At 36.8% G+C, this 57,671-nt stretch carries 51 protein-coding genes and 1 pseudogene (2 of these 52 cut by a window edge); 11 read left to right on the top strand and 41 right to left on the bottom strand.

All coding sequences use genetic code 11. The annotated features are described in order from the left end of the window. The 4 genes in view from NOX80_RS13645 to NOX80_RS13660 are tightly spaced (at most 56 nt apart) and all read left to right on the top strand, a layout consistent with a single transcriptional unit that may run on beyond the window. A protein-coding gene (locus NOX80_RS13645; RefSeq protein ID WP_256550348.1) for a TonB-dependent receptor crosses the window boundary here: on the top strand, positions 1 to 540 show its final stretch. Its footprint begins 2,190 nt before the window's first position; 540 of the gene's 2,730 nt are visible here — the last part of the coding sequence; its start codon lies off the left edge, out of view; its stop codon occupies positions 538 to 540. 24 nt (positions 541 to 564) lie between these two features. Further along, a complete protein-coding gene (locus NOX80_RS13650; protein ID WP_256550349.1) occupies positions 565 to 1,914 on the top strand; it encodes a DUF4876 domain-containing protein in 1,350 nt (449 codons plus the stop codon). Between the two features lie 56 nt (positions 1,915 to 1,970). Next, the gene (locus tag NOX80_RS13655; RefSeq protein ID WP_256550350.1) at positions 1,971 to 3,533 is read left to right on the top strand and encodes a DUF6850 family outer membrane beta-barrel protein; all 1,563 of its coding nucleotides are present in this window, start codon (positions 1,971 to 1,973) and stop codon (positions 3,531 to 3,533) included. Between the two features lie 2 nt (positions 3,534 to 3,535). Continuing rightward, positions 3,536 to 4,681 (top strand): cytochrome-c peroxidase, encoded by a 1,146-nt coding sequence (locus NOX80_RS13660; protein WP_256550351.1) that lies wholly within the window; start codon positions 3,536 to 3,538, stop codon positions 4,679 to 4,681. Between the two features lie 40 nt (positions 4,682 to 4,721). On the opposite strand, the gene NOX80_RS13665 is transcribed toward NOX80_RS13660, so the two are convergent. The 3 genes from NOX80_RS13665 to NOX80_RS13675 form a co-directional block, all read right to left on the bottom strand. Then, positions 4,722 to 5,552, bottom strand: coding sequence for a CvfB family protein (locus NOX80_RS13665; RefSeq protein WP_256550352.1), 831 nt, complete (start codon positions 5,550 to 5,552; stop codon positions 4,722 to 4,724). Positions 5,553 to 5,687: 135 nt separating this feature from the next. Continuing rightward, positions 5,688 to 6,728, bottom strand: a complete 1,041-nt coding sequence (locus NOX80_RS13670; RefSeq protein ID WP_256550353.1) for a PLP-dependent cysteine synthase family protein — start codon at positions 6,726 to 6,728, stop codon at positions 5,688 to 5,690. Positions 6,729 to 6,808: 80 nt separating this feature from the next. Next, a complete protein-coding gene (locus NOX80_RS13675; RefSeq protein ID WP_256550354.1) occupies positions 6,809 to 8,869 on the bottom strand; it encodes a S9 family peptidase in 2,061 nt (686 codons plus the stop codon). Positions 8,870 to 9,014: 145 nt separating this feature from the next. Between NOX80_RS13675 and NOX80_RS13680 the strand changes: the two genes are divergently transcribed. Then, positions 9,015 to 9,338, top strand: a complete 324-nt coding sequence (locus NOX80_RS13680) for a YbaB/EbfC family nucleoid-associated protein (protein ID WP_256550355.1) — start codon at positions 9,015 to 9,017, stop codon at positions 9,336 to 9,338. Between the two features lie 61 nt (positions 9,339 to 9,399). On the opposite strand, the gene NOX80_RS13685 is transcribed toward NOX80_RS13680, so the two are convergent. Continuing rightward, positions 9,400 to 9,741 carry a DUF2853 family protein gene (locus NOX80_RS13685; protein ID WP_256550356.1) on the bottom strand — a complete coding sequence of 114 codons (342 nt, stop codon included), beginning with the start codon at positions 9,739 to 9,741 and terminating at the stop codon, positions 9,400 to 9,402. Between the two features lie 99 nt (positions 9,742 to 9,840). Continuing rightward, positions 9,841 to 11,496, bottom strand: a complete 1,656-nt coding sequence (menD, locus tag NOX80_RS13690) for a 2-succinyl-5-enolpyruvyl-6-hydroxy-3-cyclohexene-1-carboxylic-acid synthase (RefSeq protein WP_256550357.1) — start codon at positions 11,494 to 11,496, stop codon at positions 9,841 to 9,843. 128 nt (positions 11,497 to 11,624) lie between these two features. Here menD and NOX80_RS13695 point away from each other — a divergent pair, with 128 nt between their 5' ends. Beyond that, positions 11,625 to 12,119: a GNAT family N-acetyltransferase gene (locus tag NOX80_RS13695; RefSeq protein ID WP_256550358.1), complete on the top strand. Its 495-nt coding sequence runs from the start codon at positions 11,625 to 11,627 to the stop codon at positions 12,117 to 12,119. Positions 12,120 to 12,164: 45 nt separating this feature from the next. Here NOX80_RS13695 and NOX80_RS13700 read toward each other — a convergent pair whose 3' ends face one another. Beyond that, complete coding sequence (locus NOX80_RS13700) at positions 12,165 to 12,755, bottom strand: glutathione peroxidase (protein ID WP_256550359.1); 591 nt, start codon at positions 12,753 to 12,755, stop codon at positions 12,165 to 12,167. Between the two features lie 211 nt (positions 12,756 to 12,966). Between NOX80_RS13700 and NOX80_RS13705 the strand changes: the two genes are divergently transcribed. Next, positions 12,967 to 13,461 carry a hypothetical protein gene (locus NOX80_RS13705; RefSeq protein ID WP_256550360.1) on the top strand — a complete coding sequence of 165 codons (495 nt, stop codon included), beginning with the start codon at positions 12,967 to 12,969 and terminating at the stop codon, positions 13,459 to 13,461. Between the two features lie 85 nt (positions 13,462 to 13,546). Here NOX80_RS13705 and NOX80_RS13710 read toward each other — a convergent pair whose 3' ends face one another. The 4 genes from NOX80_RS13710 to NOX80_RS13725 are packed head-to-tail and all read right to left on the bottom strand — an operon-like array spanning position 13,547 to position 15,631. Next, the gene (locus NOX80_RS13710; RefSeq protein ID WP_256550361.1) at positions 13,547 to 13,891 is read right to left on the bottom strand and encodes a DUF4180 domain-containing protein; all 345 of its coding nucleotides are present in this window, start codon (positions 13,889 to 13,891) and stop codon (positions 13,547 to 13,549) included. After that, positions 13,888 to 14,370, bottom strand: coding sequence for a DinB family protein (locus NOX80_RS13715; protein WP_256550362.1), 483 nt, complete (start codon positions 14,368 to 14,370; stop codon positions 13,888 to 13,890). The genes NOX80_RS13710 and NOX80_RS13715 overlap by 4 nt, the downstream gene beginning before the upstream one ends. 41 nt (positions 14,371 to 14,411) lie before the next feature. Beyond that, positions 14,412 to 15,128, bottom strand: coding sequence for a phytanoyl-CoA dioxygenase family protein (locus NOX80_RS13720; protein WP_256550363.1), 717 nt, complete (start codon positions 15,126 to 15,128; stop codon positions 14,412 to 14,414). Positions 15,129 to 15,163: 35 nt separating this feature from the next. Continuing rightward, entirely contained in the window at positions 15,164 to 15,631 is a 468-nt protein-coding gene (locus NOX80_RS13725; RefSeq protein ID WP_256550364.1) for an Lrp/AsnC family transcriptional regulator, read from the bottom strand. Between the two features lie 104 nt (positions 15,632 to 15,735). Here NOX80_RS13725 and NOX80_RS13730 point away from each other — a divergent pair, with 104 nt between their 5' ends. After that, positions 15,736 to 16,302 carry a sugar O-acetyltransferase gene (locus tag NOX80_RS13730; RefSeq protein WP_256550365.1) on the top strand — a complete coding sequence of 189 codons (567 nt, stop codon included), beginning with the start codon at positions 15,736 to 15,738 and terminating at the stop codon, positions 16,300 to 16,302. Further along, positions 16,241 to 17,209, top strand: a complete 969-nt coding sequence (locus NOX80_RS13735) for a DMT family transporter (protein WP_256550366.1) — start codon at positions 16,241 to 16,243, stop codon at positions 17,207 to 17,209. Before NOX80_RS13730 ends, NOX80_RS13735 begins: the two co-directional genes overlap by 62 nt. Before the next feature lie 30 nt (positions 17,210 to 17,239). On the opposite strand, the gene NOX80_RS13740 is transcribed toward NOX80_RS13735, so the two are convergent. The 23 genes from NOX80_RS13740 to NOX80_RS13850 all read right to left on the bottom strand — a co-directional run bounded on the left by NOX80_RS13740 (position 17,240) and on the right by NOX80_RS13850 (position 46,020). Further along, on the bottom strand, positions 17,240 to 17,827 hold the full coding sequence (locus NOX80_RS13740) for a hypothetical protein (RefSeq protein ID WP_256550367.1): 588 nt from the start codon (positions 17,825 to 17,827) through the stop codon (positions 17,240 to 17,242). Between the two features lie 51 nt (positions 17,828 to 17,878). After that, positions 17,879 to 18,439, bottom strand: coding sequence for a DUF6642 family protein (locus tag NOX80_RS13745; protein ID WP_256550368.1), 561 nt, complete (start codon positions 18,437 to 18,439; stop codon positions 17,879 to 17,881). A 164-nt stretch (positions 18,440 to 18,603) separates the two neighbouring features. Then, entirely contained in the window at positions 18,604 to 20,013 is a 1,410-nt protein-coding gene (locus NOX80_RS13750) for a serine hydrolase domain-containing protein (protein ID WP_256550369.1), read from the bottom strand. Between the two features lie 143 nt (positions 20,014 to 20,156). Next, positions 20,157 to 22,298, bottom strand: coding sequence for a DEAD/DEAH box helicase (locus NOX80_RS13755; RefSeq protein ID WP_256550370.1), 2,142 nt, complete (start codon positions 22,296 to 22,298; stop codon positions 20,157 to 20,159). Further along, positions 22,298 to 23,611 carry an ATP-binding protein gene (locus NOX80_RS13760; protein WP_256550371.1) on the bottom strand — a complete coding sequence of 438 codons (1,314 nt, stop codon included), beginning with the start codon at positions 23,609 to 23,611 and terminating at the stop codon, positions 22,298 to 22,300. Before NOX80_RS13760 ends, NOX80_RS13755 begins: the two co-directional genes overlap by 1 nt. Beyond that, entirely contained in the window at positions 23,608 to 25,365 is a 1,758-nt protein-coding gene (locus NOX80_RS13765) for a tellurite resistance TerB C-terminal domain-containing protein (protein ID WP_256550372.1), read from the bottom strand. Before NOX80_RS13765 ends, NOX80_RS13760 begins: the two co-directional genes overlap by 4 nt. 28 nt (positions 25,366 to 25,393) lie before the next feature. Next, a complete protein-coding gene (locus NOX80_RS13770; protein ID WP_256550373.1) occupies positions 25,394 to 26,299 on the bottom strand; it encodes a BRCT domain-containing protein in 906 nt (301 codons plus the stop codon). 277 nt (positions 26,300 to 26,576) lie between these two features. After that, positions 26,577 to 27,566, bottom strand: coding sequence for a TerC/Alx family metal homeostasis membrane protein (locus NOX80_RS13775; RefSeq protein ID WP_256550374.1), 990 nt, complete (start codon positions 27,564 to 27,566; stop codon positions 26,577 to 26,579). Between the two features lie 23 nt (positions 27,567 to 27,589). Then, the gene (locus NOX80_RS13780; protein ID WP_256550375.1) at positions 27,590 to 29,107 is read right to left on the bottom strand and encodes a helix-hairpin-helix domain-containing protein; all 1,518 of its coding nucleotides are present in this window, start codon (positions 29,105 to 29,107) and stop codon (positions 27,590 to 27,592) included. Positions 29,108 to 29,116: 9 nt separating this feature from the next. Next, entirely contained in the window at positions 29,117 to 30,487 is a 1,371-nt protein-coding gene (locus NOX80_RS13785) for a PP2C family serine/threonine-protein phosphatase (protein ID WP_256550376.1), read from the bottom strand. Continuing rightward, a complete protein-coding gene (locus tag NOX80_RS13790) occupies positions 30,487 to 31,536 on the bottom strand; it encodes a TerY-C metal binding domain-containing protein (protein ID WP_256550377.1) in 1,050 nt (349 codons plus the stop codon). The genes NOX80_RS13785 and NOX80_RS13790 overlap by 1 nt, the downstream gene beginning before the upstream one ends. A 15-nt stretch (positions 31,537 to 31,551) precedes the next feature. Beyond that, the gene (locus tag NOX80_RS13795) at positions 31,552 to 32,187 is read right to left on the bottom strand and encodes a vWA domain-containing protein (protein ID WP_256550378.1); all 636 of its coding nucleotides are present in this window, start codon (positions 32,185 to 32,187) and stop codon (positions 31,552 to 31,554) included. A 22-nt stretch (positions 32,188 to 32,209) separates the two neighbouring features. Continuing rightward, a complete protein-coding gene (locus NOX80_RS13800; protein ID WP_256550379.1) occupies positions 32,210 to 32,632 on the bottom strand; it encodes a hypothetical protein in 423 nt (140 codons plus the stop codon). Positions 32,633 to 32,638: 6 nt separating this feature from the next. Continuing rightward, the gene (locus tag NOX80_RS13805; RefSeq protein WP_256550380.1) at positions 32,639 to 33,298 is read right to left on the bottom strand and encodes a TerD family protein; all 660 of its coding nucleotides are present in this window, start codon (positions 33,296 to 33,298) and stop codon (positions 32,639 to 32,641) included. Between the two features lie 36 nt (positions 33,299 to 33,334). Next, a complete protein-coding gene (locus NOX80_RS13810) occupies positions 33,335 to 33,889 on the bottom strand; it encodes a TerD family protein (protein WP_256550381.1) in 555 nt (184 codons plus the stop codon). Between the two features lie 2 nt (positions 33,890 to 33,891). Continuing rightward, positions 33,892 to 34,872 carry a hypothetical protein gene (locus NOX80_RS13815; RefSeq protein WP_256550382.1) on the bottom strand — a complete coding sequence of 327 codons (981 nt, stop codon included), beginning with the start codon at positions 34,870 to 34,872 and terminating at the stop codon, positions 33,892 to 33,894. 22 nt (positions 34,873 to 34,894) lie between these two features. After that, positions 34,895 to 35,983, bottom strand: coding sequence for a toxic anion resistance protein (locus tag NOX80_RS13820; protein WP_256550383.1), 1,089 nt, complete (start codon positions 35,981 to 35,983; stop codon positions 34,895 to 34,897). Positions 35,984 to 35,985: 2 nt separating this feature from the next. Further along, positions 35,986 to 36,594 carry a TerD family protein gene (locus tag NOX80_RS13825; protein ID WP_256550385.1) on the bottom strand — a complete coding sequence of 203 codons (609 nt, stop codon included), beginning with the start codon at positions 36,592 to 36,594 and terminating at the stop codon, positions 35,986 to 35,988. 4 nt (positions 36,595 to 36,598) lie between these two features. Then, positions 36,599 to 37,153: a TerD family protein gene (locus NOX80_RS13830; protein ID WP_256550386.1), complete on the bottom strand. Its 555-nt coding sequence runs from the start codon at positions 37,151 to 37,153 to the stop codon at positions 36,599 to 36,601. Further along, positions 37,122 to 37,982 (bottom strand): phosphoribosyltransferase family protein, encoded by an 861-nt coding sequence (locus tag NOX80_RS13835; protein ID WP_256550387.1) that lies wholly within the window; start codon positions 37,980 to 37,982, stop codon positions 37,122 to 37,124. The genes NOX80_RS13830 and NOX80_RS13835 overlap by 32 nt, the downstream gene beginning before the upstream one ends. Continuing rightward, positions 37,957 to 38,661, bottom strand: coding sequence for an HAD family hydrolase (locus NOX80_RS13840; RefSeq protein WP_256550388.1), 705 nt, complete (start codon positions 38,659 to 38,661; stop codon positions 37,957 to 37,959). The genes NOX80_RS13835 and NOX80_RS13840 overlap by 26 nt, the downstream gene beginning before the upstream one ends. A 458-nt stretch (positions 38,662 to 39,119) precedes the next feature. After that, the gene (locus NOX80_RS13845; RefSeq protein ID WP_256550389.1) at positions 39,120 to 43,289 is read right to left on the bottom strand and encodes a T9SS type A sorting domain-containing protein; all 4,170 of its coding nucleotides are present in this window, start codon (positions 43,287 to 43,289) and stop codon (positions 39,120 to 39,122) included. 115 nt (positions 43,290 to 43,404) lie between these two features. Beyond that, on the bottom strand, positions 43,405 to 46,020 hold the full coding sequence (locus tag NOX80_RS13850) for a hybrid sensor histidine kinase/response regulator transcription factor (protein WP_256550390.1): 2,616 nt from the start codon (positions 46,018 to 46,020) through the stop codon (positions 43,405 to 43,407). A 249-nt stretch (positions 46,021 to 46,269) separates the two neighbouring features. On the opposite strand from NOX80_RS13850, the gene NOX80_RS13855 reads away from it, so the two are divergent. Next, complete coding sequence (locus tag NOX80_RS13855) at positions 46,270 to 46,731, top strand: hypothetical protein (RefSeq protein WP_256550391.1); 462 nt, start codon at positions 46,270 to 46,272, stop codon at positions 46,729 to 46,731. A 145-nt stretch (positions 46,732 to 46,876) separates the two neighbouring features. After that, positions 46,877 to 48,175 (top strand): alpha/beta fold hydrolase, encoded by a 1,299-nt coding sequence (locus NOX80_RS13860; protein WP_256550392.1) that lies wholly within the window; start codon positions 46,877 to 46,879, stop codon positions 48,173 to 48,175. Positions 48,176 to 48,196: 21 nt separating this feature from the next. Here NOX80_RS13860 and NOX80_RS13865 read toward each other — a convergent pair whose 3' ends face one another. The 8 genes and pseudogenes from NOX80_RS13865 to NOX80_RS13900 form a co-directional block, all read right to left on the bottom strand. Further along, positions 48,197 to 49,258: a hypothetical protein gene (locus tag NOX80_RS13865; protein WP_256550394.1), complete on the bottom strand. Its 1,062-nt coding sequence runs from the start codon at positions 49,256 to 49,258 to the stop codon at positions 48,197 to 48,199. Then, the gene (locus NOX80_RS13870; RefSeq protein WP_256550395.1) at positions 49,258 to 51,588 is read right to left on the bottom strand and encodes an AAA family ATPase; all 2,331 of its coding nucleotides are present in this window, start codon (positions 51,586 to 51,588) and stop codon (positions 49,258 to 49,260) included. Before NOX80_RS13870 ends, NOX80_RS13865 begins: the two co-directional genes overlap by 1 nt. Positions 51,589 to 51,715: 127 nt before the next feature. Then, on the bottom strand, positions 51,716 to 53,671 hold the full coding sequence (locus NOX80_RS13875; RefSeq protein WP_256550396.1) for a hypothetical protein: 1,956 nt from the start codon (positions 53,669 to 53,671) through the stop codon (positions 51,716 to 51,718). Between the two features lie 19 nt (positions 53,672 to 53,690). Next, entirely contained in the window at positions 53,691 to 55,340 is a 1,650-nt protein-coding gene (locus NOX80_RS13880) for a hypothetical protein (protein ID WP_256550397.1), read from the bottom strand. A gap of 171 nt (positions 55,341 to 55,511) precedes the next feature. Next, the gene (locus NOX80_RS13885; protein WP_256550398.1) at positions 55,512 to 56,195 is read right to left on the bottom strand and encodes a hypothetical protein; all 684 of its coding nucleotides are present in this window, start codon (positions 56,193 to 56,195) and stop codon (positions 55,512 to 55,514) included. A gap of 78 nt (positions 56,196 to 56,273) precedes the next feature. Next, on the bottom strand, positions 56,274 to 56,897 hold the full coding sequence (locus NOX80_RS13890; protein ID WP_256550400.1) for a hypothetical protein: 624 nt from the start codon (positions 56,895 to 56,897) through the stop codon (positions 56,274 to 56,276). A 39-nt stretch (positions 56,898 to 56,936) separates the two neighbouring features. Next, positions 56,937 to 57,029 (bottom strand): annotated as a pseudogene (locus tag NOX80_RS13895) (DUF3667 domain-containing protein); the annotation flags it as partial. Next, a protein-coding gene (locus tag NOX80_RS13900; RefSeq protein ID WP_256550401.1) for a hypothetical protein crosses the window boundary here: on the bottom strand, positions 57,030 to 57,671 show its 3' portion. 252 nt of this gene lie beyond the right edge of the window; the window shows 642 of its 894 coding nt (coding positions 253-894); the start codon falls outside the window, past its right edge; it ends in the stop codon at positions 57,030 to 57,032.

A 57,671-nucleotide genomic window follows, 5' to 3' on the forward strand; every position in this document is an offset into this window, starting at 1 on the left:
AGTTATACCGAAACCGTAAATACTGATACCCGCGATTCTTTTGAACGTATTGCCAGTACGACGCCAAGAACGGAAAAAATTGCGGTTTTAAAACCGTATGATGAAAATTCTAAAAGCTTCCGATTGGGTGCGAATATCAACTATCACCTACCGAAAGCAGGATTGGTAATTGCCGTACGAAGCGAGCATTTTATCATTGATAACACTAACTATAGAAGCGGTAATCGTTTATACGCTTATATCGATGAAAACCTAAATAAAGTGATCATCCCGGAATCAGAAAGAGATACACATCCGTTATTACCGATATTATCACAAAACAATGCGCTGATTGATCGCTCATTACAGAAAGTATATCACAATTTCCATTTGCGTGTATCAAAAGATTTTAAAAACGGGTTCCGTTTTTCATTCTACTCCAACAATTTCCTGGATCTGAAACAGACAGAAGATTTAATTGACAACGGAGTACCGACCAAACGTCCGAAAGCAGGAATGGTTCAACTATCCTTCGGAACTAAAATCGAATATCAATTTTAATAATTAATTTATATACTAACTTACATGAAAAAATTTCTTGTATTACTCAGTGCGGCATTAGCCTTTACATCGTGTTCCGATGATGATTTCGGCAATGGTAACAACGGGCTACAACCGGTAAACTTTTCGGTAAACCTTAAATACGATCCTATCACATTTAACGGTCAATCGGTTAACGGTGGTGCAGTTATATTGACAAACACCAATACCGGAGATACGTACACTATCGAATCGAATACAAACGGAATTGCTTCTTTCCCTGCGGTAATCCCGGGAACGTATAATATTACGGCTACAAAAACACTTACCAGTTCTGAATTCAGCACCCAATTCGGATATACACCGGAAACCCAAACAGTATTGTTTAACGGTGCTCAGGAGCAGGTTATCATCAATGCTAATGTAAACGCGACTGAAATTAAATTAAAATCAGTTCGTATCGGTGATTTAGTGATCAAACAAATTTATTACGCCGGTTCTCACGCGCAACAAGGGGCTGTTTTCAGAGATCAGTTTATTGAAATCTATAACAACTCAAACGAAACGATTTATGCCGATGGATTATGTATCGGTCAGTTATACGGAAAAACATCAACTACAACAGCTTCTTATACGTTAGCAAGCGGTCAGTTTGACTGGAGCAAATCGATTGGTATGACAGCCGGTTCTTCTGCTAATACTGATTATGTATATGCTGATTATGTGATCCGTATTCCGGGTTCAGGAACTACCTACCCTATTTTACCGGGAGAAAGTATTGTGATTGCTCAAACCGGAATCAACCACAAATCACCTTTAGTAGATAACAGTGGTGAACCGTTAAGCGTACAAAATCCGGATCTTACTGTAGATTTAAGCGGTGCTGATTTTGAAGTGTATTTAGGTGATTTCCGATTATCTCTTGGTGAAGATGTATACCGTTTTGACATCCAAAACCCGGCTGTAATGGATATGGAGATTGCTTATTGGGGAAGACAAGGATATGCGAGTCCTAATAAAGACTTAATCCTTGACAACTTAGGACGTGATAGTTTTGTAATTTTCCGTGACAACAATATGAACAACTATCCGAACTTCCCGGATCCGTCAATTGCATCTATTACTAATACTACTAAATTTTTCGTTCAAATCCCGAACGAAAAAATCATCGACGGTGTAGAATTACAACACTATAATCCAAGCAGCTTAAGACCGAAAATGCTTCAATCGCAAATTGATGCTTCTTCAATCAGTTGTGATGCGGCTTATAACTCACAAGCGGTTTACCGTAAAGTGAAATCTGTTGTAAACGGACGTAAAATCCTTGAAGATACAAACAACTCTTCAAACGATTTCGTAAAACAAAAAGCAAATCCAAGAGGTTTCGCTAACTAATCTGTAAAAAGATTTTTATAAACGCTTCTTAATTTTTTAAGAACAAGCTTTTCAATATGACTTCAAAAAAAGTAATATTATATTTTATTCTGTTAGTGAGTTGTGCCGTTCAGGCGCAGCTCACTGATAGTTTATCGGTACAACAGAATCTGTTTTACAACGATATCCAACAACAATTCTGGAGAAATCCGTTGTTTTATACCACTCAACATTTAAATGACTTTACACTGACACAAATTGACTTCAGTCAAAAAAATCTGAATTTAAAGCGTGTTCAGACTGCCGAAAGAACCACACAGTACAGTTTTACCACTCAGGGTATTTATAATGTAAAACCCCGATTACGATTATTCGGTGGTTTTGTATTCCATAAAGCATCTGAAAAAGGACTGGGCTATAATTTTTCTTCTCAGCGTACTGAAAATCAGAATGTATTGTCTCCCAATTATTTCTTTGCTCCCCGAAAAGGAAACTGGGACAATCAGGAATATAATCTGGACGGAGGATTTGCTTACCAGTTTAACAACAATATCCTATTGGCCGGTAAAGCGTTTTATAAAAACGGAAAAAATTACCGTACCAACGATCCGCGACCGGAAGTTGAAGTAAGCAATTACGGCGGTGAAATCCAAACCGGCTATAACTTTAGAAACAACAGCTTGTTTGTATCGGCCGGTATCTCTAAAAAGACGGAAACTTCTTCGATAACTTATGTCAATGATGCATTAAATGCACCGGTTTATTCAGAAACGTTTACCCGATTTTCATCCGGATATGGTCGTATCATTTTTAATTCATCTTACAATCGTTATATTTTTAATACGATCGACAAAAATTTCGGTTTTGGTTATCAGTATCAAAACGATCGTAGTAGCTGGAATGCTTCGTATCGCTATAACAAATCGATGGAAAGTTTTTATCAGAAAAACGTACGCGGCTATATTTATATCGACGATGAACTAAAACAGTTTATGTATCGTGTGGTTTCGCATACTTCCGATCTGAATTATTTTTATGACGGTCCGGAAAAGGATTATAAACTTCGTTTCAGTTATGAAACTCAAAAAGGCGATAACTTTTCCGTACGCGAAAACGGTCAGAACTACCGTATGAACCTGGATATCTTTTCGTTTAACAGTGGTTTGATCAAAAAAGATAAAAAACGAGTGGTTTACAGTTTTGAACTGGGTGCCAATTATATGCGTCATAAATACATCGATTTATTAGGAAGTACCGACAAACGTTTAAATACACTGGAAATCTCGGCTGCTTTCAACAAGGACATTCTTTCGAAAGAAAAAAACACATTGAATCTGGCTTTAGGCGTACAACATTATCAGGCTTTGGATGAAAGTTTAGTATTTATTCCGATTTCATCTTCTAACCTGTCTTTTGCCGACAATGTGATCAAACCGGACCAAGCGTATGATGCAACCTCAAAATTGCGTTCAAACATTATGCTTCAATACCAATATAGTCTTTCAAAAACTAAAAAGTTGCGTATTTTTGCCAATTATAACACACTGGTTGCTTTAGGTGATCAATATAAAACCTATACAACCGATTACAATACCAAGGAGAGTACCTATTTTAACGGTGGAATCTCTATAATTTACTAAGCATGAAAAAGATTATTGGATTTACATTTCTCAGTTTTTTGTTTGTCGGACTGGTTTCGCTTAAGAACCATAAAGACGATGAAAAATATTATTCAATATCAGACCTGAAAAAAATATACAGTAGCGGTGATGTAAGTCAATGGCCGAAACCGTCTATTGATAGTAGTGTTGTTAATTTTCAGGATTTAGGTGTATTGCCTAAGGTTAGTTTCCCGGCTGAGAATCCGTATTCGGAAGCCAAAAGAGAACTGGGAAAAGTATTATTTTTTGATCCGAGACTTTCTAAATCCGGACAAATTTCCTGTGCTTCCTGTCATGATCCCGAATTAGGATGGGGTGACGGAAAACGCGTTTCACACGGACATGACCGTACACCGGGAACCCGAAATTCCAAACCGATAATTAATGTGGCCTATTCCAATGTTTTCTTTTGGGACGGACGTGCTGCCAGTTTGGAAGAACAGGCTCGCTTTCCGATTGTAGATACCAAGGAAATGAATAACCACATGGATATCGCTGTTAAAACGATTAAAAAAATTAAAGGCTATAAATCCCTTTTTAAAGCTGCTTTTGGCGATGAAAAAGTAACGGAAGAAACCATTTTTAAAGCTATCGCTACTTTTGAACGTACTGTTGTTAGTCGTAAAAGTCGTTTTGATAAATTTATTGAAGGTGATACGACGCAGCTATCCAATAAAGAAGTAGCCGGTTTGCATTTATTCCGAACTAAAGCAAGATGCATCAACTGTCATAATTCGGCTCTATTTTCAGATAATCAGTTTCATAATGCCGGGTTAACGTATTACGGCAGAAAATATGAAGATTTAGGACGTTATAACATTACCAAAAATCCGGATGACGTGGGTAAATTCAGAACACCTTCCCTACGCGAAGTCGGAAAAACCGGGCCGTATATGCACAATGGTCTTTTCCCGGAATTACGCGGTGTTTTAAATCTGTATAATGCGGGTATGCCAAATGTAAAACCAAAAGGCGAACAGGTTAATGATAAATTGTATCCGAAAACGTCTGAATTACTAAAAAAACTGGAACTTAACCGGGAAGAACTGGATCAGTTGGAAGCTTTTCTTCAAAGTATCACTTCTGTAATATACCGGGAACCGGCACCTGAAAAACTGCCACAATAATTAAAATAAAAAAGGAGCATTTTCAAATGCTCTTTTTTTATTATTTCACAAGATAAATACCATCCGGTTTAATCTCAATCAGCTTTTGTTTATATAAAACCCCTATTGCTTTTTTAAAGGTCTTTTTACTCATTTTAAGTACCGTTTTTATATCTTCCGGATGACTGTCATCATTTAGTCTTAAAAAGCCCCGACTGGCTTTTAATTCATCCAAAATATATTGTGAACTCGGTTCCAGTTTTTCAAATCCCAGTTTCGTTGCCGAAACGTCAATTTTTCCATCCGGACGTATATTTTTGATATAACCGATAATACGATCTCCGGTTCTCAAGTCATCATACACTTCATTTTTATAAAGCAAACCTTTATATTTTTCGTTAATGATCACATTAATTCCTACTTCGGTAATATGAGATATAATCAAATCGACTTCTTCTCCTTTTTCAAGTGCTATATCTTTATTATCCAGAAACTGGTTCGTTTTACTCGAACCTACCAAACGATTGGTTTTTTCATCAAGATACATATAAACTAAATAGCGTTTCCCCTGCTCCATCGGACGCGCCTGTTCCTTAAACGGAACAAACAGGTCTTTCTCCATTCCCCAGTTCATAAACGCTCCGAATTTATTCGTGTAATTTACGCGTAGTAATGAAAATTCATTTAAAAAGATATACGGTTCCAATGTAGTCGCAACCGGACGTTCTTCATGATCCAGGTAGACAAAAACAGCTATTTCATCTCCAATCTCAAACTGTTCGGGTACGTATTTGTTTGGTAATAAGATATCCTCAGTTCCGTCTGTCAGAAACAAACCTACTTTTGTTTCTCTGTCTATTTTTAAAGTATTGTATTTTCCGATTTCAATCATGGCATTCCGTATAGAAATTGTGTGGCACAAAGGTAAACATAGAATTAATTATTCCACCAGTAATCCTTAAAATATTATTATTATAAAAAAACTCCGGTTTTAGCCGGAGTCTTGTTTGTCGCTTTTAACGCTCTATTATTTTATGAACTCAATCTTTTGTACTTCTTCAGCATTAACGCTGTCAAAAAATCCTTGTTCATTCATCCATTCATCACTGAATATTTTGCTCATATAACGGGATCCGTGATCCGGGAAAATAACCACAACATTACTGTCTTTGGTAAATTCATTTTCTTCTGCAAACTGTTTTATTGCCTGCATCGCGGCTCCGGAAGTATAGCCTACAAATAATCCTTCTTTTTTAGCAATCTCTCTTGCCGTATGAGCACTTTCTTCATCATTCACTTTAGTGAACTTATCGATAGCTTCAAAGTCAGTAGCCGTTGGAATCAGGTTTTTCCCTAATCCTTCGATACGGTACGGATAGATTTCTTCGCTGTCGAATTCTTTGGTTTCATGGTATTTTTTCAATACTGATCCGAAAGCATCCACTCCTAATATTCTGATGTTCGGGTTTTTCTCTTTTAAGAAACGAGCTGTACCGGAAATAGTTCCACCAGTACCGGAACAAGCTACCAAATGCGTAATTTTTCCATTGGTTTGTTCCCATATTTCAGGTCCGGTAGTATTATAATGCGCATCTACATTCAAGTCGTTAAAATACTGATTGATGTAAACCGATCCTTTCGTTTCTTCGTGTAAACGTTTGGCAACATTATAATAAGAACGCGGATCATCTGCTGAAACGTGAGCCGGGCAAACATAAACTTTTGCGCCCAACGCCCGTAACATATCAATTTTATCTTTTGAAGATTTTGAGCTTACCGCCAAAACACAGTCATATCCTTTAATAATGCTAACCATTGCTAAACTGAATCCTGTGTTACCGGAAGTCGTTTCAATAATTGTATCACCAGGTTTTAAGATTCCTCTTTTTTCTGCTTCTTCAATTATATATATAGCAATTCTGTCTTTGGTGGAATGACCCGGGTTGAAAGCTTCTACTTTAGCATAAAAATTACCTTCTAATTCTTCTGTAATTTTATTGAGCTTAATTAGGGGAGTATTACCTATTAATTCCAATACATTATTATAGGCTTTTATGTCTTCTTTCATAAACTATAAATTAGTCGAGCGATATTACTTACAGTAGTAAGCAGTCTCTGAACTCTGCAAATTTAACAAAAAAAATTGATCTACTTTTTAATTCCTTCTAAATCTAATAAAAAAGTATACTCTTTCGCAACTTCTTTAAGCGATTCGAAACGTCCGGAAGCACCGCCGTGGCCCGCATCCATATTGGTATCCAGATATAACTGGCTATCTCCCACTTTCATAACTCTCAGTTTAGCAACCCATTTGGCAGGTTCCCAATACTGTACCTGTGAATCATGAAGACCGGTAGTAACCAATAAATTCGGATATTTTTGTTTTTTTACGTTATCATATGGCGAATATGACAGCATATAATCGTAATACGCTTTGTCATTCGGATTACCCCATTCGTCATATTCACCCGTAGTTAACGGAATTGAATCGTCCAGCATGGTTGTAATTACGTCTACAAAAGGGACCTGAGCAATTACACCGTTATATAAATCCGGTGCCATATTGATAATCGCTCCCATCAATAATCCTCCTGCCGAACCGCCTTCTGCATATAAATGCTGAGCCGATGTGTATTTCTCGGCAATTACAAACTTCGAACAGTCGATAAAATCTGTAAATGTATTTTTCTTTTTCAGTAGTTTTCCGTTTTCATACCAGTCTCTTCCTAAATCTTCACCACCTCTGATATGCGCAATCGCGTAAATAAATCCTCTGTCCAGTAAACTTAATCGGATAGAGGAAAAATACGGATCCATCGAAGCTCCGTAAGAACCGTATGCATATAACAGGAACGGATTTTTACCGTCTTTTTTGATTCCTTTTCGGTATACAATAGAAATCGGCACTTTGGTTCCGTCCTGAGCTGTTGCCCACTGACGCTCTTCTATATAATTGTTCTTATCAAACTTCCCTCCTAAAACTTCCTGTTCTTTTTTGATTTCTTTCGTTTTTGTTTTCATGTTGAAATCAATAATCGAAGAAGGTGTTGCCATTGACTGGTAACCGTATCGTAAAATATCGGTATCAAAATCAACATTTGACGTCGTATAGGCTGTATAAGTCTCAATTTCAAACGGAAGATAGTATTCTCCCTGTCCGCTCCAAGGCATAATACGAATCTTATTTAATCCGTTGGAACGTTCTGAAACCACTAAATAATTTTTAAAGATTTCAATATCTTCCAATAGTACCTCTTTACGATGCGCGATCAGGTCTTTCCAATTTTCTTTTCCGGTTGCATTCTCCGGAGTTTTCATCAGCTTAAAGTTGGTCGCCTTATCTTTATTCGTTACCACGTAAAAGCTGTCTCCATAATGCGAAATACTGTATTCCAATCCTCTGGTACGCGGCTGAAATACTTTAAATTCGCCATCCGGTGTATTGGACGGTAAAATTCGGAATTCAGATGTTAGCGTACTTGTAGACCCGATTACGATATATTTTTTAGATTTTTCTTTGTAAACAAATACAGAAAACGTGTCGTCTTTCTCTTCAAAAACTACCTTGTCGTTTTTAGCGTCTGATCCTAATTTATGTTTGTAAATCTTGTCGGAACGAAGTGTAACCAAATCTTTACGGGTATAGAACAATGTTTTATTGTCACTTGCCCAGGTAGATCCACCGGTTGTTTTTTCCAGTTTTACCGGCAGAATTTCACCGGTTTCCAGATTTTTAATCTGAATGGTATATTCTCTTCTCGATACGGTATCAATACCGAAAGCGCACCATTTATTATCTTCACTGATACTGATTCCGCTTAATTGAAAATAAGCATGTCCTTTTGCCATTTCATTACAGTCAAACAGGATTTCTTCCTTGGCATCAAGTGAGCCTTTTTTTCGGGCATGTATCGGATAATCTTTCCCTTTTTCATAACGGGTGATATAATAATATCCGTTATACAGATAAGGAACGGAACTGTCATCTTCTTTTATACGCGATTTCATCTCCTGAAACAAATCCTGTTGGAATTGCTTCGTATGAGCGGTCATCTGCTGGTAATATTCATTTTCACTTTTCAGATAATCGATAACTTCAGGGTTTTCTCTTTCATTTAACCAATAATAGTTATCTGTTCGTATATCGCCGTGTTTTTCTAATTGTTTGGGCTTAACGGCTGCCACAGGTGCTGTTGTTTTTGTTAACATATTGGTTTTTTTATTTTGTGCGTTTCCCGTTACAAAAATAAGACAAACGCAACTCAAAATAATTTGATTTTTCATTTAGTTTTATTTACTAATCAATCTGCAATTTAATAATTTTGCGGTAACATTAACCATTAATTTTATTAACATGTTCGGAGACATCATGGGAATGATGGGTAAACTAAAAGAGACCCAGCAAAAAATTGAAGATACTAAAAAAAGATTGGATACGGTTTTAATAGATGAACAAAGTAACGACGGGCTTTTAAAGGTTACTTTAACCGCTAACCGAAAGATAAAATCCATTATTGTAGATGATTCCCTTTTGGAAGATAAAGAACAACTGGAAGACTATCTTGTACTTGTTATTAACAAAGCAATTGAGAAAGCCACCAATGTAAATGAAGCTGAATTAGGTGCTGTTGCAAAAGACGGTATGCCTAATATTCCGGGTATGGATCTTTTCAAGTAAAATACGCCTCATTTAAATCATAAAAAATAGGGCTTATAGCCCTATTTTATTATTTTTTTTCTTATTTATAGACACTTTCTTTTTTAAAGTGAACCGTCAACAAGTAATACACTACCGCTCTGTACTTGTTTTTATTAGAACGGCCATATTTTTCTATTACGGCATCGATAGCTTTATCCAGTTCCGGACCATCCTTTAAACCTAACTTTTTGATTAAAAAGTTATTCTTAACGGTGTCTAACTCCGATTTTGAAGTCCCCGAAACAGTAGAAGAATCTGCATTGTAAATAGAGGGACCGCAACCGATAGTTACTTTTGTTAATAAATCCATATTCGGAGTTACGCCACATTTGTCTTTTAAATCCGCTGCGTACTTAGTAATTAGTTCATCTCTTTTACTCATAATAAATCTTGTTTTGTGTTACTTAATTGATTTACATTCTCTCAAATTTAACAAAATAAAACCAAAATGAATCGTTTTAAACAACTATTTTCTTTATTGTTACGTTAAGTTTTTAAAATATTCTAACAATATCTTGTCATTAACTTCCATCGGTGTATGGATTTCCAATAGTGCCGGTTGTGCTTTTTCGCTCAAAAAAGACGGCAATGCATTTTCCAGCTCCGTTTGGTCATTTACAGTCATATAACGGAATTTATACATCGCAGCAAGATGTTCGGCTGTAAGATGGTGCGCCGTTTCAAAATAAGTATTAAATACTTCTGTTTCCTGATGTCCGGGAAGTATTCTGAAAATACCGCCGCCTCCGTTATTAATCAGGATGATTTTAAAATTTTTCGGGATATAGGCATTCCATAAAGCGTTGCTATCATAAAGAAAACTGATATCTCCTGTAATCAACAATGTTTCCTTATTTGCCGCAATAGCAGCTCCGATTGCAGTTGAAGTACTTCCGTCAATACCGCTTGTTCCGCGATTACAAAATACGTCAATAGACGGATCGATGGAAAACAATTGCGCATAACGAATAGCCGAGCTGTTGCTAATCTGCAATTGTGTATTCGCAGGCAATGCCGGTAATAGGGTTTGAAAAACGGTAAAGTCACTATACGGAACGCGATCGGCATATATTTTATGTTTCGCTTCTCTTATTTTTTGTATTTCTTTTACTCTCGGTAAATAATCACTCGTTATAAGACTATCTTGTGCCAAAACAGCTTTAAAAAAGCGGTTCGGCATGCATTTAAAGTGTTGTGACAAGCAACCGAAGGTATCATACGCCCGTAACGGATCGACATGCCAGTGTTCTTCCGGCTGATATTTTCGCAGAAAAGCTTTAACTCGTTTCGAAACCACCATCCCTCCTATTGTAATCAGAATTTCCGGTTGAAAAGCGATAAAATCGTTTTCCGTAAACGGTGTAATAATCGTATCGATGTTTCCTATAAAATGAGGATGATGAATATTGGATGTCACTTCTTTCATGACCACAATCGAATCATCATTCGCTAATTGTTCTATAATCGCTGTTTCCATCACACCCGGATCATTAGTTCCGATAAGAATCAGTTTTTTCTTCGCCTGACTCCATTTCTGAATAAAAGGTGTCCAATCCGGAAGTGATTCTTCCTGTTTAACCGGTTCTTTTACTTCGGGATGTACAGAAAGTGTTTCGGTCACTTCATAAAGCGGTTCTTCGAACGGAACATTAATATGAACCGGTCCTTTTTGTCGGATCGCAATAGTAATCGCTTCATTAATTTTAGCATCATTTTCCGCAGAATTTTCTTCGGTCAGATTGGCACTATACAGAATATGATTGGCATAAACATTTTGTTGTCGGATCGTTTGTCCGTCACCGATATCGATTTTAGACGTAGGCCGATCGGCAGAAATAACCACCAATGGCAGCTGACTATAAAATGCTTCCGCAACTGCCGGATAATAATTTAATAAAGCAGAACCCGACGTACAGACTAATGCAACCGGTTTTTTAAGCTGTTGTGCCATACCGATTGCCATAAAAGCCGCGCAACGTTCATCAGCAATACTATAACAATTAAATTCTTTATTACTGGCGAAACCGATAGTTAACGGTGCGTTACGGGAACCCGGGGAAATAATAATATCAAGTAGGCCTTTCGCTTTGCAGAGTGCCATTACACTTTGCGCCAAAGGTATTTTAGGGTATGCCATTTTGTATTTGTAGTTTAAATTCAGCATACGGATATGCAATAACAAATTTAAGCTACTCCATCGAATTTCCTTTAAAAAAAGTGTGAAACTTTCTATCTTTGACTACTCCTTTTTACAACTTTCAATTTATGTCTGTTATCGTACGACCTGTAACTGAAAATGATATTCCGCAAGTATTGGATATTATTAACTATGAAATTCTGAATAGTGTTTCCATTTATGATTATGAACCGAGGACATTAGACCAACAGCGGGCTATCATACAAGAGAAACAGACAAAGGAATTTCCCTTTCTGGTGGCGGTTTACGATGATATCGTAGCGGGTTTTGCTACTTACGGCGACTTCCGGTTTAAAGAAGGCTATCGTTTTACTGTTGAGCATTCCGTTTATCTGCACCACGAACATCAGGGTAAAGGACTGGGAAAAATATTATTAGAATCGTTGATCAAAATCGCAAAAGAACAACAAAAGCATACGATGATTGCTGTAATTGATGCCGAAAATGCCGGTAGCATACAATTTCATCAGAGAATGGGATTTGAAATCGCCGGTACCTTAAGGGAAAGCGGCTATAAATTTGACCGTTGGCTGGATTCGGTATTTCTGCAATTATTTTTATAAAAAAACCTCCGGATTTGGAGGTTTTTTTTGTGTCTGTTTTAGCGTTTATCCTTTAGTAATCCAGTCAATTACTTCTTTACTGTCCGGTAATGTTTTCGGACTGATTACTTTTACCAGATTTCCTTTTTCATTGATCAGGTATTTCTGAAAGTTCCATTCTACCTGACTGTCTTGTAATCCGTTTTTCGATTTTTCCGTTAAAAAGTGGTATAACGGGTGCATATCCTCTCCTTTTACGGATATTTTTTCCATCATCGGGAACGTTACACCATAGTTCTTAGAGCAGAAAGTGGCAATTTCTTTATTTGATCCGGGTTCCTGAGCACCGAAATTGTTAGCCGGAAAACCTACAATTATCAAATTCTTGTCTTTGTATTGCGTATACAATTTTTGTAATTGTTCATATTGTGGTGTTAATCCGCATTCAGAAGCGGTATTTACTACCATTATTTTTTTTCCTTTCAGTTTTGAGAAATCAAATGTTTTTCCTTCGATGTCTTTAACTTTAAACTGGTAAATACTTTCTGTATTCATAGCGGCTAGTTTTTCGGTTGATGCTGTTTTTGCTGTATTTTGTGCCTGAATCTGACAACTAAAAAGTGCCAATACCGAACAGGCAAACAATAATTTTTTCATCTTTTCTTTTTTTCAAAAGTAAGCATTTTATGATTCTGTAATTATTAAACATTTCATAATAAATTGTCGTTTTCGGTTGCATCTCCCGGAAACACGTACTTCTTTATTAAATTGGTTTTATAATGTTCATTTTCTGTCCTTTATTGGGTTTTCCGAATCCCTATTCTCTTTAAAACAAACTATAATTTTGTACAAACCAATTTTTATATCAATGCATACAAAATTCAAATTATTAGTTGTTCTATTGGCAATTACGTTATTATCCTGTGAGTCGGATTCTTCCGTTTTACCGGTTAACGATTCTCAAAAAAACGAGTTATCTTCCCGATTTGACTGGGATTCTTATGATGATTATAATGATCCGTCCGACAGTTCTTTTTTATACGATAACTTTATTTATCAGGTTCAGGGAAAATGGACACAGCTTTTAGGCGAAAACGGTCAGCTGACAATTAATGGAAACCTGTTTCATTTTGAAGATCCGGAATTCGACCTTAATCTCATCGGAAACTTCTTTATAAATAACGAAACGGGCTCTTTTAGTAACGGAAATGTTTTTGATTATGTTGTTAACACACCGACACAACGAACGCATCTGCAAATGATTTTAGAAAACAATACGATACTCCGAATCGGGATTTTTGTCAAAAAGAACGGCAGCAAACAAAAATCTAAAGTAGTCGTATATCAGAAAGTAAACAACTGATATTATGAAAACCATTCTTCGCTATTTTTTTTAGTTTTTTAAATAGAATTCGTTTCGGAAATTCTGAAACAGAATTTGAATGTTCTTAAAATGCAGCCGCAAGATTCGCAACAAAATTTACCGATTGTCCTTTGTTACATTCGTAGATAAAAGCTTTAAGGCTTTTACCTGGATACTTTTCAAAATCACCTACAATGGTTAGTTGCATACGATAATTGGAAAATTTTTGAAGGATTTCACCGGCCATTTTAGTTTTAAGATCAAAAAAATCCTGTGTGATATTTTTTTCATACAGGATTACCTTATCAAATTCCTGATAATACAAATCAACTAACAATTGTAACGCTTCCTCAACATTGGTAATGATTGATTCATCCGAAATAACTTCTGCTATTCGGATCCCGTTAACCTGATGGGGTACTATTTTCATTGATTCGTTGTTTGATTTAAAATTTTTCGGATTAATGAAATCTGTCCCATATGATAGTAGGTATGTTCCATTATTCCGACTAAATTACGATGATAGTTCCCGTATTTTCCATCAATAAAAAGTTCGAAAAAACGAGTATCATCCAATTGTTCGATTCGGCTTGCAAATGCTTCCGCTTCTGAAAATAGTTTTTCTTTTAACGCTTCCCACTCTGCTTCTGAAGTAATCGGAGGAAGATCAAAACTATTTTTATCACTCGCTTCTAAAGGTCCGCCTTCCAAAACTTTTAAAACAGCGCTGACATAATAATTGACATGAAAAACCAAAACCGCAATCGTATTCAAATCATAAATACGGGTTGTTGCCTGTTCCCAGGTTATATCTTCCAATACCGATTTAAAATTTACAGCCACCCAGTTATCTCCGAAATGTAAATCACGGAATTGTTTTGCGATTTGTTTTGCTAATACGTTTTCCATATTGATCTGAATTAGATGTTTTAAAAATGAATATCCGGTAATTAATTGATTCGTTCCGACCAATTTAAGCCTTCCGGTAATTGTACATCGGAAAATTCAATGTGAATTACCCTTCTTCTCTTCTGATTGGTTGTTCTGTTTGAACCGTGCAGCAATAAAGGTTTCATAATCATAACGCCACCTTTGGGAACACTGCAAATTGTTTCGGTTTCCGTATTCCAATCGATCGTTTCCGGACGATAAATCCCTTTGGCATGCGATTTATCAATAACCTTTAAGGCACCGTTATGCTCGTCTGTATCATCAAGATGTATTCGAATCGTAAAAATATTCTCTAAAACCGATACCGGCGGTTGAACAGCAAATTGATTTTGCTTTACGGTCCACGGTCCGAAGTCGTTAATTTCAATCTTTTGATCAACTGAAATGGTTAAATCCTGATGGTACGCGACATACCAGTTTGACGTTTCCGGTTTATCGAAGTAAATACTTTTAACTACAAAATAATCTTTACCGAAATAGTCTTTTATAATCTGCTTTAGATTTTCGTTAAAAACCAAGGTATGAATCTCCGGAATCTCCTTTAAAAACTGCCGTACGGCAAACAATTCTTTTGACTTTCTAAATGTGTCTTTTGTTGTATCTGTTTTTGCTATCAATTCAATCATCCTATCGATTTCTTCATTGGAATACACTTCTGAAATAGTTGTAAATCCTAATTCGGAAATCGCACGGTTATTATCTTCTTTTATTTTCATAATCCAAACATTCTTTTCAGTATAAATCTGCTGTTTTATAAATCCAACGGTATTTCCAATCCTTGTTTTACGATATCCAATGCTACGCTAGTCCGAAAACTTTTGATGTTTTTATTACTAAAAAACAATCTTCTGGTCAACTGTTCATAATCATGCATCGAAGGTGAAATAATCACCAGAACAAAATCGGTTTCTCCGGTAACATAATAGCATTGTTGTACTTCCGGTGCTTTCAGAAAACTACTTTTAGCCTGATCGATCAACTCCAATTGTTCACTTTCCAGTTTTACTTCCACAAATAAAGTGATCATTCTACCGGCTTTTTCCCTGTCGACAACTGTAATGTCAGCAGCAATCACTCCGGTTTCCCGCATTCGTTTAATCCGTCGTTGTACAGCCGCCGCCGATAATCCAATACTTTCCCCGATTGTTCGCTGGGGCGTAAGATTATCTTTTTGCAGCACTTTTAAAATCGCTAAATCAAATTTATCCAATGTTTCCAAAACAATCAGGGTATATAAATGAAACAAAATTGCAAATAGTCATCCAAATTTAAAGAAAAAGCACATCATAATTAATCTATTTTTGCACTTTAAATCCCCTAAAAATGACTGAAAAAGAAAAAATGCTCTCCGGAGCTTATTATACCTACATTAATGCAGAACTTAGTGCCGAACGTGATATCGCCGAAGATCTGGTAACTGATTATAACCGTTTACATCCGAAAGAGGAAGAAGCCCGAGCAGCCATTATCCGGGAATTATTCGGTTCTGCCGGGGAAAATTTCAGCATCAAACAACCGTTTTATTGCGATTACGGTTATAATATTCACGTGGGTGACAATTTCTTTTCCAATTTTAATTTTACCGTTCTGGATGAAGCCGAAGTTCGTATTGGCAATAACGTACTAATTGCTCCTAATGTTAGTATTTATACTGTAAACCATGCGGTAAACGTTGCAGAACGAAATGCCGGAATTGAATACGCGAAACCGGTTCATATTGCTGATAATGTTTGGATTGGCGGTAATACCGTGATTTTACAAGGTGTGACTATTGGCGAAAATTCAATTATCGGAGCCGGAAGTGTCGTTACCAAAAGTATTCCTGCCAATGTTATTGCAGCCGGAAATCCGTGTCGTGTTATTAAAGCAATTCCTGAAAACGAATTATAATTTTTTCTTCTCTTTTTTCTTTATGTCATCCATCATAAAAGGTTTTATACTAGCCATTTTAGCGGCCACGCTATGGGGTGTTTCCGGTACTTTCGGGCAATTTTTGTTTCAGCAAAGAGGTATTAATGTCGAATGGCTTATTACCGTTCGGATGTTGGTTTCCGGTTGTATTCTGTTACTTTTTGCCCGTTTTGGTGAAAAATCGGATTTAGGGTCGATCTGGAAAAATAAAAAAGATGCCATTCAGTTGATTATTTTTAGTACCACCGGTATGTTAGCGGTACAATACACGTATTTTGCAGCTATTATGCATTCGAATGCGGCGACTGCTACCGTTTTACAATATTCCGGTCCGGTATTTATTGCCATTTATCTGGCGGCCAAAAACAAAAAACTACCTCGTCCTGTGGAATATCTGGCGATTGCTCTTGCTGTGGGCGGAACTTTCCTACTGGTAACACACGGAAATATTCATAGTCTGGCGATTTCCGGAACGGCTTTATTTTTCGGACTCGCTTCTGCTGTCGCACTGGCTATTTATACTTTACAACCAATAGCCTTATTAAGTCGGTATAAATCGTCCGTTATTATCGGTTGGGGAATGTTATTGGGTGGTATTGCTTTTTCTTTTATAAAAGCTCCCTGGTCAGTTGAAGGACAATGGGATACGCAAACCTATTTGTATACTGCTTTTATTGTATTGTTCGGAACGTTAATTGCTTTTTACAGCTATCTGACAGCCGTACAAATAATCGGTGGTCAAAAAGCGAGTTTATTAGCTTCCGCCGAACCTTTATCGGCAACCATTATGGCTGTATTGTGGTTACAGGTTCCTTTTACTGCGATAGACTGGATGGGTAGTATTTGTATTATTTCGACGATATTTTTGTTAAGTAAGAAAAGTTAATTTGTTCGTTCTGCACAATTACATACAGCTTTATTGTTCAATTAAACGAAATAATTTTTCATAACCTCCACATTGTCCGAATTCACCTTGATCTTTGTCTGTACCCACAATATAATATAAACGACAGTTAAAACAAATTTTTGCTAATCCGATAATTCTTCCTTCTTTTTTGAAGATAAAGATATCTCTGTAAATCGGTACACAAGCCGCTGCATATACGTCGTTGCATGTTGTTAAACTGAAGATATTACTTATCTCTTTATTTCTTGACGGATCAATTCGCTTTTTCTTGAAACCAAACTCTTCCAGTTGCTTTCCGTAATTTTCATCCGGTAGTTCGTCAGGAACATCCTCCATATATATTACGGCACGTTTATCATCACCTTCCGCTTTTTTTATCTTACTATGAGGATTATTTAATAAATAAACCTTTCGTTCTTCAATATCCGAATGATAGTGGTCAACCTCATCAAAATCGAAATAGGCACTTTCAGATTTATTAGTATCTGTCTTATTTAAAATGATGCTATCGCTTTTTTTCTGTTTACAGCTCAATAATGCAATAGCAAAAATCAAAACACTCCATCTAATTACTATATTTTTACTCAAAGTCATCATAAGACTATTTCTTTTTTCTAAACAATTTCAACAGTTCCGTTTTTATCCCAACTAGTAATACAATCTAAAATCCAATAATTTACATAACGCATATTGTTTTTCGTGTAAAGTTTCCACGATATCGATTAAGTTATCATCTTCTTCAAATAAACTAAAGAAAATCCGATCCAGATTACTACTCGTTATTGTAGGATGCATTACGCCATAACCGGAAATCGCCCGTGCTCCGGTAATATCCAGAAAGTATTGCGCCTCTTCATCATTTAAATCCAATATCTTGGCATTGGCAAAATGCAGTATTTTTCCTTTCATTTTCCCTTCAAACAACTCCGCAATTTCTTCCATACTATAATAATAGCCGTTAAGACAGATATTATTTTCTTTTCCCTGCATAACCAGGTAAATGATTTCGTAGTTTTTAAAATTATGATCATCGTAAAGCAATGCATTCAGGCTCTCTTCCATTCCTTCGATCGTGTCACATACTTTATAAATGCTGTCTATTCCCTGTTCAACAGCGAGTTTTTCCAGATTCCGATATACCTCAGTTGTGATCTCCTTTTCAATGTCCCGAACGGCTTCAAGGCAATAGATAAATTTGTCATCTTCCATACAATCCTGTTTTTTCAAATCGAAACAAAAATAGCTTTTATTCAGACAAAATTATAACGGGATAACTTCATTTTAAATGTTATTTTGATCGTCAAAAAACAACAAAAGCGACTTCGATCTGAAGCCGCCTTTAGCGCATATCCGGATTTGTAACGGTAGTTAAATTACTCTTCCCGGATACCGAATCCGATCTTCCGACCGTTTTGCAACATTTCCATATTCATTTTCCCTTTATCATCTCTGTTGAATTTTATAACTGCATCGGCTCCGCCTTGTCGGATTCCTTTAAACTCATTATCCGATATCGGGAAAAAACGCATGTCCCAATCAGCTGAAGTAGTATTGTAAATTAAATGTCCCTCTTGATACGTAATCCGATGTTTATCCTCTTTCTCCTCCTGATCGGTATAATCTCCGGTAAATTGTTGTAGTACGCTTTCAGAAAGCGACACTTTCTTTTTAAATTCCGGTGTAAGCGGACTTTGATTTAGTAACTGTTGGATGTTATTAAACGGAATAGCACCGAGATTAAAGTTCTGCAATACGATTATTGTACGGTCTTTTATTTGATCATGATAGATCAGTGAGGTATAACCGTCCCAATTACCGGTATGTCCATAAGTAAACTTATTATCTCCTTTTCGGATATCCAGACCAAATCCGTAATCTATATTTTTGCCTTTATCGGTTTGTGTGATTTCCGTCATCGCTGCAAATTCTTCCGGTGTAAAAAAGGCATCCGATTTTAACGCATTTACCCATTTGTAAAGATCACCTACCGTTGAGTTGACTTTTGCACTTCCTACAACTCCATCCAGATAATAAACGGACTTTTGACCGTATTTCGGATCGTCTGCCGTTACTTTTTGAAATGATTTTTTAGCCCATACATAACCGATCGCCTGATTATCGATTTTTTGAGGTTTTTCTCTGCGATTATAGACAAAAGTATTTTTCATTTTTAGCGGTTTAAAGATATTAGTTGCTAAAAAATCGGCGTATTTTTTCCCGGAAACCCGTTCTATGATACTAGCCAGTAGTGCGTAATTGCTATTACTATACCGGTAATTACTTTTGGGTTCAAATCGTAAGGTGTCTTTGCGATTCGCATAGAATTGTATAACGTCGTTGTTCGTTGCTATTTTATTCGGATCCCAATTGTCTGTCATACTCGCTATATAGTCCGGAATACCACTTGTATGGCGTAGTAAGTCGTAAATAGTGACTTTATCCCATTGCTTTAATTCAGGGATAAATCGGGTTATTTTATCCGTATAATTTAACTTCCCTTGTCTTTTCAATACGACAATCCCGGCAGCCGTAAACTGTTTGGAACAGGACGCCAATTCAAAGATGGTATTTGTATTATTCTCCTTTTGAGTTGTCTCATTCCGAAGACCAAATCCTTTTTCGTAGATGATGTTTCCCTTATCCGCTATTAATACACTACCGTTAAATTGATTTTGTTGGTACAGTACGTTAAAAATACTATCCAATTGTCGGAATTCTTTCGTTTGGGCCAGACAAAAATGCGTGGCCAATACCACGATTAGTAAAATTTTCAGCTGTTTCATGTTTTTTGATTGATGATGATTGCGTTCTAATCCGAACGGCATCAAACCTAAAACTATTTTTTTAGTTATACAACTATTTTTTTAGTTAAAGAATTTATTTTAGTATTCCATCAGCAATCAAAAAACAAATAAAACAAGCTATATTACTCAACCTCAACCCAATCCGTTTCTACACTAATTCTGTATATTTCTTTAAAAAAACGGATTGCGCCTTCTAAGTCATAGACTTTATCCATCACGAGTCGGACTTTATAATTTGTAGGTAATAAATATCCGAATTTAGAATTCGGCAGACCGTCTTCCGGTAGGTTTTCCCGAATATAATTTTCTATTTTCTGCTGTAAGTCGGATTCAGCAGCAAGACGAGAGAAAACACCTTCGTCTTCAATATCCAAAACAAAACTGCTTTTATTTTCTAAATAGTACGCTTCAATATTCGCATAGCTAAATAACAATTCAAGTGCTTTGTTTATTTTCGTTCCGGCAAAAGTAAACAGCTCTATATTCTTTTGTCTGACAAGTAAAGGGCGTTCTTCTGTAAAATCGGTTATCTTAAAAACGGAAAAATCCTTTCTCATTTCATCCAGGACATCCTTACATGTGGGATCTAAAAACTCATATTCTGTTGAGGAATAAAGAATTTCCAGCATTTTTTCCCGAATCTTAGGATCAGTTATACCGCCATTACCTGAAAATTTAGGCACTTTTCCATCCTTAGCCGGTATTACTTCGATTTTTTTGGCTTTAAAATCCACATCCGTGATTTTCCAGATTTTTGCAGCCAATAAAATATTTTCATCAACCTGTAACTGAAAAGAAAAGGGTAATCCTCCTATCGTATTTCCGGCGTTCGATACCTTAAAGGTTTCTTCCGTCATAAACATGCCATAAAAGTCCATATTGTTGACAACCTTTTCGCCTTCGACTCCGATTATTACTTCCTGTTGTAATTTTTCCAATATATCCGTAGCGATAAGATGTGTTATAATTTCAATAATTTCATCTTCTGTTATACTATCAAATGTTGGGTTCTTTTTCAATTCTGAAATCAAGTCCGTAATTCGGATACCGGATCGTTCTTTCACAACAGACAATGCCTGATGCAATACGATATCATATGGTTTTTTAACAATCGCCGGCGGTTCTATGTAACCTTCTTTATATAACAACCAACACGCTATCGATTGGAGTACACTCCATTTATTCGTTGCATACAAAAAGAGACTACTTGTTGCTCCTTCCCTGCGTCCGCTTCTCCCGACACGCTGGATCAATGAGGCAATACTGTGAGTTGCATCAACTTGTACAACCTCATCTACATTTCCGATATCAATTCCGAGTTCGAGAGTTGATGTACAGGCAATACAAAAATTACTTTGCTTATTATTCTTGGCAAAATATTCGACATATTCCCTTTCGTCTTTATGTACCGATGAGTGATGCGAAAAGTAATTCGGATGTCCGTTTACCTTTTCCGATATTTTTTTAAGCTTAACCGCGATTTCTTCGGCTCTTCCCCTACTGTTCGGGAATACCAACACTTTGCTGTTACTAACCTCCTTATACAAGTCTTTTAGCAACGATAACGGTAATTCTGCACCGGTTCCGGGAAAATACCGGAAAACGGCTTTAATCTCTTTTTTACTGTTATCTCTTAAAACGATCGTTTTCTGTTCTTCTCCTGTAAATTTTTTCGCCTGATCAAAGTCGCCTAAGGTAGCAGAAAGTCCTATGACCCGAAATTTATTTTTGTTTATTTCCTGTAATCGGGCCAATAACGATTTTAACTGTAGTCCTCTGTCGGTTCCGATAAAAGAGTGAATTTCATCAATTACAACAAACTTCACATTTGCGAACAATTGTTTTACATTATAGGGTCTGTTGACAAACATGGCTTCAATCGATTCCGGTGTAATCAGTACAATCCCCTCCGGATTTTTGATCAGTTTGTCTTTTTGTCCTCTACTGGCTTCTCCGTGCCATTTGGTAACCGGAACTTCCAGATTTTTGCACAATTCTTCCACCCGATTAAACTGATCATTAATCAGAGCAATTAACGGCGAGATACACAATACCTGTACGCCGCTTTCGTTAAAATCAACTTTAGACAAAATAGGTAAAAACGCAGCTTCCGTTTTACCCGAAGCGGTTCCCGATGCCAGTATGTAATGATTATCGGTGGACAAAATATGTTGTATCGCCGCGTTCTGAATCGGACGTAGCTGTTCCCACTTCTTTTCCCTTATATACCGGCGAATCGGTTCTGACAATAGTTCGTAGGCCATTATAGTTCTTCTATGCTATCAATTAAAACCAAATCCGGTCTTTCGTCTGTAATTTCAATATCATGGAATAGTTTTGCTTTATCCAGCTCCGGATTTTGTCGGAGGATGTTCAGAATATTCAGGAAATCACGGATTACCTCACGCGGTGTCAGGAATTCGGAAGCACCGGGTTTATTAAACATTTCTTCCATAAAAACCTGAATATCGCCATCCGAAACATTTGTCTCCACTTTGTAGTTATAATCGAAAATAGCTTTTAACTTTTTCAGCAATACAAAAATTTCGTTGTGATTCAGCGGGAAAAGCCGGATTACCGGTTGTGCAAAATCCCGGATTTCAGCGGTTTCAAATTTATTGGTCTGCAAACGGGATTTTAACGCATGATAGCTGAATAATCCTCTGCGTTCATTTTCCAATACTTCTTTTGTACCGGCAAAGTTGAAAAACAAATTACTGATTTTCCCCTGAAAGCAATCGTTATAAATGGTTAGAATCTTTTCGTAGTTTTTCTCTCGCATCACAGAAGTCGAAATCTTATACAGATTGATCGCTTCATCAAGGTTGATCATAAATCCACTATAACCCATGCTTACAAACAGCTTACAGAAGTTTTTAAGCATGTCATAATAGTTCAGATCATTGATTATTTCTCTTACGCCAAGATCCTGTTTTGCTTCTGTTTTTGTACTATATTCTCCTTTCAGCCATTTTAGAGCATTTCTTCTCAGTTGTTCGTCTCCCTTAATATAGCCTTCATAGTATTTCATAACAACCGTTCCGAAGTCGAAGCCGCCTACTTCCGTTACTTCATTAATCGTTTTCATGATATTATTCTGGATTAAGCCCAGATATTGTTCATCACGGATATTTCCTAACGGAATATTGTTATCCTGTGCGGTTTTGATCACCACCTGTTCGATCCATTTTTCCAATAAGGTCGGTAAAGCACCACCTTCCGGTTTGGTTTGTATCGCGATGTTGTCCATTATTGCCGAATATAACGCTACGGCTTTACCATCGTTCGAATACAAACGGTTATCCGGTGTAAAATCGGCATTCGTTACCACAAACTTTTGTTTTAAGGCTACCGTATTCAGCAAATGCATCATAAACGATTTTCCGGAACCGAAATCTCCGATCCAGAATTTCACAATACTATGTCCGTTTTTTACATCCTCTAAAGCGGTTACCACGGCATTCACTTCTTCCGATCTTCCTACGGTTATATGTTGTACTCCGATTTTTGGCACAACACCTCCGATTAACGAATTGATAATCGCTGTAGCTTCTTTTGGTTTAATATTCTCGATCATGGTGTTACTATTTTTTGGTAATAATTATCATTAATGGTGTAATATTCGTCTTCCTCTTCTATTAATACATCGTCCAGTATTTCATAACAGGCTTCGTTGATACTGTCGATTAACTGATTCCGGAACATTCCTCTTGATTTTGAAAAGGCTTCAAGTTCTTCGTATTCGACTGAAAGATTGCCTTTATAGAACAATTCCAGCAGTTCCAACTGAACGGTGTTTAAATCGACCAAAACAGCGGTGTTGTTTCCTTCACTTATAATTTTGGGTGCAATTTCCATAACGATTTCACTTTCGTTAATTTCTTCTATTTTAAAAGAATTGACTTCATCTTCGTATTCATCTTTCAGGTATTCGTTTAGCAATTCTACGGTTCCGGAATGCTTTTCATGTACCTGTTGAATTGTAGTATGATCCAGTTCTATTTTTTTGCGTTTTACTTTATATAACTGCGGTACGGCACTCAGCGCTTTATCCAGATCTCTGTCATTGATCAGATTACTTACAATGATCTGAAAATCATGTAGCTGTTCGTTATTCTTAAACAGATTCTTCTGCATGGTTTTAGCCAGTGGTTTATTTTCGAACTTAACTGATCGCAGGTCGTGATGCAAATAATAGATATATAGCTTAAGGGAGGCTTCCTTGTCATGTGGCGCTATAAACTTTGACGCTTCATAGAAAATGTTTTCTACTGCGGTATTGCGTTTGTTTATGTTTCCTAAAATAACGATATCGCTTACAAACATTTTGGGATCGTTGTTATAAGCCGCTGTCAATTCCTCGTATTTTATTTTCCATCGTGCCGGATTCTGGGCATTTAGTTCCAGTTCCGTATCCCGATCCGGTAAAGCCAATGTCGGTGCATAAATGGCCAATGCTTTCTGTAAACGAACTAATATCATTTCGTTATACGATTTGTCAATTTCATTAACGTTATAAATCAGTTCTGTATTTAACTTTCGTTTATGCCCGTAATGTTCCCGCACTGCATTTTCACTATGTTTAAAAATATTGAAATACAATTCGTCGAGGATTGATTTTACGGAATAGGTATAATTAGCGCTGTTCTTACGATGACGATAATGTTTTGTTGCAATAACATCTGCAATTTTTTGCATTTCATTATCCAGTGAAGAAGCTTCGTCGCGGTATTTATCATCCAGTCGCTGAATCGCTAAAAGGTATAGTTTTACAATTTCAACGCTACAGAATTCTATATTGAAAAAATTATTCCCGGGATTCCATAACCGGTCAAGCAATGCAACCTGATCCATTGTAAGATTAAGGCTTTCCTTATATTTGAAACCTAACTTTCCGGTGTCGTCATTACTTTTTTCCTGATAGTTTTCTTCTTTACAAATTCGGTTAACGGAACTGTGATCGCCTTTCGCTCTGAATTTCTGAATCAGAAAACCCAATGCATTATTTTTGGTTTTCGGATAATGACTGATTAACGTTTTCAACAGTTTTTCCAGTCGGTTGATGTCGCCGTTACTATCATATTCCTGTAAAAAATCAAACAGTAAGATAAAGGCATAATTATTATTCCAGTCGAGATTCATATAAATCTCATTAAGGAAATTGGCTTTAAAAGTTTTATAAAACCGACGCTGTTCATTTGTCGCATTATTGATCTCGGAATACGAGTGAACCAATTGATGCCGCCAATAGGGAACATTGCTTAGGTTTTGTTCGTTATCGGTTGGCAAAGCAAATGATTGTCCGGTAACGTCTATAATTGTATCATCCATAATTTACGTTCTAAATCCTAATTTTGTTTTACGCTATTAAATCATCTATGATATCTGAAAAATCAAATTCATGGATTAACATTATCGTATGCCCTTCTTTTCTCAGATTAATTGCCTTTTCTACTTTTCTGCCGTAACAGGAAAAAGCCCAGGCCGGATTTCCGTTATCGCCCACTATAAGATAATCTGTTTTCTTCGTAATCGTATCGGTAGGTATTCCACCCAAACGAACGATATCCCGCTGTAAACTTTCTCTGTTTCCTCTTTTTAATACGCCGGTTATACAAAACGTTTTGCCTTCAAATTCAACTTGTGGTTCGCTTGTACATAAACCCGAAATTGTCACGTCGGCTGTTTGTTGTGCTACTTTTTCCCGGATATTTTCATTTTGCAGACTCACGAATTGTTTAAAATAAGCCATTAAAACGATTCTTTCGTCGTCATCGATTTGTTTATCCGCTAAAACCGAAAGTACAAGACTTCGGATTTCATCATACGGATAATGGCTGTTCAAATGATCATTATCATTCAGCCATTGTTGCAGATCGTAGATTTCTTTATCGTTGATAGTACCGTCTGCTAATATTCCGTGGCAAATTCCTTGTAAAATCTGCAAATCGGATGTAACCGCATCATAGTAATAATTGTCATTTTCATATTTCTGACACAACCAATACAAATCTTCAATCGTTTCTTTAGTTGGAATTTTATTGGTCAGCGCTGCATCAATAACTTCCATAAATTCTTTAAACGGATGTCGGTTAACCAGTTCTTTATGGCTATCTGCCCAAAGTTGTAGTTCTTTTATTTCGGTTTCATTTACTTCTCCGTCCATGTTGATTCCAAGTAATAGTCCTTTTAAGGAACTGATTGCTTTGTCGGCTTTGGATTTAGAGGTGTAGATTTGTAATGTTGCTGCGTCAATATCTTTCATAATCAAGTGATTTAGTGTTATCATTATTCTAATTATTATAAAAGACTGTGTTATTATAACAATTAAAAGATACAGGTAAAGATAGTTGGAGTGACGTATGGCTAAATATGGTTTTCCGTAAAAAGAAAAGAAAGAACGTTTGCCGTTGCGAAAATGAGGTTTCGGCAGAAATAATAAGCAAACTTAAGCGGAGCAACAATTCGTTTTGATTCTTCTGTTGCCGATGAAGAAATAAAGGGGTTACATGATATAACCCCTTTTGTTGTTTTTCAGAATGTTAGACTTCTGCTTCCTGTTTTTCCGGAAAAGCCAATGAAGCAATTACGGATAGTACCAATACACTACCTACTACAATAAGTGAATGAATCGATTCGATATGATAAAGTGGTGATATTACCATTTTTACACCAATAAAGGCTAAGATTATCGCTAATCCGTATTTTAATTTGCTGAATAAATGGATAAAGTTCGCCAAAAGGAAATACAAGGCTCTTAATCCTAAAATAGCAAAAATATTAGATGTATACAGGATAAACGGATCGTCCGGTGCAATAGCGAAGATTGCCGGAATCGAGTCCACTGCGAAAAGTAAATCGGTAAATTCAATTACCCCAACTACTACCAATAAAGGCGTTGCCAGTTTTTTTCCGTTTTCAATCGTAAAGAATTTATCTTTATCATAATTCTTACTTACGCTAAAGAATTTATGAACCACTTTAGCACCCGGGCTTTTGCTGAAATCTTTATTTTCATCATCGTCATCTTCTGCAAACCAGGATTTAATTCCGGCATAAACCAGGAATAATCCGAAAATAGTCAGGATAACATTAATACGTAATGCATGTCCGAACATTTCCATTTCAGGAAGATACGTCAGTTTAATTAGTCCTACACCACTGAAGATAAATACGGCACGCAATACCAATGCTCCGATAATACCCCAGAACAATACTTTATGATGATTTTCTTTCGGAACGTTAAAGAATCCGAATACTAATATAAATACGAACAGATTATCGACCGAAAGCGCTTTTTCGATCCAGTAAGCCGACTGGAATTGTGAGAATTTTTCCATTCCGGCATAGTAGTAGATAAAACCACTGAAAAGCATGGACAATCCTATCCATACCAAAGACCATATTACCGCTTCTTTATTGGTAACCACATGGCTTTTTTTATTAAAAACGCCTAAATCCAGCAAAAGCATAATTATGACTACAACAGAAAAAACTGCTATCAGTCCGGGATGATTAATTAAGTTATCCATTCGTAAAAATTAAAAAGTTAATATTAATTATTTTTATTGGTTATTGTGATCAAGGCTAGTTTGCCACCTTCTTCGGATGACAACAGCAATTTTTTTCCATCGGTAAGTTCGACCATCGAATTTACCGGTATTTCTTTATTTTCCGTAAGGTCTTTCAGGCTTTCCAGTTTTTGGTTAACCAGAACCCATTTCCCTTCATAAAAAGTGAAATAGCCTATCGGTTTTTTGTCCTTCGGATCCAGTTTTTCGTTACGGATAACATTTCTGTTTACATGCCAGTTAAAAACGTACTGATTATTATACACCATAAGGCGTTGATTTTCCGGTTTCCAAACTCCGGGGCTAAACTCGTAATAAAAATCCAGCATCGGTAGTGTACCTGTATGCGGTGTTTTACAAAACGGACACTGTGGTTTTGTTGAGTTATCAAAAACATACCATTGCTGACTACAGGAGGAATTGGTACATTGCTGAATCAGATCGACTGTTTTTAACAATGCCTGTTCCCAGGCTTCCGCCGGCGGACGTTGCATCGGATCGTGTAATCCTTCTATAAAAGCGCGGTTAAACATCTCGGTAAGATACGGTCCGGTAATTGTATAAGGTAATTTATCGATATCAGCCCACGGGAGATCCCACTTCGAAAAACGATCGATTTTAGGTCGGTTCGAATGATCTGTAGGATGCTCAATAAACAACGCTTTTTCGCCCATTGAAAGCAAATCGTCTTTATCGGTGTCCAGATCATGTACCTTTCCTCCTTTTAACGGATGACGGTGTAATAAAAACATATAGATCAATACCGGTAAGGCGTGTAAATCCGTTAGTCGGCTCGGTAAAATACGTCCCGGGTCCGATTTGTCCAGCTGCTTTGTAGCCAATACTTCCGGAGCGATAAACTCCGCCGTACCGATTACTTCGGCCGGAAACAATCCCGGTACCACTAATCCGTCCAAATCGATCATACAAGCTGCTTTTTCAACCGGATCAATCAGAATATTGTTATAGGACAAATCCGAATGCGCCAATCCCATAGCATGAAGTTTTTTAACCCCACGCGCAATATGGATCGCAATCTGAAAATAACTCAGCCAGTTTCCTAATTCGGATTTGGCCAGTCGCAACGGATATTGTTCATTTCGAAACTTAGCTCCTGCAAACCATTTTCCGTTTTTTTCCTTTCCTTTTATCGTATCTCCGGTTTCACTTCCCTGCTTAAAAAAGAATTTTCCTTTATAAGTAGGCACAATAATTCCGGTCATTCCTTTATGTTCGACCACATCAGACGGCCAGCGAAATATTTCATCCAGGAAATAATCCGCGGCATCTTTATTCTGAATTTGCGGTAAATAATAATTGGTAATCCGCTTTAGTCGTTCTTTCTGATTATCATCCAATTGATCTCTAAAAAAAGCAATTACATAGGATTTATCCGGACTGAAATAAACATCTTTCATTCCGCCACGCATCGGGCTATCGGTATCCGTATATTGATACGATTTAGAAGGGTCATTAACGGATTTTACAGTTATGATACTCATTGTATTCGATTAAAATAAAATAGCTAATGTTCTGTCGTCATGGTTTCCGGGACTCCAGAAATTCATCCATTCCAACAAGGCAACCTCGCTGTTTTCCGGATTCTGAAATAAATCCACACGAATTTCTTCCGGATTATTCCCATTCAGATCAGTAAAGAAATTTTTCCATTTTTCAGGGTTTTCCAGATTGGCTTCTACTTCAAACTTCGGATCATAAATTCCGTCTGTCATCAGAACGAGTGCCTTCATTGTATTGGTTTGTGCTATAGTCACACGGCTTTCAAAATCGGCAGCTTCCAATATTTCCGGCATCGTTATAAAACGCGTACCACCGCCAAAACTTCCGACATCCAGCTTATTCATCAATCGGATTTGATTGAAATCATCGCTGATCAATACAATCGGACAATCGCCTACTCCAAAGCTGATAATCAAACAAGTGTCTGCTAACTGTTTTACCAAGGCAAAAGCCAATGTCGCGTGAAAAGCCTCTATACTTTCATTCTGCTCCGTCGAAAAACGTGCAATAGCCGTATGTGCCTGACGTGCCGCTTCACCGAGATAAGGTCGTATTTTTTCGAGATCAGCAACCGATTGTATGTTCTCAAATTCGGCTTTATTGTCGATTTGTTTTTCTTTGAAATAATCAATTACCGTTTGACAAGCCAACTGTGAGCCTTTTCGGGATAATCCTGCCGAGCCGGCTCCGTCCGAAACAGCAATAATAGTCCATCCGTTTTCCAAATCTGCAAAAGCAAAATCATCTTCGCGATAACTTCCGTTGTTTGCGTGTGAACGTCCTCTTTTTGAAGCGACAACCAGTGTTTTATCGGCCAGTTGAGCCTGAACCGATTCTTCATCCGGTTTGGCAAAACGAACCGTTTGATCACTCGGGATATTCCGCCATAGCGATTTAGGATCCGGATTGATTATAATGGATATCTGTTTTGTATTAAACTTTGCATCTTCCGGTTCTGTTATCAGGCGATACTCAAAATTTAATCGGATATCACCGCTCTGATCCGGTATTCCGGAAATGATTCTATTATTGGTATTAAATGTCAGTCCGCTGTTTTCAAATCCGGAAAGCTGATACTTTGCAATATCGGTTAGTCCCAATGCGGCAAAATCAAACAGTGCTTCATATGACTTACCGACAATCCCGTTGGGAAATACGATCGGAAGGCTTTTGATTTCTTCTTTTCTTGCTATTAATTGCCAGTTTTTTGTCATTTCGCGTTGTAATTCCTGTATTAACTTTACCTTGTTTCTATTCGTTTCGTCTGCAACAAAAGAACGGAATAGCTGTTCCCATTTCAGGCAGCTTTCTATATTTTGTTGTAAAAGAAGGGATTTTATATAGCGTTCCGTTTCATCCATTATCCCTGAGCTCTAGTAATATCAAAACCACCGGATCCAAAGCCGTAACGCCCCTGAGCGTTACACCACGGGCATGTACTGACTTCATTTTCATCAATACAATGTACTTTTTGGCAAGAACAAACGGCCAGGCCATAAGGATTACCGCAACACGGACAACTTGGTGCGCCGGTTAGTTCTTCACTGTTTACTTTGGTATCGATAGAAGCATCCGCCAGTTCATAATAGGAATTATCAACCGGGAAAGCGCCTACGAAACGGTATGATTTTGTATGAAAATCCATTCCGCCAAAACTGGACGGATTAATCGCTCTGGCATATTTTATCAGATACGGACGTTTTGTATTCTGACATTTAGCAGACAGTACCACAAAATTATCATCGATTGCCTGTCCTTTATTTTCGTTTTTAGTAAGGTCGATTTTTGAAACCGTATTTTCATCCAACTTCGCCAGCTCAAAACCGGATCCGTTATTTTCGACACTAATACTACTGGTTTTGATCGAGTCGCTTACCCATCTGAAGAAATCTTTATAGGATTGTGCATTGGTATTTTTAAATTCCAAAACCGTATCCGTCAATTCACCCAATACAGTAGTATCGGTATTTTCTCCGAATGAAATTGCAATCATATTGGCCGATTTTTGCCAGTTTTCCTTCCATTCGCGGATAGCAGCCGACGTATCATCGGTAGGCACTCCATCTGTAAACAGAAAAACAATCGGTTTCCAGTCGCCTTTCTTTTCATAGGTAGTTTTTACCACATTACTACGAAGTTCGTACATTAAATGTCCGAGTCCTTTGCTTAAAGAAGTACCGCTTCCGATCGGGAAACGCGGCGGATAAAAGCTTACTATTTCCTGTAAAGGCACTAATGTTTTAGGCTGACCGGCAAATACGATAATGGAAATCCAAACGGTTTCCAGCGCATAAGGATCGGTTTTTAATGCCTGAATAATGGTTGACAATCCCTCTTCAACCTGTTGGATCGGTTCGCCGACCATTGATTCTGAAATATCTATCAAAAAGTAAATAGGAAGTCTTCTCATTGTTTCAATTTAATGTTATACAATAACCGTGATTTCGTCCGGCGGCGGCGGAAGTTTCGGTGCTTCTCCCGTACCCTGGCTTTTATTCCCTTGTTCGATGGTTTCGGATACCCACTTAAAGAAAGCTTTAAGCGTCTGACTGTCGGCTGTATCCAGATGGACCACATTATCCGTCAGTTCCTTTAACATCATGTCGTTTGCCAGGTGTCCGGCTGCACAACCCACAACAGCTCCGAAATCAAATGCTCTTATTTGAGCGGTTTTTTCCCGGTATAATTGTATATCCGAGGGTTTTCCGTCAGTAAAGAGAAACAACAACGGTTTCCAGTCGCCTTTTTGAGTCGGTGAACTTTTAATAACGTCCTGCTCTACTTTTTGGAGTACAAAATCGAGAGCGGCGCCTGTATTCGTAGGCCCGCTTTGCGGACAGGTAATTTCGGGTAACCGAAACTGTACCAGCTCCGTAAGCGGTACAATTTCTTTAATTTCCCGATCAAAGGTTATGATACTCAGCCATAGGGAATCCAGTGCCTGAGCATCACTGCGCAGCGTATTTATCATTCCGCTTAACGCATTATTCAGTGCTTGTATGGGCTCGCCATACATAGAGCCTGAAGTATCCAGCAAAAAATATACGGGCAGTCTTCTCATAGCTTTTTCAATTTATGAGCGATTACCTCGGAATATTATAGCTTGGCTGATCGTCGTTATTTCCTGTAGAATGTGATGTATTAGAGGAAACAGCTCCGTTAATATTATACGTCGATGTATTCGCTTCCGGATCGTGTTGTGCCAGATGCGTCATAATCTCCTTAGTTACTTCTTTACCGCCTGATATCTGATGATAAAGTGACTGGATCGTATAAACAGGTCCCCACGGAAGTCCCCACCATCCGAAAATACCGTTTACTAAAACGTGCTTATACGAATATTTAAAGCTACTTTCTTCCGGTCGGACAAGATAAATGGAAGAACTTCTTTTAAACGTCATTAATACAATAGAAACCGTATACGGAAAAATAACAAATTTACCTCCGCTGTTCACGATGGCTCGTATCTGAGATACTTTTAAGCCATCAATATTTTTAATTTCCATTACTGCTTACAGGTAATTTTTTACAATTCGGTGTATGGTTTGTCCCAGGAAAGTATCGTCTGTCGGATCACCGATTGCGCTGAATTTCCATTCGTTATTTCGTTTGTAAAGTTTTCCCATGATGATGGATTGCTTTCCTACGTATTGTCCTTCTGCCGATACATTATACGATGCAAATACAGAGTTTACACGAGTTGGCGTTCCTTCATACATTCTGATTTTAGAATACGGAATCTGAGAGAAATCTTCGCTACCTGCGTTATTCAGGAAAAAGAAGATTTGAGATACGTTAGGTCGGATTTTAGTCAAATCTACTGTGATGATTTCATTGTCCAAACCGTCGTCTCCTCCTGAATCTCCCTGAAGATCATCTCCGGTGTGACGTAATGCTCCTTCAACCGTTTCCAGTTTTCCTTTCGGTAATCCGAATTGTTGTAAAACTTCAACACGGTATAAAGGCGAATATAAATGGTCGCAAATTGCATTTTGATCGTCAACAAGAATACAACTTAAATCAAGGTCGATATTCTGGATTTTTTTTGATAATCCGAATAATCCTTTTGTTTCAATTGCACCCCAGTTTACGCCTACACAAAAATTGGTAAGGGATTCCCCTGAAGTTTTTCTCAGGTCAATTTTTTGACCTTTGCTTAAGTTAATAGCCATAATTATGATTGTTTTTTGGTTGTTTAATGCGATTGGTTAGTTGTATTTATTTAAGAAATCCTGAAGTCCGCCTTTTAATCCGGCACCAACTGCTTCGAATTTCCATTCGTCATTTCTTTTATAGATTCTTCCGAATTCTACTGCTGTTTCGATTGAGAAATCTTCATCCAACTCATATTTTACGATTTCAGCATTATTAGCAGCATCTACAATACGGATAAATGAATTTCTGATCTGTCCGAAGTTTTGTCTTCTTGTATCCGCCTGGTGAATCGTAACTACGAAACAGATTTCGCTTACGTCAGAAGTTATTTTCGAAAGGTCAACCAGTACTTTTTCATCATCTCCGTCTCCTTCACCTGTTAGGTTATCTCCGGTATGAATTACAGATTCGTCCGGTGATTTCAGGTTGTTGTAATACACAAAATGATTATCGCTGATAATTTTCCCGTTAGCTCCCAACATAAAGATAGATGCGTCTAAGTCGAACGCCTCACCTGTACTGCTTGAATTTGTATCCCAACCTAAACCTACTGTAAATTTAGGTGCTGATATATTCTGTCTTTGTCCTTTTTCTAAATTAATTGCCATGGTTATTTTGAATTAATATTAATGTTTAACATTGCTCTTAAAATGTTGGTTTGTTCGTCAACATTTTGCAGCTCATCCAGAAAATCGACCGATGATATTTTTTCAAGATATCCTTCCAATACTTCTTCGACATCTTCTGTCAGTGCTGTTTTTATGGTATTCAGTTTATTTTTAAGCCAATCATTTTTTTCGGTAAGGTCGCGAACAATACTGTTTTTGTTGGATAGATTTTTCGAAAGATCGATCCCCTTATCGTTCTCTTCTTCCAAAAGGAAAAAAGATTTTGTACTGTTGATAAAAACGAATTTATCATTCGAATCGATAAACTCGTATACTTCGGCCATTTCATCACCAAATCGCAATCCGCAAATTAGCTTAACTTTAAATTTTCGGACATTGAGTCGACCCAGTAATTTTTTTTCAACGGTTACATATTCATTGTGATACGTTTTCCTGTCGTCCATATCTGTAAGCTGTAAAAACTGCTCACCTGTGATTTCTCTGTAAAATTCCCGGGCCAGTTTTGCCGAAAAAACGATAATATCGTTCCAGCTAAACGGTGTTGTTGTCGTTCCGTCCGACAACATATTGTACAATTGCCGTAACTTTTCCGACATCGTACGGCTGTGCTTAGCCGACTCTTCCCTGTAATCACAAAGCTGTGCTTCTTTTTCCAGTTTACCGATCAGATCCTGATTGATATAAATCTCGTCAGAAACCAAAAGGTATTGCTGTTCTTTCGCTTTTTTGAGCTTTTGAAACAATTCAATTAACGTGGTTGTATACTGTATATGAAACAGTTCCAGCTTATTCGGATCCAGGGCGGGATTGGATTTAAACAGATTATGAATAACTTTAGTACGTATATAAACGGCAAATAAATTCTTATGGTTAAAAAAGTTAGACAACATTTTAACCACCAATAACCGTTTTGCACTTTCATCCAGGATATTTTTGAATATTTCTTCCTGTTCCTGATTCATTTATTTAATCTCCTCTTCCTTCCTAACTGATAACTCCTTTTTTCAATTCGGCTTCCAGACTTTGTAACCCGGCATCAAGCTCTCTTCTTGTTTGTGCTCCCTGCTCGTGTATCTGTTTTACTTCTGTAAGCGTATCAATTAATGATTTTGTTGTATTTTTCAGTGTTTCCAGCGACACTATTGTGTTTTCATTTTCTTTGGCTACTTCAATACTGTTTTGTTTTAGCATTTCTGCATTTTTCTGCAAAATCGTATTGGTCGTTTCCGAAACTTTACGCTGTACTTCAATATTCTGACGTTGTCTTTGTAACGCTACCGCCAATGTTAACTGGTTTTTCCATACCGGCATTGTTGTCGTTAATATCGACTGTGCTTTTTCGGCAATAGACGTATTATTGTTCTGAACAACACGGATTTGTGCCAATGACTGCAACAAGATAAACCGAACCACTTTCATGTCGGCCAACCTTTTATCCAATCGGCTTATAAAGTTTCGTTTATCGGAAATCTGATAATCCTGATACTGAGCTGCATTCGCTTCCATTTCAGCTAATTCCTCATTAAGCTGTTTAAACTTAAGCTGACCAGCCACGATATAACGCTCCATTTCCTTAATCAGATTAACGTTACTGTCGAACATCGTTTGAAGTGACGTATTGTCCTTAACCGAGTTGATCATTCCGGCTTTAACCTTATTACTGATTCGGTCTACGTTAGCAGTGATCTTGTCGTATTTCTGGAAAATTTTCTTGACATCAATCACCATTTTACGCAATATCGGAATGTTTGAAAGAAAACGCTGAAACGCATTTTTATTCAGTTCGTCAACATCAATATAGTTTAGTTCGGCCAACAACTCATTAATAAGCGGACCAACATCACCGGCATGATGTGCTCTTACATTCGCCAGAAAGGTATCACTTTGACGCGAAATGCTATTTTGGATTTCCGCACCATAATTCAGAATGGAATTGGCATCATTCTCCGTAAGTTGATTGGAGATGGACTGATAGCCCGCTAAATCCGCTTCCTGAATATTCGCCAGATTAACATTCCCTTCTTTATCGATAGGGCCTGCCATTCCGGATAGTATTATTTCTTTATTTTCCATTTTTACAGATAGTTTTGTTGAATGGTAACCACTGTTTCTTCCAATCTTCTGTCGCGGGTAGGCGTTCCGATTGCGTTAAATTTCCATTCTCCGTTTCTTTTATAGAAGTTCCCTAATACCATCGTCACACTTCCGGCAAAAGTCGGATCGTTTGCTACATCATATTTGGCAAAAACTTCATTCACACGGGTTGGTGTTCCTTCATAAATTCGGATAGACGCAAAAGGAATATCTTTAAAATCCTGACCTCTGAAGCTATTAATAAAAAACGCTACGTGATTGGCTTTCGGATTTAATCTTGAAAAATCAACCGTGATTACTTCATTATCCAATCCGTCATCACCGTTAAGATCTCCGGTAAGGTCATCTCCACTGTGACGTATTGCTTGATCATTAGATTTTAATTGTCTAAAGCTCACCACATCCAGTGTATTTTTATTTTCGTCATATACTGCACAACTGGCATCCAAATCGACAGCTTCTTTCGTTTTAGAAAAGAAACCTTTCTTTTCGATTGCGCCCCAGTTTACACCTACACAGATGTTTAACAGTTTAGAACCGTTACTTTTTTCAAGGTTAATTCGTTGTCCTTTTTCCAGATTAATTGCCATAATCTTAATTGTATTTATTTAAATATTCCTGTAAACCACCTCTTTGTCCAACTCCGACAGCTTCGAATTTCCATTCGTTGTTTCTTTTATAAATTCTTCCGAATTCTACCGCCGTTTCGATAGAGAAATCTTCTTCCAATTCGTATTTCACTAATTCAGCATTGGTTGCAGTATCTACAATTCGCACAAATGAATTACGCACTTGTCCGAAGTTTTGTTTTCTGGCCTCCGCATCGTGAATGGTTACCACAATACAGATTTCAGTTGCTCTCGGATCAATTTTAGACAAATCAACATTAATTTGTTCATCATCTCCGTCACCGTCACCAGTAAGGTTATCTCCTGTATGCTCTACCGCCTCATCCGGAGATTTCAGGTTGTTATAAAATACAAAAAACTCATCAGCCAGGATTTTTTTATTATCCCCCATGATGAAAACCGATGCATCAAGGTCGAATTGTGCTCCTGTAGAAGAAGTGTTAGTATCCCAGCCTAATCCGATTGTAAATTTCGGAGCTGATAATGTCTCACGTTGACCTTTCTGTAAGTTGATAGCCATAATTATTGCTTTTTTGGTTGGTTAATGTATAAATAAATGTAAGATTTTCTTTGTATTCTGCTATGGTATGATAATTATTACTCACGGCCAGACGAAACAGTTCTTTTAAAGAAGCCGTATCCTCGATCCGATCCAATAATTCGTTGAATTCCATTTTCGGTAATTTCAATATGTATTTTACGGTTCTTGTATTAAAAACGAACGAATCGTGATTGATAACAGAAGCCAGACTTTCCGCATCCTTCACAAAGAAATAGTTATAATAGTTTTCGATGTTCGGATGGATATCTTTATTGATCAATTCAGCGTAATATAGAAAAACAAACTCTCCCTGAACGCCATAATCCTCCAGTATCTTTTTTACGATATGCTCGTGACTACCGGTTATTTTAATATCGTCCATAAAGAGACACAGCTTACCGCTGATGTAATTTTTATCAATATAATACGTGTCATTCGAGATCATTTTAACACGATCTTCATACGACAGGTTACCGTAATCTGTTGTATACGTCTGATTTCGGTATATTTTGGATTCAGCCAACGCTTTTTTATTATGATCAAATAAAAATTCATTCATCCTGTTTTTAAAATAAAAACTAAGATAATTGGATGCCGTTGGTATAGACAAATACGGACTTGGCAGGATCACAATTTCATCATGTGCCAATATCATGTCTTTATATTTTGCAATAAATCCATCGAAAAGTTCATCACCGAATTTCTGAGCAATAGTACTATCGCCGAATTTGAATTTACTGTATTCCGCCTCTGAAAACGGACAATTATACTTATCTGTAATTTTATGCAGGCTGTAAGTTAGGTTCATTTAAGTTTGTCTTTAAAAGATGTGCGTTAAAACCGAATGTAAGCGCTCCGTCATAATCCGAAACCACATTATCTCCTACATGGATAATTTCGCTTTTTTTAATATCATTTGTTTGCAAAATCATATCGTAAGCATACTGATATAATTGTTGATTCGGTTTGGAATAGCCGATTTCATCCGAATAAAGCTGAAACGAAAAATACCGGCTTATTTCATAATGCTCCAGAATTTTCCGTAAACTGCTTCCTTTTATAAAAGCCGTATTACTCAATATATTCATACCAATACCTTTGGCGTGTAACGTTTCCAGCACTTGCGGTATGGTATCGTGAATAAGCAACGGTTTATAGGCGAACAAAAGCTCTTCCGTTTCTTTATAGAAACCGTCCAGATCCTTTTTAGTATAACGCTCAATTTTACCGTCAGTAAGATTTCCGAGAATTAAAAGATAGATCTCATAAGTATCCAGATTCTTCCCTACCTTTTCGTTTATGGTATTGGTAAGCAAATCCATATTTCGTATAACGGCTGTCAGCTCTTCCATCGGTTTATCTATTTTAAAATAGTCGCGGAACAGTTCGTTTCTTTTGTTTTTGAATTGCGGATTGGATCTGATTATCGTGAGCCACAAATCAAATGAAATATGTTTATAATGATCAAAATTAGGTATCCAATCCATATAATTATATTGCAAATGGAGGTAAATATAGAATATAATCTATTCGAAAACAATTTAATTTTATATTAAGTAATCATTTCCTGATCGTACTATTTCTGAAATACTTCGGAATGATTTCCTTACGGAAATTCCTCATTCATTTTTTTTTCACTCGATTGAGATTAATTTTATCGGAAATCTATCAAAAACCCCGGCTATTATTTTGATATTATTTTCTGTTCTTATTCTTCTCTTTATTTTAATAAAATAAAATTACTCCGGTTTTTACATTTCAGATTACGGAAATCCGTAAAATCACAAAGAAAGGTTTTAGCGCTAAAAGCAGTAGCATATCAACGTTTCTTTACATTATTCGATGTGCTGTTTATTAGTAAATTAAAAAAAGTAGTAGATAACACAAAGCCCCTTTTCATAACGATCAGGGGCTTTTTTTAAGTAAATTAGGTGAATATAATGATTTACTTCTTTACAAATTTTGCATGAATCCCGGTAGTCGATTTTACAATATACATACCGGATGCCAACGAACCGATGTTAATGGTATTACTACCCGATTTTAACGATTCATGACGGATTATTTTTCCTGTCATATCCAGAATAATAATTTCATCTGCTTCTTTTATTTCAATAAATAACTGATCTACGGCCGGATTCGGGTAAAGATTCCATTTATTTTGTTCGAATTCTTCGCTACCTAATGTTGTAACCGACACACATTCTGATGTTTTAGTACAACCATTTTGTGTAATCATAACAGCATAAGAACCACTTGCTGTTGGTGTAAAAGAATCATTTACAGCACCGTTAACCGGTTGGTTTCCATTACAATTGATCCATTGGTATGTAGCTCCGGTTGCAGAAGCGGTAATCGTATTCCCCTGAATTGTCACTCCGGTATTAATAGTCGTTACCGTTACCGTCATTGTTGTTGTCACAGCGCATTGTCCTGCATTTGGCGTAAAAGTATATGTTGTTGTGGCAGTATTATTAATTGTCGGACTCCAGATACCGCTAATTCCGTTTGTAGCATTTGAAGGCAATGTAAAAGTACCTCCGGAGCAAATGGCAGGAATCGGTGTAAATGTAGGGACAACAGGTGTTGTAACGTTCATCGCAACCGAATTACTGATCGCTGTTACCGGTGATGCACAAGCCGCATTACTTGTCATTTCACAGGTAACGATACTTCCATTTGCGAGGGTAGTTGTTGTATAAGTAGCCTGATTTGTACCGACTATATTTCCATTCACTTTCCACTGGTATGAAGGTGATGTTCCGCCATTGGTTGGTACAGCTGTAAATACAACACTAGTCCCCGCGCAAATTGAAGTGGTAGTAGTACTGATTGTAACGGAAGGTGTACAAGTAGCCGGTGCCGGTCCGGTAAGACAAATTGAAAATGTACCGGTCGTTAGTGTTTCACCTGCATTAATTACTCTGACATAATATTCCTGTCCGATAATAAGGTTGGTTGCGGAATAACTTTCAGAAGTTCCGAATGAAGCATTTGCGCAAGCCATACTCGTTCCGTTACAACCGCCTTGCAGTAACTGAATCGCAGGATTGGTCCCGGATTGGGCTGAAATCGCAACCGACATCGTGGTGGCAGTAGCTGTAAATTTATACCAAACATCCTGCACTGCATTCGGGTAGCTCGACGCACAAGAGGCTGCTCCGCCATCGTTTAACGCGCCGCTAAACGTTCCTGAAATATTAGTACAGGTTGCATTTGGCGTTAAGGTTGTCGCATTGGCACAAAGATCATTTGCAGGAGTCGGATAATTGGTCAAACAAATCGTAAAGGTTCCTGTAGTTAATTGGTCTGCGCCGTTAATTACACGAACATAATACTCCTGACCCGGAATAAATATATTACCAAAATAGCTTTCCGAGGTACTATACGAAAAATTTCGACAAGCAATGATCGTTCCGTTACAACTACCTTGCAGAATCTGAATCGCCGGATCATTTCCGGATTGCGCAGAAATTGCAATCGCCATTGTAGGATGCGTTGCTGTAAATTTATACCAAACATCTTGTACTGCATTTGGATAGTTAGGTGCACAAGATACAGCTCCGCCATCGTTTAACGATCCGCTAAACGTTCCTGAAATATTGTTACACGTTGCATTTGGTGTTAAGGTTGTCGCATTGGCACAAAGATCATTTGCAGGGGTCGGATAATTGGTCAAACAAATCGTAAAGGTTCCTGTAGTTAATTGGTCTGCGCCGTTAATTACACGAACATAATACTCCTGACCCGGAATAAAGATGTTATTAAAATAACTTTCGGAGGTACTATACGAAGCATTTCGACAAGCAATGATCGTTCCGTTACAACTACCTTGCAGAATCTGAATCGCCGGATCATTTCCGGATTGCGCTGAAATTGCAATCGCCATTGTAGGATGCGTCGCTGTAAATTTATACCAAACATCTTGTACTGCATTCGGATAGTTAGGTGCACAAGATACGGCTCCGCCATCGTTTAATGCACCGCTAAAGGTTCCTGAAATATTGGTACACGTTGCATTTGGTGTTAAGGTTGTCGCATTGGCACAAAGGTCATTTGTCGGAGTCGGATAATTGGTCAAACAAATCGTAAAGGTTCCTGTAGTTAATTGGTCTGCGCCGTTAATTACACGAACATAATACTCCTGACCCGGAATAAAGATGTTATTAAAATAACTTTCGGCTGTTCCGTATGACACATTTCGACAAGCGATAATTGTTCCGTTACAACTACCTTGCAGAATCTGAATCGCCGGATCATTCCCCGATTGCGCTGAAATTGCAATCGCCATTGTAGGATGCGTCGCTGTAAATTTATACCAAACATCTTGCACCGCATTCGGATAGCTCGACGCACAAGAGGCTGCTCCGCCATCGTTTAACGCTCCGCTAAACGTTCCTGAAATATTGGTACACGTTGCATTTGGTGTTAATGTTGTCGCATTCGCACAAAGATCATTTGCAGGAGTCGGATAATTGGTCAAACAAATAGTGAAGGTTCCTGTAGTTAATTGGTCTGCGCCGTTAATTACCCGAACATAATACTCCTGACCCGGAATAAAGATGTTATTAAAATAACTTTCGGCTGTTCCGTATGACACATTTCGACAAGCGATAATTGTTCCGTTACAACTACCTTGCAGAATCTGAATCGCCGGATCATTCCCCGATTGCGCTGAAATTGCAATCGCCATTGTAGGATGCGTCGCTGTAAATTTATACCAAACATCTTGCACCGCATTCGGATAGCTCGACGCACAAGAGGCTGCTCCGCCATCGTTTAACGCTCCGCTAAACGTTCCTGAAATATTGGTACACGTTGCATTTGGTGTTAATGTTGTCGCATTCGCACAAAGATCATTTGCAGGAGTCGGATAATTGGTCAAACAAATAGTGAAGGTTCCTGTAGTTAATTGGTCTGCGCCGTTAATTACACGAACATAATACTCCTGACCCGGAATAAAGATGTTATTAAAATAACTTTCGGCTGTTCCGTATGACACATTTCGACAAGCGATAATTGTTCCGTTACAACTACCTTGCAGAATCTGAATCGCCGGATCATTCCCCGATTGCGCTGAAATTGCAATCGCCATTGTAGGATGCGTCGCTGTAAATTTATACCAAACATCTTGCACCGCATTCGGATAGCTCGACGCACAGGAGGCTGCTCCGCCATCGTTTAACGCACCGCTAAAGGTTCCTGATATATTGGTACACGTTGCATTTGGCGTTAAGGTTGTCGCATTGGCACAAAGGTCATTTACAGGAGTCGGATAATTGGTCAAACAAATAGTAAAGGTTCCTGTAGTTAATTGCTCTACAGCATTAATTACACGGACATAATATTCCTGACCCGGAATAAATATAGTACCAAAATAGTTTTCGGCTGTTCCGTATGACACATTTCGACAAGCAATGATCGTTCCGTTACAACTGCCTTGTAGAATCTGAATCGCCGGATTATTCCCTGATTGCGCAGAAATTGCAATCGCCATTGTAGGATCCGTAGCCGTAAATTTATACCAAACATCTTGTAAAGCTCCGGGAGCAGTATTGGCACAAGACGGAATTCCGCCATCGTTTAACGCGCCGCTAAACGTTCCTGAAATATTGTTACAGGTTGCATTTGGTGTTAATGTTGTTGCATTCGCACAAAGATCATTTGCAGGAGCCGGATATTTCGTTAAGCAAATAGAGAAAGTCCCGTTTGATAGTTGCGCTAACGCATTTACAACCCGTATATAATATTGTTGTCCCGGAACAAAATTGGTATTAACATAACTTTCAAGTGTTCCGCCGGAATAATTGGAACATGTCATTACAGTACCGTTACAACTGCCTTGAAAAACCTGAATGGCCGGGTTGATTCCCGATTGCGCCAAAACGGTAATCCCCATCATTCCATCGGTTGCAGTAAATTTATACCAGACATCCTGCATGGCTGACGTAGCACAGGACGGTGCCGAACCGCTAAGGGTACTACCGCTAAAAGTCCCGCTACTATAATTACATGTAGTTCCGGGAATCAGTTCAATGGCATTAGAACATTCATCATTTGCATAAGATGTTAGTTGCCAAAACGAGATAAAAAATAACAAAAAGTACTTCATCATATAAAACGCATTGATTTTAAATAATTGATCATGCCGGCAAATATAAATTGCCGGCAATTACAGGCCATGTACTTATGTTGCGGTATTGTGTATTATTGTTGCAAACCCTGTAAAATCAAGGTTTAACCGTATACTGACTCGGACTTTTTCCAAAATATTCCGTAAACGATTTGGTAAAATAAGATTGGCTGTTAAAGCCGCATTTGTATGCAATTTCAGTAATGTTTCCTTCGTTTTTCAACAAAAGATCTTTGGCTTTTTCCAATCGGATCATACTGATAAAACCGGTGGTTGAAAATCCGGTTAATGCTGTTAATTTTCGATGGAGCTGACTTCTGCTGACAGCCATATCATCGGATAATTCAGTTACGGAATATTCGCTGTTATCAATATTACGAATGATTTGTTCGATTACTTTATTGACATAAGCATTTTGACTTCTGATTCGTTCTTCAAATGTCTTTTCCGAATTAATCGAAGCTTTATAGTTTTCCTTATTACGTTGTACGGTTGTAAATAAATTTCGAATGGTTAGTTTTAATTCTTCCGGCAAAAAAGGTTTAGCAATATAAGCATCCGCTCCGTGATGCAATCCTTCCAGCTTACTCTCCAATGATCCTTTAGCAGAAAATAAGATAACCGGAAGATGGCTGCTCAACTCATTTGATCGAATATCACGCAATAATTCAATTCCGTCTTTTTCCGGCATCATCACATCCGAAAGCACAATATCCGGTAAATTTTCCCGAATTGCCTCCATTGCTAATTGTCCGTTTTGAACATGAACAACTGTAAAACTATCCTTTAAAACTGAAATCGTAAATGCAGCTGTATCCGCGTCATCTTCCGCCAGTAATAACACCGGTAAAACCGAAAGCGGTGAAGTCGTAATTGTTTCTTCTGATTTTATGATCTCCTTTACCGGGATAGTCGCCACGAATGTCGTACCGGATGCGCTGCTTTGAAAATGGATCATCCCTCCTGCCAATTCAACCAGCTCTTTAACTAGAGACAAACCGATTCCTGTACCTTCGATACCTGAAGCCTGTTTTCCTCTGAAAAAACGACGGAATACCTGTTTCTGTTCCTTTTTTGGAATACCAGGACCATTATCACTTACTTCAATGATAATAGTATTCGCTTCCTCATGTGTATTAACCTGAATCTTTGATTTCGGCGGACAATATTTTACTGCATTCCCAACCAGATTGGCGACTATTTTTTCCACTACATTGGATGGAAATGCGTAGTTTTTCTCCGTATTCCGATTATGCTCCCGAATAATTTCTATGGCTTTAGATTCGGCTTCACCGGTAAAACTGTTGATGATGTTTTCGACAAAATCTGCAATATTACCCGTGATATAATGCAACTGATAACGACCTCTTTTAAGCTTCGACACATCCAGTAATTCATTAACCAGATAAATCAGTTTTTTAGAATTTCGTTCGATCAGGGATAATTCTTCTTGATATGCTGTTCCCGAATGTTGTTTTATGACCTGAACCGGACCATCGATCAACGTAAGTGGTGTTCGGATTTCATGAACGATATTTTCAAATAAGCGTAGCTTTTCCTGTTCGATTTTCTGGTTGGTTTTCTTTCTCAAAAACAGTAAATAAGCCGCAAATCCGGCTACGATAAATAGCGTAATTGCGCCAAATAACACTATAATATTCTGATTTTTGGCTTTTTCGATTTCCTGTTTATTCAACTGGATTTCCTTTTCTTTCTTTTCGCTTTGGTATTTGATTTCCAGTTCTTCAATCTCTTTTTGTTTGGCTACTGAAAACAAGCGTTGTCGCGTTTCATTTTCCAGGTTTTTATAATAATACGCGTTTTTAAAATCGTTTACGCTATCATATAACGCACTGATACGCTGATATAAAGTCGGTTTATATTGATCCTCCGGACGCAATTCGTTTATTGCGATTGCCTTTTTCATATAAGCAATTGCCGTAGCATAATCTTTTTTGCTCTGGTAATATTCTCCAATATTCTGAGTTGCATTCATCATAGTCAGATAATCCTTTTGTTTTGATGATGCCTCCAGACTTTTCCGGTAATAATAGATACAGGAATCCGGTTTTATGGTCTGATAAGCTGCTCCCAATGAATTGTAAACAGTTGCCAGATATTGTTGTTGTTTTTCCTTTAAAAGGGTCTTTTCGGCATCTTTCAGTGTTTTTATCGCTTCATTAAACGATTTGTTGGTTATTTGCAATACGGCAAGATTTGCTGAAATAAAAGCGTAATACTGATAATCATTCGCCTCTTTTTTGGACTGAGCTGCCTTTTTCAGGTAAAATTCGGCTTTTTGCAAGTTGTTCTGATAAAAGTAACAAACCGCAATACCGTTATAAATGGTACCGCATAGCGATTTTTCATCGTGTTTTTCAGCCAACTCCAATCCTTTCAGATAAGCTGAAATAGCTTGTTTCATATGATTTTGCTTCTGATATACTTCTCCGGTTTTTGCGTAAGACCGAATAACAAGCGAGGGATTATTTTCTTTTTCACCGATCGTGCGGGCAATCTGACTATAATACAAACAGGAATCTACATTAATCTCCAGATAATGATGGGCAAGTTGTATGCTCAAATCACCTTTCCGGATACTTTCTGCTTTTTGAAACAGACTTCGTAATGAATCGGCTGTATTCTGACTATAGCCTTCTTTAGAGAAGAGAAATGATAAAGCTAATACGAGAAAAAGTTTTTTTTTTGTCATAATTGTATAACAATAATGGGCGTTATTTTTTCAATTGTACTTTCTTTTATCCCATTAATGAGACAAATACGGACAAATATATACTTTTATAGTAAATCATTCGTTTTGATTATCTTAATTAACGGTGACAAAAAACGGACTGTAATTTCCTTTTACGCTATTATTCCCGATGTATTTGTAAATTGCACGATCCGTTTGTCCGAACGAAATCTCAACCGTTTCCAACAAGGATTTATACCATTTGAGAGCATGAAAAATAACAAAAAACGATTTATCGCTACTTCCACCTTACTAATTCTATTTTTAGGAATGTTATTTTCCGGTTGTAAAAAAAAGGATTTTAACGAATACCGTTCTTTTTATCGCGCCGTACACCAAAATGATACCGCATTATTATCCATCGAAACCCATGAGGATCGGTTTTACGGGCATTATCAGATTTATTACGGAAGTCGGGCGGTTAAAGATTCCGGTAGTATTGAAGGCGTTATTAACGGGGATACATTACGCGCTAAATACCGATATCGTTCTTTCGGAGGCGGCATTAATGTTGTTCCGGTTATTTTTCTAAAACGCAATGACAAACTGATATTAGGCAGTGGTATTGCCGCCAGTTATATGAATTTTGTCTACTACAAACCCGAGTTTCCGATTGATTTTGACAACTCTAAATTTATTTTTGATCCGGTTAAGGAATCTGAAATAAAATAAGTTATCCCAAATCGCATAGCGACAATTTAAAATTTCTCACTTAATTGAAAAAAAGTGGCAAGGTTTTAGTTATTTCGAAAATGTCTTGAAAATAAAGGCTCCGGACACGGTATACCCAATAACTTTAACCCTATTAAAATGTACTATGATCAGATATTATTTTAAATTTCTTACTGCACTACTCTTTATAACTTCCGTTAATACCTATGGTCAGCTTTATGACATTTTTCAAGTCACAAACATTGAAAAATTTCAGGGCAAAAACTTTACACTGGAAGGAAAAATCTATTACAAAGATGCCATCACAAATGATTCCTGGTTAGTTTTGGCCGCACTTTCGGTGGATGATAAAGGAAAAGTAATAAAGGCTCCGATCTATAATGATAATGCAGGTGACTATTATAAAAAAGGAGAATGGAGTTCGTATCAGCTTAAAGGCAAAATCGAAAAAAAAGCAACCTATTTGGCTGTCGGTATTACCATTGCCGGTAACGGAAGCTATTATTTAGATGATTTTAAACTTTTTGTTGGCGACGGAAAAAACCGAATTGAAATTCCTTTAGCGAATGCGGGTTTTGAAAACGATTCACTAACCAATTGGCAAAACCGGAATTTCGACAAAAACACTACGATTTTGCCGTCAAAAGAAATGGCTTTTACGGGCGCTCAATCTTTGTTTATTGACAACTCAAAAGTTGTAGCTGCGCCAACATTGGGAAATAATCCGGAAGTGGGAAAATACATGGATGTGAACGGGATTAAACTCTATTATGAAATTTACGGAGAAGGCGAACCGCTTTTATTGATTCACGGGAATAATTCTTCAATGGGCCGTTTTGACAAACAACTGGAGGCGCTGACCAAGAAGTATAAAGTAATTGCACTGGACAGCCGCGGACAAGGAAAATCTACAGATGATCAAACTAAAATAACGTATGAACTGATGGCCGGGGATATTGCTGTTTTCTTAGAAAAATTGCAACTCAAAAAAGTAAATATATTGGGTTGGAGTGATGGCGGAAATATTGCAGTTATTCTTGGTATGTTACATCCTGATAAAGTAAATAAAATGGCTATTATGGGAACCGTTTTATATAACAATGACAGTTCTGTAACGTCCGAAACGAATAAATTACTTCATCAACAAGTAAAAGAAATGACAAATCGAGGCGTTTCTGAGACCAGTATGGATTATCGCCTAAAAATGCTTTTACTAACAGAACCGAACATCAATCCGGATGCTTTAGAAAAAATACAGGCGCCAACATTAGTCATGGCCGGTGAGCATGATGTGGTTAAGGAAAAACACACCAAACTGATTGCTGCCAAAATACCGAATAGTCAATTGGTTATTTTCAAAGGAGCTGATCACGAAGCACCTGCTAAGATTCCGCAGCTATTTAATGAAACCGTTTTAAAGTTTTTTGACTCGCCTGTTAAATAAAAACAGATAAAAGCCTCGAAATCATATGACTTCGGGGCTTTTTTTATCCTCTTTTATTATTTGCTGAAAATAAGCATCTAATTGTACATTGATATCTTGCAAAAATTTACTCATCGGACGTTTATGAATTCCTTTTTCCTGATCATAGGTTCCCAATATAATACGTTCTTCAATTGTAGTGTTGGTAAATATTCCGGAGAAAGAAGCGGAAAGTTTGTCTTTATAGGTTTCCGAATATTTTATTTTTCGGGTAATCAACTCTTCTACCAAATCGATTTGTGTATTATAAATCCCTTTTATATCATAGCGATCAGCTAATTTGGTCATTCCATCCGGATAAGTATGATTGTCTATAAAATCAATTTCCAATGGTTTTTGATGAAGTAAAAAAGAACTTAACGTGCGTTCGACTATCTTAAATGTAAATTTATTTGTCCATTTATCGGTATCACTCGCTAAAAAATCAATTCCGATTTCTTGATTTCTTTTAATCAAATTGCATCCGGAACAGATCGGCAAAAGGTTATACAGCGAAATACTTAAGCCCGGATATTTTTCTTTCGGAAAATAATGATCAAACTGAAATTTAGCGCTGTATCTTTTCTGGACGCTATTTCCTTTTTTGTTCTTTTTTTCCGGTTGAACGGATAAAGCATATTGGGCATTACAGATATAACAGGTTTTGATTCCGATTTTGGGATATACTTTCCGAATTGCATTTTTCCCTTTGGTTTTGTAATTCAAAATCGCCATTATTTCATTATGAAATGCTTTTTTTCTTTTGTTTTCTCTGCATGTTTTACAATCGCCGCAATCTTTTTTATCCTTTACAAAATCACATCGACCGTTATCAAACTGTACCGTACAATTATCAAATTGTTTTTTAAAGACCGGCAGTTTTTTTTCATCTGCCATTACGATATTTTTTAAAACGGTTTGGGAAGAAAAAATAGCAATAAAGCTGTTGAAATCCGGGTATTTCTTTTCTAATCCTGTAATTCGGCCGAATAATTCAGCATAATCAAAGGCTTTTGCATATTCGTTTTTTATTGCTTTAAATTTAGAAAAATCAATCGGCCCCACTAGTTCTTTAATTTGGCATTAATTACTGCTAATTCTCTTTTCAATTCGATTTGTCGTTTTTTCAATACCAAAAAATCAGCGAATTTAGATTCTAATAATGACAGCACCGAATTCTTTATTACCGGTTCTCCGATAAGGTTAATTTGCGCTAGCAAATGTTCGTATTTACCATTATCTAATTGATTATCTTTCAGTTTATTAATTTTTTCAATTAGTTTAAGGATACAGTTTTTCGCAAATTCACCCATAAATCCGTTTAAAAAAAAATCGTTGGCTAATAAATCATGAATATTGGCTCCAAAAGTTTGTTCAAATTGTTTGGATGACGGTTTCCCCTCTTCTATTCTAAGAATATTTTGATTGGGTATATCTGAAAGAATAAAAGGCGAATGGGTTGCCAATAGTATATTAAAATTTTTCAGGCTTCCGGTAGCGGCATTTTTTTTAATTTCCGAAAGTAAATCCTGTATTAGTTTTTTCTGATATTCCGGATGATAGTACAGTTCTACCTCATCGAGTATAATCGTGACATAATTGTATTTTTTAATCCGTGATTTATTTACGGGATGTATCGTTTTTAGATTATTGATATGGTAAATTATGGTATTGATATTAAAAATATACTGTTGTTCGCCGGAGCTTAAATCGGATAGTTTAACCCGTTGCTTTTCTTTTTCAAATTCGATATCAATTGTAAACAACGCCGGAAAAAGATAGCGAATCAGTTCTTCTGTTCCTTTTGATTGCAGATTAAATCTCTTTTCTACAAAATCGATCCATTCTCTTAATTCCTGTTCCGACAAATGAATTTCTTTTTGCGTATTCCAGCTTTTCAAAAAATTCAGGTGCGTTACCAAAACATCATAATGCAGTAAAAAGTTATAGGTCTGATTGAATTTTCTTGAAATATGAGAATTTGAAACCAGTAAAAATTCTTTTGTTTTATTGAGCTGCCATTCATCTGTATCCGTTATTTCAAACGGGTAATGTTTACCTGAAAAATCATCGGCTTCATAAAAATGTTTCATATAAGTATTCGAAATACTACGCATTTTTTTGATTAGATACCCCATACAAAAACTTAGTATGTGTTCGTCTTTTTTTAACTGAAAGCGGTTTGGAAACGGAGCATTTGCTAAAAAGTTTAAAAAAGCCTCTTTATTTTTATAAGTAACCGTTTCATGAAACGGATAAATAATATCTGATTTTCGTTTTAAGATAAACTTTTTAAAGGTATATTTTCCGAGAATACTGGCTTTCGAATCAGTTTTGTATTGTTCAATTATGGTGTAAACGAGACGATCGGTTGCCAGTTCCTGCTCGGCATTTATATCAATATTCCCTTTTCTGCGATAAGGATTAATTACAATCGGAGTCTGATACCCGTCATTTTTATGCAATAATTTAAAAATCCAATCCCCTAAATGATCCGAATTCATCGAATAATGGGCATAATTTAAAAGAATGGTATAGAACCGATTTCCTTTTGGAATTTGTACGTGGTGATTTATCTTTTCTATCCGATAGATTTCATGATCGATTTGATAAAACAGCTGAAAATTAAGTTCTTCTTTAATCTTTATTTCAAATTTCACTTCTGTTTTATAACGTGTAAGCAAAGACTGTAATTGGTTTATAAAAGATTCATTTAGTTCTTTGTATAAAAAATCAATATTATGTGATTCCGGATTAATTTTGATGTCATAATTTTTTCCGGCTTCCACATAATAACGCCACAAAACCGAATAACATTTTGCTGTACTATCCGATATTTTACAATCCAGTAATGAGTCGGAATTCCATATTTGAAGCTGAGAAATGAGTTTTTCGGCAACAGGAATCAGGTTGTTTTCATTTAAACTTCTAAAGAGTATTGAAAAACGAGTTCCTGCCTTTTGCTTATCCTGTAAAAAAGGTAAAATTTCGTTATAATATTCTTTGACAAAGTGAACCAGATAGCGAAGATCTTTAAACAATTGCTGACTTGTGGAGGTCATCGTTCCTAAATGATAACAGGAAAGATAGTAAAGAATCAAATTATAGAAATCGATTAAGCTGCTTTTACCGCTTCCGTTCGGGCCAACTATTGCGGCAACATTAAAATGAATACCATCGGAAGAATAGATGTCCGGTGTGATCGTATCGGGTTGGATTACACTAACCGTATTGGTTGCTGTATTTCCGTTGATTTCCGATATTTCAACATTGTGTTCGTCTACAAACAGAAAGTCCTGATAAAACTTATAAATGATCTGATCCTGAAGGTTTTTTTTAAATTTTTTGTTTGTTCCTGTTAACGGACGTATGGCCAGTAGTCGAAATCCATTCATCTGAGTTTATTTTATTCTGAAAACACATTATAAACGGTGCGCCTTAATTCCGGGAGAAGGTTACTTTTCAGAAAAATAAAAGGACAACCTTTCGATTGTCCTTCTCTTTTGATAGTATCTTTAAAAATTATCTTCCGAGATTAAAGCTAACCGCTAATGCAAAATAGTAACCAAATTTCACTCGTTTTTCAATCAGGTTACTTTCTTCCAGTTCCATTCCGGTAATGTCCACATCATTGTACCGATCTTTAATTGAATTGACTTTTCCGACTGCTAATCCGTATGAAAAATTCACTTTATAATCTTTTCCGAAAATTCCGACTCCCAATCCGCCGGTTGCATATGGTGTAATGTCTTCTTCCAAAGGCACAAAGAAACCGAAGTTAAGCGTAGGTCGTAATTCCGATCCGGTTTTATACGACATATCCAGATTAATCCCGAGTCCGAACGAACCTTGTTTGTTATCGTCCATTTTGGCTTTGGTTTCGGTAACCGCCGGTTGTGTATCGGTGGCCGGAGTGATGATTCGGGTATCTTTATAGATATTATTATTAACCAGATTGGTATAAAACAAAGCCGCTCCGTAATCGACTGAAAATTTACCCATGGTACGGAAGGTTCCTAATGATTTATTGACGGAACCGGTTCCTTTATTCTTTAATGTATATTTGATTTCCACTTCATCTTTAGCCGGAACATCAATTGGAATAGGTGTCAGTAATACATTTTCAGGATGCCAGGCCATAATCTTATTTTTTAAAGGTAAAGCAAATGCATCGAATTCCTCAAGATGCTTTTTATAATAAGCGTCCAGTTCTGTTTTATATTCCGTTACTTCATACAAGTCATTTAGACTGATATAATCGTATGATTTTAAGACAATAATGATATTTTTAAGATAGTTGACTAAAAGCGGTGATTTGGGGTCTTCAGTCACTAAAGAATCTTTTTCCAATGCAGCAGCGTCAGCCGCATCATCGGTGCCTGCTTTTTTACTTTTGGGTACCAAATTTTGCAGTGTTTGGATATCACTTTCATAACTATAATTATCTCCGTTTACTATTATTTCAAAATTTTCCAGTTTGTGAAAGCGGTAACTGTTAATCGCAACCGAAAGATAGCCTTTATTCGGTAAGGTATAAGTTGATTCCAGTTCTCTTATTGCCGAAGTCTTATCGTCTGATTTCTTTTCAAACTGCTTGATTTTCTTTAAACCCGTGTTGTTTCCGTTCAAAACCGTTTTGGGATCCGTATCAATTACTAATATTCTGTTTTTTTTATGGTATTTTTTATCGGTAATAGGTTCTAATTTAAGTAATGGAAAGTCGGTTAATGTTTCACCTAATTCCGTTTCGTCGTCTTCCGTGTTCGTAACTGTTTCTTTAGGAGTATCCGCTTTACCCAGTGAGAACTTGTCACCTTTTAAATCAAAACACGTTGACGGCGTTCCGCTATTATCTTTAAAACATATTTTTTTATCCGCTTTAGAAATCGTATAGGCTACTTTATCCGCTTCGGTACTCCCTAATTGCGTTTCCTTTTTAGTGTCGGAATCAAACATATCCGGTTTTATTGTCACTGCTATTTCGTTAAATGTTCCGTCTTCATACAAATGAATCTGTTTGTATTCATCACCGCCATAAAAAACTACAACTCCTGCATTTGAACTGATAATACTAATGCCCTCTTTTACAAATCGGGGATTTTCAGGGTCTGGTTGTTTTACGAAATAAAGTACAATTTTATCCGCATCGTTTATAGTATTCACATAGAAAGTAACCTTATTTTTATCTTTTTTACAATCCAGTTTATACTTTAATTTCCCTCCTTTTTCGGTGCCTAAATCAACTGTTTTTTCCTCGGCACAATTAGTTGCAGTAAATACCGATTCCTGAACAATATTCTTCGGATCAATTACTTTTCCAAATTTATCGTTTGCATATTCATAAAAACCGATTCTTTTAAAATCGCCTGTCGATTTCGGGAATTCCACTATTGGTTTTCCGCTGTTGACACCTACTTTGATTTGTGCCTGAAGTGTTCCGGTGATTAGAACCACTAAAAAAAGTACTATTTTTTTCATTATATCTGTTTTTGGCTGATTAAACATAATATCGAAACATATAAGCATAATTACTGCTTCTGGCTATTAGTATTCCGGTTGAATATTCCGTTTGTGCATTGTCTTTTTTATTTCTGAAATAGATCACAGAACCACTATCTCCCAATTGTACATTAACAGCATCCGTAACCTGAAGTTTGATCACATTCATGCTGACCGAATTGTTAAACCCTTTATAGTTGATTGAACATTGCGTGTATTGTTGTTTGTTATAAAATTCTTTATACTTACTGATCGCTCCGAACATTCGCATTCTATCCTCAGATCCGTTCCATAAATAGTTATTATTAACCGTCGAACGATAAGTGTCAAATACTGCTTTACTTATGGTACAAATACAAACATCGACACCATAGCCGTTGCTGTTACCAAAACTGTAATCGTCTGTTATAACTCCTTTATCCGGATGAACTTTTCCTCCTATTACAAAACAAACGCTCTTATGCGTAAGCTGATAATCGGTGTTGTTTTCAAAATTTTTAAATTCGGATGCATCGGCAAATACATGGAGATTACTTACCGCATAATATTGGTTTTCCTTTTCGTAAACCCAGAATGAACCTACCGTATTCGGTGAATTCGCATTATAGGCATAACAAACCGGCTTCTTATCCGTTAAATCATCTAAAAGAGCTTCCAGTTTTTCCGTCATTAGCAATATCAGGTAATCCCGGAGATAAAAGGTATTATAGTTAATCACAACCGATCCCTTATTTTGTAAGGCTAATAATTCCTGTTGTGCTTCGGATGTGGTAAATTCCACTTCGATTATCTTTTTAAAAAGTCCGGTTCGCGGATCGGTTATCGTATTTAATCCGTGTGAAACGACTCCTTTAATAGCAGCGATCTCATGAACGTAAGCCATATAAAGTTGTTCGGCAACAGCATATTGGGAAGTATCGGCCAATGCCTGTAGTTTATCGGCACTATCATAGTTTTGATAGGTTTTAGGATCGGAAAGTACTTGTTTTGTATTTTTAAATTTAAACAGTATATCCAGTAAATCGTGCCAGAATTTGGAACCCAGACTTAAAAAAAGCCCGGTAAAAATATAACCTATCGTATTCGTTACAATAGCAGCAAAATTGTTGGATGGATTGGAAAAAACAATCAGAGTAAACGTTAGAATGATCCAGGCGATAAAAGGAAAACGCACATACTTTTGATTGACTTTATCCTGACTTTCCTGAAGTCGGTTAAACATTAAAAGACTTGTCGACCATAAAAAGGTAAGCAAGTATAAAAATCCGAATAAGTGTTTTAGCTCAAGTTTGTTAACATCCCATCCGGTAATCGCAACGGCTTGTTTACTATTTCGTATTTGTTCCGTTATCTCAAAAAAATCGGCATTCGCAAAAGCCGCAATAATAATCCCGATAATGATATTAATAATCTGTATCCGGTATTCCCGTTCTTTTTCCATCGCGGCCGTAGGTTGTTCGTAGGCCAGAATTTTCAGCTCGGTGGAAAGGAAGAATTTCAGTTGCTTCTCGCTGTTAAAATAGATATACGGAATACTGATCCTTTTCCCCTGAAAATGGATTTTTGCAAAGTTTGCAGCTCTTTCGGAGATCAGACTCAACATCATCATGATGATGCTGAATGCGATCAGGAATTCGGTCAGTTCCATAGGTATAATTGAGGCGTTAATTATTAGTAAATTAAGCCATTACACCGATAAATAAAATACCTAATAGTAGGTATTTTTAACATATAAAAGAGTATCGAAACCTGTAACAGGTTTGATCAATATGTTTACTTCAGGCAAATCGTGACGGATATCCTGTCTCAACAGTAACCTTTACTTTATTAGTTTAAAACTATTATTCCTGTATTCGTATCGTGTATTATTGTTTTTGATACGGATGTGTTCACTTCCGGGTTTCAGGATTAAAGAATCTGAATTAAAAGTAAATACGATCGCTTTATCTGATTCTTTAATATTTACCATATTAACCATAAACACCTCCGGATCAATACTTTCCAAATCAATATTTCCGATTTGCTTTATGGTATCATTTTTAATTAAATAAACATCGCCACCATAAGCATACTCATATCCTAATTGACAAATTACAATTATATTTCCGTTTTTATCATTTTTAAAAAAATACGGTTTGTACATAAAAGGATCACCTACTCCTTTCGCTTTGTAGATTATTTCATTTTTATTATTTAGATACAATAAACGATCGCCCCAATCATGGTCCATATCCCCATTATTTGATTCCCCGTTGTCGAGTAAGTCATAAACAACTGCAACAATGTTGTTCCCTATTCTATGGGAATAATTTACATCAAAATCTTTAAGCGTTAGCCCTATACTATCCGGTGTATAAATCCGGTAATTTTCATATTCTTCTTTTAGCTTTACAGGTTTTATTTCTGCCGTTTGAACACTGATCTTGTCTTTTTGATTTTCCTTATCCTGTTTACAAGCTGAAAAAAAGATCATAATACAGCTAATGAATATAATTTTTTTCATAGTTACTCTTAAACCGTTTTTAAATTCTTCTGTTAATGTTTTTTGTTTTTTACGCTGAAAATGCCTGAATATTGTTTATTACTCGACCAAAAATTTATCGGTATATTCAACTATAGAATATCTTAAAATATCATCAATCTCTTTTTGATCCCAATCTTGTTTTTTAAGTTTTTTAACTTCCTTTATATAGTCTTTCGATTGTTTGTAAACTTCAAATTGCCTTGTTTTAAAAACTTCATACGTTTTATAATCAAAGTCTTTCGATTGAATCGATGTACCGTTTTTAATTTCAATCAGAACATAATTTTCGTATGTATTTCCCCTTTCGTGAAGATCTACGAATTCTCCGTGTCCCAATATGATAAAACCACTATACCAGGTTACCAGACGATCTTTCCTTGTGGGTAATATTTTATTGATTATGCTTTTCCATTTACCGGTGCTGACTTCAATTTTAATATCCTCTACAAAAAGCTGATTGTCTATGATTTCGAAGGTAGCAACATAACCTCTCCATAATGCAGTTGACGAATATTTTTCATCCGGACGTTTACTTTCGTGCTTTTCAAAATATTTTTCAAGCGGAAATGTAAGCAGATCGTACTCTTTGTTATTAATAATAATTTTATCCGGGTATTGTATTGTGGCTGATAGTTTTGAAAAACTAATAACTGATACTAAAATTGCTAATAAAACTCTCATAATTGTTTTTTTACATCGAATTTCAATAAAATGTTTTACTCTTTTACCTGCTACATATTCTCTGATACTGTGTCCCGGTCTGGTAAATAATTCTTTTATTGTATAGAAAAATCCGGTATCAAAATGAAATATTTATTTTTTTAGTTGCATTACCTTTTCTAACAACGGTGCCAATCCGTTTTCTGTTATCGTATCATTATTCCAAAAGCTCATGCAACAGCTAACATAATTTCCTCTGACTTCAGCTGCTACATAATAAATGGTCAATGTTTTTCCGCCTGACATTCCGGCCAATAATGACTTTACTCCTGTAAAATCATAAATCACTTTCTTTGCTTTTGTTTCCGTTCCTTCAAATAACACCGCTACTTCTTCTTCTGAAATCACCTTTCCGCCTTTTTTGTTTTTGGTAACCGCAAACTGATTGTCAATTGCTTTTTTTGCACTTTCATATGTTTTATGAACCGACCAATTCATTTCTCCGTAATACGGACATTGTACGGTATTTACATTGGTCCAGTAACAACTATTTCCAAGTTCCAGTTTTCTACCTGCAAAATCAATGCTTTCGATTTTCATAGGTTCAAAAACTTCTTTTGGTATTTCATCATTCAAAATACGATTTACATATTTTCTTTCAAATTCCTTATTTACTTTTCCGAAGTAACCAAACCAAATGACAGTAATCGTTTTATTCGCATTTTCAATGAAATAATAAGAACTGATTTGATCGGTGTTTTCAGCTACATTTTCCGATTTTGTGACACAAACATT

Origin of the sequence: Flavobacterium cerinum (assembly GCF_024496085.1) — a bacterium.
Lineage (GTDB): Bacteria > Bacteroidota > Bacteroidia > Flavobacteriales > Flavobacteriaceae > Flavobacterium > Flavobacterium cerinum_A.

What these genes read in the sequence shown, in the direction of transcription:
- NOX80_RS13650 (WP_256550349.1), top strand. Translation starts at nt 565, where the DNA reads ATGAAAAAATTTCTTGTATTACTCAGTGCGGCATTAGCCTTTACATCG.
- NOX80_RS13655 (WP_256550350.1), top strand. Translation starts at nt 1,971, where the DNA reads ATGACTTCAAAAAAAGTAATATTATATTTTATTCTGTTAGTGAGTTGT.
- NOX80_RS13660 (WP_256550351.1), top strand. Translation starts at nt 3,536, where the DNA reads ATGAAAAAGATTATTGGATTTACATTTCTCAGTTTTTTGTTTGTCGGA.
- NOX80_RS13665 (WP_256550352.1), bottom strand. Translation starts at nt 5,552, where the DNA reads ATGATTGAAATCGGAAAATACAATACTTTAAAAATAGACAGAGAAACA.
- NOX80_RS13670 (WP_256550353.1), bottom strand. Translation starts at nt 6,728, where the DNA reads ATGAAAGAAGACATAAAAGCCTATAATAATGTATTGGAATTAATAGGT.
- NOX80_RS13675 (WP_256550354.1), bottom strand. Translation starts at nt 8,869, where the DNA reads ATGTTAACAAAAACAACAGCACCTGTGGCAGCCGTTAAGCCCAAACAA.
- NOX80_RS13680 (WP_256550355.1), top strand. Translation starts at nt 9,015, where the DNA reads ATGTTCGGAGACATCATGGGAATGATGGGTAAACTAAAAGAGACCCAG.
- NOX80_RS13685 (WP_256550356.1), bottom strand. Translation starts at nt 9,741, where the DNA reads ATGAGTAAAAGAGATGAACTAATTACTAAGTACGCAGCGGATTTAAAA.
- menD (WP_256550357.1), bottom strand. Translation starts at nt 11,496, where the DNA reads ATGGCATACCCTAAAATACCTTTGGCGCAAAGTGTAATGGCACTCTGC.
- NOX80_RS13695 (WP_256550358.1), top strand. Translation starts at nt 11,625, where the DNA reads ATGTCTGTTATCGTACGACCTGTAACTGAAAATGATATTCCGCAAGTA.
- NOX80_RS13700 (WP_256550359.1), bottom strand. Translation starts at nt 12,755, where the DNA reads ATGAAAAAATTATTGTTTGCCTGTTCGGTATTGGCACTTTTTAGTTGT.
- NOX80_RS13705 (WP_256550360.1), top strand. Translation starts at nt 12,967, where the DNA reads ATGCATACAAAATTCAAATTATTAGTTGTTCTATTGGCAATTACGTTA.
- NOX80_RS13710 (WP_256550361.1), bottom strand. Translation starts at nt 13,891, where the DNA reads ATGAAAATAGTACCCCATCAGGTTAACGGGATCCGAATAGCAGAAGTT.
- NOX80_RS13715 (WP_256550362.1), bottom strand. Translation starts at nt 14,370, where the DNA reads ATGGAAAACGTATTAGCAAAACAAATCGCAAAACAATTCCGTGATTTA.
- NOX80_RS13720 (WP_256550363.1), bottom strand. Translation starts at nt 15,128, where the DNA reads ATGAAAATAAAAGAAGATAATAACCGTGCGATTTCCGAATTAGGATTT.
- NOX80_RS13730 (WP_256550365.1), top strand. Translation starts at nt 15,736, where the DNA reads ATGACTGAAAAAGAAAAAATGCTCTCCGGAGCTTATTATACCTACATT.
- NOX80_RS13735 (WP_256550366.1), top strand. Translation starts at nt 16,241, where the DNA reads ATGTTATTGCAGCCGGAAATCCGTGTCGTGTTATTAAAGCAATTCCTG.
- NOX80_RS13740 (WP_256550367.1), bottom strand. Translation starts at nt 17,827, where the DNA reads ATGATGACTTTGAGTAAAAATATAGTAATTAGATGGAGTGTTTTGATT.
- NOX80_RS13745 (WP_256550368.1), bottom strand. Translation starts at nt 18,439, where the DNA reads ATGGAAGATGACAAATTTATCTATTGCCTTGAAGCCGTTCGGGACATT.
- NOX80_RS13750 (WP_256550369.1), bottom strand. Translation starts at nt 20,013, where the DNA reads ATGAAACAGCTGAAAATTTTACTAATCGTGGTATTGGCCACGCATTTT.
- NOX80_RS13755 (WP_256550370.1), bottom strand. Translation starts at nt 22,298, where the DNA reads ATGGCCTACGAACTATTGTCAGAACCGATTCGCCGGTATATAAGGGAA.
- NOX80_RS13760 (WP_256550371.1), bottom strand. Translation starts at nt 23,611, where the DNA reads ATGATCGAGAATATTAAACCAAAAGAAGCTACAGCGATTATCAATTCG.
- NOX80_RS13765 (WP_256550372.1), bottom strand. Translation starts at nt 25,365, where the DNA reads ATGGATGATACAATTATAGACGTTACCGGACAATCATTTGCTTTGCCA.
- NOX80_RS13770 (WP_256550373.1), bottom strand. Translation starts at nt 26,299, where the DNA reads ATGAAAGATATTGACGCAGCAACATTACAAATCTACACCTCTAAATCC.
- NOX80_RS13775 (WP_256550374.1), bottom strand. Translation starts at nt 27,566, where the DNA reads ATGGATAACTTAATTAATCATCCCGGACTGATAGCAGTTTTTTCTGTT.
- NOX80_RS13780 (WP_256550375.1), bottom strand. Translation starts at nt 29,107, where the DNA reads ATGAGTATCATAACTGTAAAATCCGTTAATGACCCTTCTAAATCGTAT.
- NOX80_RS13785 (WP_256550376.1), bottom strand. Translation starts at nt 30,487, where the DNA reads ATGGATGAAACGGAACGCTATATAAAATCCCTTCTTTTACAACAAAAT.
- NOX80_RS13790 (WP_256550377.1), bottom strand. Translation starts at nt 31,536, where the DNA reads ATGAGAAGACTTCCTATTTACTTTTTGATAGATATTTCAGAATCAATG.
- NOX80_RS13795 (WP_256550378.1), bottom strand. Translation starts at nt 32,187, where the DNA reads ATGAGAAGACTGCCCGTATATTTTTTGCTGGATACTTCAGGCTCTATG.
- NOX80_RS13800 (WP_256550379.1), bottom strand. Translation starts at nt 32,632, where the DNA reads ATGGAAATTAAAAATATTGATGGCTTAAAAGTATCTCAGATACGAGCC.
- NOX80_RS13805 (WP_256550380.1), bottom strand. Translation starts at nt 33,298, where the DNA reads ATGGCTATTAACTTAAGCAAAGGTCAAAAAATTGACCTGAGAAAAACT.
- NOX80_RS13810 (WP_256550381.1), bottom strand. Translation starts at nt 33,889, where the DNA reads ATGGCAATTAATTTAGAAAAAGGACAAAGACAGAATATATCAGCACCT.
- NOX80_RS13815 (WP_256550382.1), bottom strand. Translation starts at nt 34,872, where the DNA reads ATGAATCAGGAACAGGAAGAAATATTCAAAAATATCCTGGATGAAAGT.
- NOX80_RS13820 (WP_256550383.1), bottom strand. Translation starts at nt 35,983, where the DNA reads ATGGAAAATAAAGAAATAATACTATCCGGAATGGCAGGCCCTATCGAT.
- NOX80_RS13825 (WP_256550385.1), bottom strand. Translation starts at nt 36,594, where the DNA reads ATGGCAATTAATCTGGAAAAAGGACAACGAATTAACCTTGAAAAAAGT.
- NOX80_RS13830 (WP_256550386.1), bottom strand. Translation starts at nt 37,153, where the DNA reads ATGGCTATCAACTTACAGAAAGGTCAACGTGAGACATTATCAGCTCCG.
- NOX80_RS13835 (WP_256550387.1), bottom strand. Translation starts at nt 37,982, where the DNA reads ATGAACCTAACTTACAGCCTGCATAAAATTACAGATAAGTATAATTGT.
- NOX80_RS13840 (WP_256550388.1), bottom strand. Translation starts at nt 38,661, where the DNA reads ATGGATTGGATACCTAATTTTGATCATTATAAACATATTTCATTTGAT.
- NOX80_RS13845 (WP_256550389.1), bottom strand. Translation starts at nt 43,289, where the DNA reads ATGATGAAGTACTTTTTGTTATTTTTTATCTCGTTTTGGCAACTAACA.
- NOX80_RS13850 (WP_256550390.1), bottom strand. Translation starts at nt 46,020, where the DNA reads ATGACAAAAAAAAAACTTTTTCTCGTATTAGCTTTATCATTTCTCTTC.
- NOX80_RS13855 (WP_256550391.1), top strand. Translation starts at nt 46,270, where the DNA reads ATGAAAAATAACAAAAAACGATTTATCGCTACTTCCACCTTACTAATT.
- NOX80_RS13860 (WP_256550392.1), top strand. Translation starts at nt 46,877, where the DNA reads ATGATCAGATATTATTTTAAATTTCTTACTGCACTACTCTTTATAACT.
- NOX80_RS13870 (WP_256550395.1), bottom strand. Translation starts at nt 51,588, where the DNA reads ATGAATGGATTTCGACTACTGGCCATACGTCCGTTAACAGGAACAAAC.
- NOX80_RS13875 (WP_256550396.1), bottom strand. Translation starts at nt 53,671, where the DNA reads ATGAAAAAAATAGTACTTTTTTTAGTGGTTCTAATCACCGGAACACTT.
- NOX80_RS13880 (WP_256550397.1), bottom strand. Translation starts at nt 55,340, where the DNA reads ATGGAACTGACCGAATTCCTGATCGCATTCAGCATCATCATGATGATG.
- NOX80_RS13885 (WP_256550398.1), bottom strand. Translation starts at nt 56,195, where the DNA reads ATGAAAAAAATTATATTCATTAGCTGTATTATGATCTTTTTTTCAGCT.
- NOX80_RS13890 (WP_256550400.1), bottom strand. Translation starts at nt 56,897, where the DNA reads ATGAGAGTTTTATTAGCAATTTTAGTATCAGTTATTAGTTTTTCAAAA.